The 57,671-nt window shown below is 44.0% G+C and carries 57 protein-coding genes (1 of these 57 running past the window's edge); 27 read left to right on the top strand and 30 right to left on the bottom strand.

All coding sequences use genetic code 11. The features are described 5' to 3' along the window. The 3 genes from F6K57_RS05075 to F6K57_RS05065 all read right to left on the bottom strand — a co-directional run. Positions 1 to 526, bottom strand: partial view of an MBL fold metallo-hydrolase gene (locus F6K57_RS05075; RefSeq protein WP_293065420.1) — the 5' portion only. Its footprint begins 302 nt before the window's first position; only the first 526 of its 828 coding nucleotides appear in the window; it begins with the start codon at positions 524 to 526; the stop codon falls past the left edge of the window. 884 nt (positions 527 to 1,410) lie between these two features. Beyond that, entirely contained in the window at positions 1,411 to 1,680 is a 270-nt protein-coding gene (locus F6K57_RS05070) for a hypothetical protein (RefSeq protein ID WP_293065417.1), read from the bottom strand. Positions 1,681 to 1,908: 228 nt separating this feature from the next. Further along, positions 1,909 to 2,421 carry an inorganic diphosphatase gene (locus tag F6K57_RS05065; protein WP_293065414.1) on the bottom strand — a complete coding sequence of 171 codons (513 nt, stop codon included), beginning with the start codon at positions 2,419 to 2,421 and terminating at the stop codon, positions 1,909 to 1,911. A 295-nt stretch (positions 2,422 to 2,716) separates the two neighbouring features. Between F6K57_RS05065 and alr the strand changes: the two genes are divergently transcribed. From alr to tsf, 3 genes are all read left to right on the top strand, one after another. After that, positions 2,717 to 3,943, top strand: a complete 1,227-nt coding sequence (alr, locus tag F6K57_RS05060) for an alanine racemase (RefSeq protein ID WP_293065411.1) — start codon at positions 2,717 to 2,719, stop codon at positions 3,941 to 3,943. Positions 3,944 to 4,369: 426 nt separating this feature from the next. Then, positions 4,370 to 5,200, top strand: a complete 831-nt coding sequence (rpsB, locus tag F6K57_RS05055) for a 30S ribosomal protein S2 (RefSeq protein ID WP_293018820.1) — start codon at positions 4,370 to 4,372, stop codon at positions 5,198 to 5,200. Between the two features lie 158 nt (positions 5,201 to 5,358). Then, complete coding sequence (gene tsf, locus F6K57_RS05050; RefSeq protein WP_008189236.1) at positions 5,359 to 6,015, top strand: translation elongation factor Ts; 657 nt, start codon at positions 5,359 to 5,361, stop codon at positions 6,013 to 6,015. Between the two features lie 318 nt (positions 6,016 to 6,333). Here the strand turns inward: tsf and F6K57_RS05045 are convergent, their stop codons facing one another. Beyond that, positions 6,334 to 6,876, bottom strand: a complete 543-nt coding sequence (locus F6K57_RS05045) for a DUF4351 domain-containing protein (RefSeq protein ID WP_293065405.1) — start codon at positions 6,874 to 6,876, stop codon at positions 6,334 to 6,336. After that, positions 6,830 to 7,087 carry a DUF2887 domain-containing protein gene (locus tag F6K57_RS05040; RefSeq protein ID WP_293065402.1) on the bottom strand — a complete coding sequence of 86 codons (258 nt, stop codon included), beginning with the start codon at positions 7,085 to 7,087 and terminating at the stop codon, positions 6,830 to 6,832. The genes F6K57_RS05045 and F6K57_RS05040 overlap by 47 nt, the downstream gene beginning before the upstream one ends. A 15-nt stretch (positions 7,088 to 7,102) precedes the next feature. Here F6K57_RS05040 and F6K57_RS05035 point away from each other — a divergent pair, with 15 nt between their 5' ends. Continuing rightward, the gene (locus tag F6K57_RS05035) at positions 7,103 to 7,630 is read left to right on the top strand and encodes a hypothetical protein (protein ID WP_293065399.1); all 528 of its coding nucleotides are present in this window, start codon (positions 7,103 to 7,105) and stop codon (positions 7,628 to 7,630) included. Further along, the gene (locus tag F6K57_RS41860) at positions 7,590 to 7,727 is read left to right on the top strand and encodes a DUF4351 domain-containing protein (protein ID WP_364301365.1); all 138 of its coding nucleotides are present in this window, start codon (positions 7,590 to 7,592) and stop codon (positions 7,725 to 7,727) included. The genes F6K57_RS05035 and F6K57_RS41860 overlap by 41 nt, the downstream gene beginning before the upstream one ends. 86 nt (positions 7,728 to 7,813) lie before the next feature. On the opposite strand, the gene F6K57_RS05030 is transcribed toward F6K57_RS41860, so the two are convergent. The 3 genes from F6K57_RS05030 to F6K57_RS05020 form a co-directional block, all read right to left on the bottom strand. Then, entirely contained in the window at positions 7,814 to 8,023 is a 210-nt protein-coding gene (locus tag F6K57_RS05030; protein WP_293065396.1) for a hypothetical protein, read from the bottom strand. After that, the gene (locus tag F6K57_RS05025; protein WP_293065393.1) at positions 8,010 to 8,495 is read right to left on the bottom strand and encodes a PIN domain-containing protein; all 486 of its coding nucleotides are present in this window, start codon (positions 8,493 to 8,495) and stop codon (positions 8,010 to 8,012) included. Before F6K57_RS05025 ends, F6K57_RS05030 begins: the two co-directional genes overlap by 14 nt. A gap of 344 nt (positions 8,496 to 8,839) precedes the next feature. Next, positions 8,840 to 12,628, bottom strand: coding sequence for a caspase family protein (locus F6K57_RS05020; RefSeq protein ID WP_293065390.1), 3,789 nt, complete (start codon positions 12,626 to 12,628; stop codon positions 8,840 to 8,842). A 269-nt stretch (positions 12,629 to 12,897) separates the two neighbouring features. On the opposite strand from F6K57_RS05020, the gene F6K57_RS05015 reads away from it, so the two are divergent. Further along, a complete protein-coding gene (locus F6K57_RS05015) occupies positions 12,898 to 13,035 on the top strand; it encodes a hypothetical protein (protein WP_293030912.1) in 138 nt (45 codons plus the stop codon). 51 nt (positions 13,036 to 13,086) lie between these two features. Here F6K57_RS05015 and F6K57_RS05010 read toward each other — a convergent pair whose 3' ends face one another. Both F6K57_RS05010 and F6K57_RS05005 read right to left on the bottom strand, forming a co-directional pair. Next, on the bottom strand, positions 13,087 to 13,248 hold the full coding sequence (locus F6K57_RS05010) for a hypothetical protein (protein ID WP_293030909.1): 162 nt from the start codon (positions 13,246 to 13,248) through the stop codon (positions 13,087 to 13,089). A gap of 240 nt (positions 13,249 to 13,488) precedes the next feature. Then, complete coding sequence (locus F6K57_RS05005) at positions 13,489 to 14,091, bottom strand: Uma2 family endonuclease (RefSeq protein ID WP_293065386.1); 603 nt, start codon at positions 14,089 to 14,091, stop codon at positions 13,489 to 13,491. A 320-nt stretch (positions 14,092 to 14,411) separates the two neighbouring features. Here F6K57_RS05005 and F6K57_RS05000 point away from each other — a divergent pair, with 320 nt between their 5' ends. Further along, positions 14,412 to 18,866: a caspase family protein gene (locus F6K57_RS05000; protein WP_293065383.1), complete on the top strand. Its 4,455-nt coding sequence runs from the start codon at positions 14,412 to 14,414 to the stop codon at positions 18,864 to 18,866. A gap of 293 nt (positions 18,867 to 19,159) precedes the next feature. Beyond that, positions 19,160 to 20,584: a hypothetical protein gene (locus tag F6K57_RS04995; protein WP_293065381.1), complete on the top strand. Its 1,425-nt coding sequence runs from the start codon at positions 19,160 to 19,162 to the stop codon at positions 20,582 to 20,584. A gap of 268 nt (positions 20,585 to 20,852) precedes the next feature. Here F6K57_RS04995 and F6K57_RS04990 read toward each other — a convergent pair whose 3' ends face one another. The 5 genes from F6K57_RS04990 to F6K57_RS04970 all read right to left on the bottom strand — a co-directional run bounded on the left by F6K57_RS04990 (position 20,853) and on the right by F6K57_RS04970 (position 23,303). Then, positions 20,853 to 21,593: a class I SAM-dependent methyltransferase gene (locus F6K57_RS04990; RefSeq protein WP_293065378.1), complete on the bottom strand. Its 741-nt coding sequence runs from the start codon at positions 21,591 to 21,593 to the stop codon at positions 20,853 to 20,855. 48 nt (positions 21,594 to 21,641) lie between these two features. Then, a complete protein-coding gene (locus F6K57_RS04985; protein WP_293017860.1) occupies positions 21,642 to 21,857 on the bottom strand; it encodes a hypothetical protein in 216 nt (71 codons plus the stop codon). 29 nt (positions 21,858 to 21,886) lie between these two features. Beyond that, entirely contained in the window at positions 21,887 to 22,231 is a 345-nt protein-coding gene (locus tag F6K57_RS04980; RefSeq protein ID WP_293017859.1) for a XisI protein, read from the bottom strand. Then, a complete protein-coding gene (locus F6K57_RS04975) occupies positions 22,222 to 22,629 on the bottom strand; it encodes a XisH family protein (protein ID WP_293017858.1) in 408 nt (135 codons plus the stop codon). The genes F6K57_RS04980 and F6K57_RS04975 overlap by 10 nt, the downstream gene beginning before the upstream one ends. Positions 22,630 to 22,736: 107 nt before the next feature. Beyond that, positions 22,737 to 23,303 (bottom strand): Uma2 family endonuclease, encoded by a 567-nt coding sequence (locus tag F6K57_RS04970; RefSeq protein ID WP_293065374.1) that lies wholly within the window; start codon positions 23,301 to 23,303, stop codon positions 22,737 to 22,739. Between the two features lie 455 nt (positions 23,304 to 23,758). Here F6K57_RS04970 and F6K57_RS04965 point away from each other — a divergent pair, with 455 nt between their 5' ends. Together F6K57_RS04965 and F6K57_RS04960 are read left to right on the top strand one after the other, a co-directional pair. Beyond that, entirely contained in the window at positions 23,759 to 24,094 is a 336-nt protein-coding gene (locus F6K57_RS04965) for a DUF6883 domain-containing protein (RefSeq protein ID WP_293065372.1), read from the top strand. Beyond that, positions 24,094 to 24,339 (top strand): DUF4926 domain-containing protein, encoded by a 246-nt coding sequence (locus F6K57_RS04960; protein ID WP_070395932.1) that lies wholly within the window; start codon positions 24,094 to 24,096, stop codon positions 24,337 to 24,339. The genes F6K57_RS04965 and F6K57_RS04960 overlap by 1 nt, the downstream gene beginning before the upstream one ends. 154 nt (positions 24,340 to 24,493) lie before the next feature. Here F6K57_RS04960 and F6K57_RS04955 read toward each other — a convergent pair whose 3' ends face one another. After that, positions 24,494 to 24,832, bottom strand: coding sequence for a XisI protein (locus tag F6K57_RS04955; RefSeq protein ID WP_070395931.1), 339 nt, complete (start codon positions 24,830 to 24,832; stop codon positions 24,494 to 24,496). Between the two features lie 107 nt (positions 24,833 to 24,939). Next, positions 24,940 to 25,629 carry a hypothetical protein gene (locus tag F6K57_RS04950; protein WP_293065364.1) on the bottom strand — a complete coding sequence of 230 codons (690 nt, stop codon included), beginning with the start codon at positions 25,627 to 25,629 and terminating at the stop codon, positions 24,940 to 24,942. 967 nt (positions 25,630 to 26,596) lie between these two features. Between F6K57_RS04950 and F6K57_RS04945 the strand changes: the two genes are divergently transcribed. From F6K57_RS04945 to F6K57_RS04930, 4 genes are all read left to right on the top strand, one after another. Then, positions 26,597 to 27,331 (top strand): TVP38/TMEM64 family protein, encoded by a 735-nt coding sequence (locus F6K57_RS04945; protein ID WP_293065361.1) that lies wholly within the window; start codon positions 26,597 to 26,599, stop codon positions 27,329 to 27,331. A 91-nt stretch (positions 27,332 to 27,422) separates the two neighbouring features. After that, positions 27,423 to 27,563 carry a hypothetical protein gene (locus tag F6K57_RS04940; protein WP_293065358.1) on the top strand — a complete coding sequence of 47 codons (141 nt, stop codon included), beginning with the start codon at positions 27,423 to 27,425 and terminating at the stop codon, positions 27,561 to 27,563. 81 nt (positions 27,564 to 27,644) lie between these two features. Next, positions 27,645 to 29,159 (top strand): mercuric reductase, encoded by a 1,515-nt coding sequence (locus F6K57_RS04935; RefSeq protein ID WP_364301349.1) that lies wholly within the window; start codon positions 27,645 to 27,647, stop codon positions 29,157 to 29,159. Between the two features lie 13 nt (positions 29,160 to 29,172). Beyond that, positions 29,173 to 29,349 (top strand): hypothetical protein, encoded by a 177-nt coding sequence (locus tag F6K57_RS04930; RefSeq protein WP_293065352.1) that lies wholly within the window; start codon positions 29,173 to 29,175, stop codon positions 29,347 to 29,349. A gap of 112 nt (positions 29,350 to 29,461) precedes the next feature. Here F6K57_RS04930 and F6K57_RS04925 read toward each other — a convergent pair whose 3' ends face one another. The 3 genes from F6K57_RS04925 to F6K57_RS04915 all read right to left on the bottom strand — a co-directional run bounded on the left by F6K57_RS04925 (position 29,462) and on the right by F6K57_RS04915 (position 31,916). After that, entirely contained in the window at positions 29,462 to 29,836 is a 375-nt protein-coding gene (locus F6K57_RS04925) for a pentapeptide repeat-containing protein (RefSeq protein WP_293065349.1), read from the bottom strand. A gap of 471 nt (positions 29,837 to 30,307) precedes the next feature. Beyond that, the gene (locus F6K57_RS04920) at positions 30,308 to 30,946 is read right to left on the bottom strand and encodes a sigma-70 family RNA polymerase sigma factor (RefSeq protein WP_293065346.1); all 639 of its coding nucleotides are present in this window, start codon (positions 30,944 to 30,946) and stop codon (positions 30,308 to 30,310) included. 154 nt (positions 30,947 to 31,100) lie between these two features. Next, positions 31,101 to 31,916: a cysteine dioxygenase family protein gene (locus F6K57_RS04915; protein ID WP_293065343.1), complete on the bottom strand. Its 816-nt coding sequence runs from the start codon at positions 31,914 to 31,916 to the stop codon at positions 31,101 to 31,103. Positions 31,917 to 32,271: 355 nt separating this feature from the next. On the opposite strand from F6K57_RS04915, the gene F6K57_RS04910 reads away from it, so the two are divergent. After that, positions 32,272 to 33,501, top strand: a complete 1,230-nt coding sequence (locus F6K57_RS04910; RefSeq protein ID WP_364301343.1) for a glutathione S-transferase family protein — start codon at positions 32,272 to 32,274, stop codon at positions 33,499 to 33,501. 271 nt (positions 33,502 to 33,772) lie between these two features. On the opposite strand, the gene F6K57_RS04905 is transcribed toward F6K57_RS04910, so the two are convergent. Next, entirely contained in the window at positions 33,773 to 34,510 is a 738-nt protein-coding gene (locus F6K57_RS04905) for a hypothetical protein (RefSeq protein ID WP_293065341.1), read from the bottom strand. 224 nt (positions 34,511 to 34,734) lie between these two features. On the opposite strand from F6K57_RS04905, the gene F6K57_RS04900 reads away from it, so the two are divergent. Continuing rightward, positions 34,735 to 34,896, top strand: a complete 162-nt coding sequence (locus F6K57_RS04900) for a hypothetical protein (protein ID WP_293065338.1) — start codon at positions 34,735 to 34,737, stop codon at positions 34,894 to 34,896. Here the strand turns inward: F6K57_RS04900 and hpsU are convergent. From hpsU to F6K57_RS04885, 3 genes are all read right to left on the bottom strand, one after another. Further along, positions 34,857 to 35,465, bottom strand: a complete 609-nt coding sequence (gene hpsU / locus F6K57_RS04895; RefSeq protein ID WP_293065335.1) for a hormogonium polysaccharide biosynthesis acetyltransferase HpsU — start codon at positions 35,463 to 35,465, stop codon at positions 34,857 to 34,859. The two genes, F6K57_RS04900 and hpsU, sit on opposite strands and share 40 nt — an antisense overlap. Positions 35,466 to 35,474: 9 nt before the next feature. Further along, positions 35,475 to 36,428, bottom strand: a complete 954-nt coding sequence (locus tag F6K57_RS04890; protein WP_293065333.1) for a glycosyltransferase family 2 protein — start codon at positions 36,426 to 36,428, stop codon at positions 35,475 to 35,477. Positions 36,429 to 36,696: 268 nt separating this feature from the next. After that, positions 36,697 to 37,650 carry a glycosyltransferase family 2 protein gene (locus tag F6K57_RS04885; RefSeq protein ID WP_293065330.1) on the bottom strand — a complete coding sequence of 318 codons (954 nt, stop codon included), beginning with the start codon at positions 37,648 to 37,650 and terminating at the stop codon, positions 36,697 to 36,699. Between the two features lie 240 nt (positions 37,651 to 37,890). On the opposite strand from F6K57_RS04885, the gene panB reads away from it, so the two are divergent. Next, a complete protein-coding gene (gene panB / locus F6K57_RS04880) occupies positions 37,891 to 38,673 on the top strand; it encodes a 3-methyl-2-oxobutanoate hydroxymethyltransferase (RefSeq protein ID WP_293017833.1) in 783 nt (260 codons plus the stop codon). A 30-nt stretch (positions 38,674 to 38,703) separates the two neighbouring features. After that, entirely contained in the window at positions 38,704 to 40,440 is a 1,737-nt protein-coding gene (locus F6K57_RS04875; protein ID WP_293065326.1) for a glycoside hydrolase family 9 protein, read from the top strand. 65 nt (positions 40,441 to 40,505) lie between these two features. Here F6K57_RS04875 and fusA read toward each other — a convergent pair whose 3' ends face one another. The 4 genes from fusA to F6K57_RS04855 form a co-directional block, all read right to left on the bottom strand. After that, a complete protein-coding gene (gene fusA, locus F6K57_RS04870; RefSeq protein WP_293065323.1) occupies positions 40,506 to 42,596 on the bottom strand; it encodes an elongation factor G in 2,091 nt (696 codons plus the stop codon). A gap of 318 nt (positions 42,597 to 42,914) precedes the next feature. Next, the gene (locus F6K57_RS04865; protein ID WP_293017827.1) at positions 42,915 to 43,208 is read right to left on the bottom strand and encodes a hypothetical protein; all 294 of its coding nucleotides are present in this window, start codon (positions 43,206 to 43,208) and stop codon (positions 42,915 to 42,917) included. Between the two features lie 435 nt (positions 43,209 to 43,643). Next, the gene (locus F6K57_RS04860) at positions 43,644 to 44,708 is read right to left on the bottom strand and encodes an ABC transporter permease (RefSeq protein ID WP_293036317.1); all 1,065 of its coding nucleotides are present in this window, start codon (positions 44,706 to 44,708) and stop codon (positions 43,644 to 43,646) included. A gap of 152 nt (positions 44,709 to 44,860) precedes the next feature. Beyond that, positions 44,861 to 45,379 carry an adenine phosphoribosyltransferase gene (locus tag F6K57_RS04855; protein WP_293036320.1) on the bottom strand — a complete coding sequence of 173 codons (519 nt, stop codon included), beginning with the start codon at positions 45,377 to 45,379 and terminating at the stop codon, positions 44,861 to 44,863. Positions 45,380 to 45,554: 175 nt separating this feature from the next. Here F6K57_RS04855 and F6K57_RS04850 point away from each other — a divergent pair, with 175 nt between their 5' ends. Continuing rightward, complete coding sequence (locus tag F6K57_RS04850) at positions 45,555 to 46,160, top strand: DUF3038 domain-containing protein (protein WP_293036322.1); 606 nt, start codon at positions 45,555 to 45,557, stop codon at positions 46,158 to 46,160. 443 nt (positions 46,161 to 46,603) lie between these two features. Further along, positions 46,604 to 48,064: a DUF4335 domain-containing protein gene (locus tag F6K57_RS04845; protein ID WP_293036325.1), complete on the top strand. Its 1,461-nt coding sequence runs from the start codon at positions 46,604 to 46,606 to the stop codon at positions 48,062 to 48,064. Positions 48,065 to 48,203: 139 nt separating this feature from the next. Here F6K57_RS04845 and F6K57_RS04840 read toward each other — a convergent pair whose 3' ends face one another. After that, positions 48,204 to 49,196, bottom strand: coding sequence for a ribose-phosphate pyrophosphokinase (locus F6K57_RS04840; protein WP_293017817.1), 993 nt, complete (start codon positions 49,194 to 49,196; stop codon positions 48,204 to 48,206). Between the two features lie 686 nt (positions 49,197 to 49,882). Here F6K57_RS04840 and F6K57_RS04835 point away from each other — a divergent pair. From F6K57_RS04835 to F6K57_RS04825, 3 genes are read left to right on the top strand one after another with little or no spacing between them, the layout of a single operon-like run. Then, positions 49,883 to 51,769, top strand: coding sequence for a serine/threonine-protein kinase (locus F6K57_RS04835; protein WP_293040003.1), 1,887 nt, complete (start codon positions 49,883 to 49,885; stop codon positions 51,767 to 51,769). Between the two features lie 13 nt (positions 51,770 to 51,782). Continuing rightward, positions 51,783 to 52,454: a dethiobiotin synthase gene (bioD, locus tag F6K57_RS04830; protein WP_293040006.1), complete on the top strand. Its 672-nt coding sequence runs from the start codon at positions 51,783 to 51,785 to the stop codon at positions 52,452 to 52,454. A gap of 45 nt (positions 52,455 to 52,499) precedes the next feature. Then, complete coding sequence (locus tag F6K57_RS04825) at positions 52,500 to 53,897, top strand: MlaD family protein (protein ID WP_293040009.1); 1,398 nt, start codon at positions 52,500 to 52,502, stop codon at positions 53,895 to 53,897. 346 nt (positions 53,898 to 54,243) lie between these two features. Here F6K57_RS04825 and F6K57_RS04820 read toward each other — a convergent pair whose 3' ends face one another. Then, positions 54,244 to 54,534: a DUF3288 family protein gene (locus F6K57_RS04820; protein WP_364301392.1), complete on the bottom strand. Its 291-nt coding sequence runs from the start codon at positions 54,532 to 54,534 to the stop codon at positions 54,244 to 54,246. A gap of 505 nt (positions 54,535 to 55,039) precedes the next feature. On the opposite strand from F6K57_RS04820, the gene F6K57_RS04815 reads away from it, so the two are divergent. The 4 genes from F6K57_RS04815 to F6K57_RS04800 all read left to right on the top strand — a co-directional run. Beyond that, positions 55,040 to 55,189, top strand: a complete 150-nt coding sequence (locus F6K57_RS04815; RefSeq protein WP_293065314.1) for a hypothetical protein — start codon at positions 55,040 to 55,042, stop codon at positions 55,187 to 55,189. Positions 55,190 to 55,250: 61 nt separating this feature from the next. Beyond that, a complete protein-coding gene (locus F6K57_RS04810; RefSeq protein WP_293017806.1) occupies positions 55,251 to 56,087 on the top strand; it encodes an S-layer family protein in 837 nt (278 codons plus the stop codon). Positions 56,088 to 56,494: 407 nt separating this feature from the next. Continuing rightward, positions 56,495 to 57,034 carry a universal stress protein gene (locus F6K57_RS04805; protein WP_293065310.1) on the top strand — a complete coding sequence of 180 codons (540 nt, stop codon included), beginning with the start codon at positions 56,495 to 56,497 and terminating at the stop codon, positions 57,032 to 57,034. A 439-nt stretch (positions 57,035 to 57,473) separates the two neighbouring features. Next, positions 57,474 to 57,671: hypothetical protein (locus F6K57_RS04800; RefSeq protein WP_293065307.1), on the top strand; the 198-nt coding region annotated here is incomplete at its 3' end.

The raw sequence follows: 57,671 nt of genomic DNA, 5'->3' as shown, positions 1-57,671 counted from the left end.
CATGGGAGTGAGTAGTGGCGTACACAACAGCATATCCTTGCCAGTTTACCCGATAGCCCATTGCTTGATGTGAGTCATTAAGAAGGACAGCCTCCACTGTTACATCATCTAGGGTTACTGTATGACCTGACCTCAGCCCGTGAAATTTCAGATCTGACTGCATGACCTGAAGGGGCACTGGAAAATTTGGAGCAATCATTTGCTGACCTAGACACTGTTCGATGGATGCCCCATCAGGTGCTGCTGCTCCATAGATATGAAAACAGTTACCAGGAATAAACGCAGGAGTAAAAAAGGGAAACCCTTGAATGCTGTCCCAATTGCTATGGGAAAAAAAAATGTGAGCTTCTATGGGCATTTGCTTAAGCCAATGATTTCCCAGCACCCGTAAACCACTGCCACCATCAAAAATTAAGCGTTTTCTACCAACACGCATCTCTACACAAGATGTATTGCCACCATAGCGAATGGTATCTGTCCCAGGAGCAGAAATTTGACCCCTAACGCCCCAAAATCGGACGCTCATATCCCTTCCAGTGCCATTGTTTAGGCTGGGTGTAGCCTTATAGTTGCCTAGTGTGGGTGCTACTAGATTTTGCATGTTGAATCTATGAATTAAGTGAGCCTAAGTTAGGAATTATTCCCATTGGTAGATTCCCACTAGAGGATACTCGGGTAATATTAAGTAACCATCTGTGGTTAACCACTAATTTTTGTTAAAGTGGGTGGATTGCATACATCAAATTGCATACATCAAGAGTAATTAGATGGGGTAAAGCAACCACAACAGCCCCAGTAATTTAGTCATATCTCTAATTTGGAACCGTTCAGCCCCCCGAAACAAGTTAAAATACAGTTATGCTGTCTCTTAACTGTATATTAAGTGTTGGTTAATTTTAACGGATTTAGGAACAAACAGTTTGTGACCTATGTCACAAACGCATCAAATTAATTCAATCAATCAATCAGAATGGGAACTGGTAAAGCATCAGTTATCCTTTGAGTGGTCAGCTTATGCGCTACGCGCACGCGTGCGCGTTCAGCTATCGGAAGTCAGCCCATTTACTTATAGCTTAACCTCGACAGCTAAACCAAACGCTCAGTGTATGCCCATACCAAGTATAACTGCTCACCCCATCCCATCCTGACCTGATTATCTCCTCACCTAAAAAGGTAATATCTTTTAGCTTCATCCGCAATTGATCTCACATCTCAATGCTACGCCATGAGTGTCAGATCAATTGCGGACAGGATCGAAGACCGTGTATACTAAATCTAGTAGGGAAGACAAATGAAGAGCTAACCGCCACCTACGTGCCTAAGAAAAAACTCAAACTCATTGTATGTTCCGGCGGGTCGGGGCATCCCGGAGACGAAACCTTAGAATAGGGCAGCCTTAATCATAAAGTTTTAACCCTTTACCCATAACCGACTAACCATAAAGGCCAGAGACGCGCGCCTTAGACAGGGTCGCCTTATAACAATAGCCTTAACCCTTTTACCCATAGCCTGCCGACCATAAAGGCGACCCTGTCTTACGGTAACTTCAAACCCTATTCTTGCGGTAACTTCTGACCGTGTCGTTAATAAAGCTTGCCGTTCGCGTAGCGTGGCCTTTGGCCTTACGCGCCCCGCGTGGCCAAAGGCCTTGTATCCGTTCCCGTTGGGTGGAGTTGGCAAGAAGCCCACACTGAACTCAAAGAGTCAGTGTGGGAGTATGTCACCTTCTGTTGGTATCACTCCCTGACCCTACTTGATTAGGGTTGGGGTATTTTTCGTTATGCTTGCCCTTAAAACAGAGAATGGCTAATCGCTTTGCCAGCTTTCTAGCATCAACCATTAGCCTAAGAAAAAAAAATTAATTATAGTGGAACTCATCGCTCAGATGAGTCCCTACTTGATCAGTCCCTACGGCTTATAGTTTTTGATCGACTTTTCCACCAAAGGCATTACGTGATCAAGATCTTTCCATCCTAAAATTTCAGTGACTTTCTTTTCCAGATTTTTGTATGTCTTGAAAAATTCAGCAATCTCATCCAAGCGATGGGGTGCTATATCTTCGAGAGTTTTTACTTCAGCGTAGCGAGGATCCTTGTCAGGAACACACAGAATTTTTTCATCTCGATCACCTCCATCGATCATTTCCAGCATCCCAATTGGTCTAGCGGTAATCACACAACCAGGGAAGGTAGGTTGATCCATTATCACCATACCATCAAGAGGATCACCATCATCTGCTAGAGTGTTAGGGACAAAGCCGTAGTCATAGGGGTACTGTACCGATGCATAAAGTACCCGGTCAAGGGCAAAGGCTTCTAGATCCTTGTCAAACTCATACTTATTTTTACTACCTGCGGGAATTTCAATTAAAACGTTGATCAGACCTGGTTTAGGTTGAGCAGGAATCTTTGATAAATCCATGAAGTATATGTTTCAAAAAAACAGCAGATGTGGGTTATCTCATGTTTAGTGCTTAAGAAATCCTAATAGCTGCTGTAATACTTACCTAAATAAATCCCATAGTTCAGGATTTTTTAGGTAGGTAGAATAGCCAACCGATCAGATTATCCTGAGCAGGGTGCCGTTCAATGCCAACTATATTGAACTACTAGCCCCGTGCAACATTGTGACATCTCACCGCAACTTTTCAAAGCGCCATTCGGCCTATAGTGTGTAATGTGTGTGTAATGTGTGAGTAATTGAGGAGTGAATTCCGATGGGAGAGCTTCAGCAGAGGATTGGTATAACACCATTACAGTCCGAATCTGTCACACAAATCCTAGGGGATAATACTGACTGTCTAACTGACCCGTTCTATCCTGGATTACGCCAAAGAGCCTGGGCGGAAATTGATCAAGTTGCTTTGTATCAAAATTTACGGCAAATACAGCAGCTGTTGCGCCATACTACCCAACTAATGGCAGTAGTGAAAGCCGATGCCTATGGCCATGGTGCTCTAACCGTTGCCCGCACAGCTATAGAAGCTGGTGCTGGGGGGTTATGTGTTGCTACTGTCTCAGAGGGCATTCAACTCAGGCAAGGGGGAATTAAGGCCACTATACTCTTGTTGGGAGCGACTAATACCCCAGAACAAGTCAAAGCGATCGCTCACTGGCAATTGGAACCAACTCTGTGTAATCCTCAACAAGCTTTAGTGTTTTCGGAAACCTTGAGTGGTCTAAACCAAACCCTGCCAGTGCATCTGAAACTAGATACAGGAATGTCCCGGTTGGGAATGCCTTGGCAAGATGCTATCGAGTTTGTACGCCTAGTCCAACAATTACCTAACTTGGAAATAGCTAGTGTCTATTCCCATCTAGCTACTGCTGATAGTCCTGACCCCACAGTGATGAGACAGCAGCATGAAAGGTTTAAAAACGCGATCGCACAATTAAAGGCTGGTGGCATAACTCCACCCCGATTACACTTGGCCAATTCCGCTGCTACCTTAACCGACTCAGCATTGCACTACGATTGGGTGCGTGTAGGATTAGCCGTCTATGGTCTCTACCCAGCAGAGCATCTTCAAAATGTTATTCACCTCAAGCCAGTGATGCAGGTAAAAGCCCGGATCACCCAAATTAAAACTATTCCGCCTGGAACTGGTATCAGCTATGGCCATCAATTCATTTCAAATCGACAGATGCGTCTAGCCGTAGTCGGTATTGGCTATGCTGACGGTGTTCCCCGAAATCTCTCCAATCGCATCAATGTCATCATCCGAGGGCAGCAAGTTCCTCAGATTGGCGCAATTACTATGGATCAGCTCATGTTGGATGTTAGTGATATTCCTAATATACAAGTTGGGGAAATTGTTACCTTAATTGGACAGGATGGGGAAGAGCAAATCTCAGCAGATGACTGGGCTATGGCTTTAGGCACCATTTCCTGGGAAATTATTTGTGGTTTTAAGCACCGACTACCCCGTGTAGTAGTAGGGTAAGCGGTCAGCGGTCAGCGGTCAGCGGTCAGCGGTCAGCGGTCAGCCGTTGGCCACGCTAAGGGAACAGCCGTGAGCTAAAGCTCACGCTGCTTGAGGTGCTTATTTTATTCAAAAGCACCTCAAGTAGCCTGGCCTACGGCCAATGGCTGATCGCTGTTCGGTGTAGCGTGCGCGTAAGCTGATAGCTGATAGCTGATAGCTGATAGCTGATAGCTGATAGCTGATAGCTGATAGCTGATAGCTTACCAATTAACAATTTTAATGTTTTTGTAAGAAAATTCATCCATCTAATCCCTTTGCCATTAGGGATTCAGAATGTGTTACCCTAAAAGGGTTTTATAAACATCGCACATCCAGGGTTTCGGGTGTTTCTAAAGGGAAATCCACCTGGATGGAGGTTAAACCCGAATTAGGAGTTGAAAAATTATGCCTGTAGTTTCTTTAGCTGAAATGCTAGAGTCAGGGGTTCACTTTGGTCACCAGACTCGCCGATGGAACCCCAAGATGGATCCTTACATTTACACTGCTCGCAATGGTGTCCACATCATTGACTTGGTACAGACAGCTCAGCTGATGGAGGATGCTTATCACTATATCCGGACCTCATCAGAACAGGGCAAGAGATTTCTGTTTGTAGGTACTAAGCGCCAAGCTGCTGGAATTATTGCCCAAGAGGCAAGCCGTTGTGGTGCCTACTATGTTAACCAGCGCTGGCTAGGTGGTATGCTCACCAACTGGGAAACAATTAAGACCAGGGTGGAGCGACTGAAAGATTTAGAGCGTCGGGAAACCAGTGGTGCCCTTGACTTACTGCCAAAAAAAGAAGGCTCTATGCTGCGTCGGGAACTAGGCAAGCTTCAGAAGTATCTAGGTGGCATCAAAATGATGCGTAAGGTTCCCGACATAGTCATAATCATAGACCAAAAGCGTGAGTACAACGCTATTTTGGAATGTGAAAAGCTAAGTCTACCGATTGTATCACTATTAGATACAAACTGCGACCCTGATTTAGCCGATATTCCGATTCCAGCTAATGACGATGCGATCCGGTCGATTAAGCTAATCATAGGTAAACTGGCTGATGCCATTTACGAAGGCCGTCATGGTGAGCTAGACACCGCAGAGGAATACGAATACGAAGAATTTGAAGAGGGATTAGAGGAGTTTCCAGACGAGGAAGAAATTCAAGAGACTGAACAAAGTGAGCAAATTGAATCCGTAGATCAAGGAGATAACCAGGAGACTGAGGAAGAATAGTTAGTTATCTTCGAACTTGAAGCCCCACGCTGAATTTACCCTTTGATAAAAATCAACTAGCTTTCAGCGTGGGCTGGTAAGCCCATACTCACGGATCGAGTAGTGTGGGAAGATATCACGGTGTAATCAGTTTCACTAACAGTAGGAACAAAAACAACATGGCGGAAATTACAGCAAAACTTGTCAAAGAGCTACGGGAAAAAACCGGCGCTGGCATGATGGATTGCAAAAAAGCTCTCGTAGAAAGCGACGGAGACATGACCAAAGCTATGGAATGGCTGCGGAAAAAAGGCATTACCTCAGCTGAGAAAAAATCCGGTCGTGTGGCAGCAGAAGGAATTATCGGCAGCTACATCCACACTGGTGGTCGAGTCGGTGTACTCGTAGAAATTAACTGCGAGACCGATTTTGTTGCCCGCCGCGACGAGTTCCAAGCCCTAGTCAAGAACGTCGCCATGCAAGTAGCAGCTTGCCCTAACGTTGAATACGTGAAGGTCGATGACATCCCTCAAGAGATTGTTCAAAAAGAAAAAGACATTGAAATGGGTAGGGATGACCTAGGCAAAAAGCCAGAAAACATCAAAGAGAAAATTGTTCAGGGTAGGATTGAAAAACGCCTTAAAGAACTCTCGTTGATGGATCAACCTTACATTCGTGATCAAAGCATCACAGTGGAAGAATTAGTCAAGCAATGTGTTGCCCAGTTGGGTGAAAACATCCAAGTGCGTCGCTTCACTCGCTATGTCTTGGGTGAAGGTATAGAAAAGGAAGAAAGCAACTTTGCTGAAGAAGTTGCTGCCCAAATGGGTTCTTAAACCGAAGCTTACCTTTGAGCTTCACCCTTGAGCTTGATCAACACGCTTCACTTATTTCGGAGATAGGGAAGATCAGCTAGTTTAGCAGGAGCCTCACACCATAATCTTTGATTTGGTGTGAGAGGAATGCGCGGTTCCACCCGGGGGTTCAATGCCCCCGTATGGAACCAATCACAACGCTTTCACAGGCAAGTCGTCAGATGGCCCTGATGGCTCCAAGGGCAGACTTGACCTCACCAAGTGTTCAAGGCATTGTAAAGTTGGGAGTTTTTTTCACAGCATTTCTAGAGTATGAGTGGTATCAACTCCATGTGAGCATTATTGGTCTACCCGTGACAACCAACTCAAGAAATCTTCCCAACTTTTTAACTCAAAAATAATATCTGTTAACCCTTCCAAATTTGACAAAGACAAACCTTGAACTAAGTTGTTTATTTCCTCGGTCATTTCTGGGAATCGTTTTTTCAGCAGACGCATGACCAAAATCTGTGCCTCAGTGATGCGACCTTCTTGATGACCTTCTTGATGACCTTCTTGATGACCTTCTTGGTGACCTTCAGCCTTAACTTCCCGATAAAATCTGGTCTGTTTCCATTCAGTAAGTCCAAACATCGCTTCCAATTCCCTCCAAGGACGTTCAGGAAATTTATACACTAAGGCTTGTTCTACTAATTCTATCGCATTTCTCTGCTGTGCTACTGGTAGAGCCCTCGCACATCTTTCTAGTTGCTGTACTCTGTGTTGGACATTGGTCTCTGGTTCCACTACCAGGCGTATCAGTCCCAATCCGATTGAGTCTGAGGTGTCTGGAGTTTCATCGAGGGTTTTGTGAGCGCAGATATCCTGTTTGGACTTCGCCATCGTAACATCTCGGAATCCCTGTATCCAAGCTGCGCTTAGCCCAAAATACTACCGCTTGCCAACCATGTCGCCAGCGATTTTGTCCCAAGTAGACAAACACTTCTTGCATCAAGCGGTAGTACAAGTCTTCATCTTCGAGCGGATGCCTTGATTTTGCTGAATTCTGATGATTTCGTGCTTCACGTCGAGTTTCAGACTCAACCTGACTCAACTATGGGCTTGCTGAATGGCAGATTACCGCCTGAGAGTTTTCCGCCGTTTTCCCAATAAGCAGATGCGCCAAGTGGTCATTTACTTGACCCGTTCAACTTCTGAACTTGTTTATCAGACAGCGTTTGAGATTCCTGGTACTCGTCACGAATTCGAGGTCATTCGGCTATGGGAACAACCAACTCAGCTGTTTCTGGAATCGACGGGGTTATTGCCCTTGGCTGTACTGACACAAACCCCCGATGCTGCTCAAACCTTACGTCAGGTGGCTGCAAGAGTTGAGACGATTCCAGAAATTAGGATACAGAGCAATGTGGCTGCGTGCGCTGGGATTCTAGCAGGGCTATTCTTAAAGAGGGACTTCATTAACCAGATTTTACGCACAGATATCATGCAGCAGTCTGTAATTTATCAAGACATTAAGGATGAAGGCCGTCACGAAGGGAAACAATCTCTCATCCTCCGCCAACTATTGCGTCGCATTTCTAGAAGTGTCCCCAGACATGCGAGTGCAGGTTCAAGCCTTATCCCTCCCTCAGCTTGAAGCTTTGGGGGAGGCGTTGTTGGACTTTACGAAACCCGAGGATTTGGATGAATGGATGCGTTCACTATCTGTTGCTGATAGCAAATCGAACTCCTAGGTAATGCTTTCGGTGTGATTGGCCGTAGGCCACGCTACGCGATTGACCGTAGGTCACGCGGGGCGCGTTCGCTAGCTGCAACAGAATCATTGATTTTCAAGGTCTTGTTTTGCTCTAATTTCTTGAATATCTTGCCAAAAATCAGATCTTGTCACATTTTTTAGAGACTGTTGACGTTCTTGAGTATAATCACCAAAACCCCATCCTACATCTTGTAAAAAACGAATTGTATCAACTTGCCCTAATTCCTTAACTAAGGCATAATAGCCTTTTTGTCTTAATTCAATTGGTGTCATTGTTGTTATTTCCTTTTAATACAAAAGTGTTCATTAACCAAGTGACAGGATTATCTAATTTTACTTTTAAGAGATGGCTATACTTAATTGCTTTCTTGAGCAATCTATCATCCGTTGTCAATAATACATCTACCTTAGCAGTTTCAGCGCAAGCAATATGAAAAGAATCATACAAACCAAATCCTAACTTTTCTATTTCTTGAGAACGTTTATCTATTTCATCGGTTAAAATTATTGTATTTTCAGCAACCCGTAATAATTTTCTAATCCTGTCTAGTTTGTCAAGATTAACCATTCGGTTTAATTCTGCTTCTATAGCTTCACTACTTACCAGCTTCCATTCTTCTGAATAAAACCGCTGAAAAATATCTAGGATTGTTTGTCCTTCTAATCGAATTCTATCTTGTCGCCAATCATCAAAAGGACGATTTAAGCAACAAACATCAAGATAAATTAAGTAAGATTCAGCCATTACTACCCCTTGGTTTAATCATACCTCGAAGCGATGCAGCGCGGTCTTGGGAAGGCAGCGCCTTCACGCGGGGGTTTCCCCCATGAGCGACTGCATCAAGAAGGGAATTGTAATCAATAGCTTAAGTTTAGCATTCGATCCCCATTTCATCGATGTCGAGTGATTCGCTTCAAAGTTGAAAGAAGTGATGCTTCTTTGGAGCCGCTGCCCGATTGGCCGTAGGCCACGCTAAAAGCGATTGACCTTTGGTCACGCTACGCGAACGCAAATTCTTATACAATTAGAAAGATGAGCCAATTGCCAAAAACACAATCGTGGCTACCAAAACTTTTACATGAAGGTAACTACTTGTTAACATTGTCGCAAAGATGGCGATCGCTTTCCTCGACATTGGGGTTATTCTCCAAATAGTCACGCACCCAATTGCAACCCCGCACCATGAGTTGATCGAAGGATTCAATTTGCCACAACCTCACTATTTGATCGTTGGCAACCATAGCCAGTTGCTTACCATCCGGGCTAAAATTGAGATCGAAGACCTGACCTCGAGACTCTGCGTTGAATTCTGCCACCTGCTCCTTGGTCTCTAGATCCCATAACTTAGTGATACCATCTAGTCCAGCAGTTGCAAGTAATTTGCCATCAGGACTAAAACTTACCTCCATTGCCCCATTTGCAGATCCTTTGAATTGGGCTAACTCTTTGCCATCTAGGTTCCACAAACAGACGGTGCCGTCTCTGGCGGCGGTAGCCCTTAACTTGTTATCAGGACTAAAAATCACCTCATCGATTATACCAGCAGAGTGACATTCCGAGAATAAACTAGTGTCTATGGGGTCTTTGCTAACTTCATCACTTGACCAGGATAATTTAGAAGTATCAACTTTAAAATTATGACTCGAATCAGAAACTTGATTAGATTTAAAGTCCCAAATACGGATGATGCCATCTCTACCTGCGGTAATTAACTGCTGACCATCAAGGCTGAAAACTGCTCTTTCTATCCAAGTGTGATTTGTTTCGATTGTAATATCAGAAGGCTCAGACGGGTTATCTAAAACTAATGTGTTTTTATAATAAGAAGGAAACCTTTTATGTTCTGGAAAAGTGGCGATCTTACCATCACTGCTATAAATTTTATCTACCATCGAGAATTGCGGTTCTCCTTTAAATTGGTTTTCGGATATTTCTTGACCTGATAAGTCCCAGTACCTAAAAAAACGAGTATCATTCCTGCTACCGCGAGTAGCAAGTTGCTCGCCATCTTGGCTAAAGACGACATCCCAACCGCGAAATTTAGACCCAAGATTTACCTCAACCTGCTCTTGAGTTTCTAAGTTCCATAAAGCCAAGGTATAAATCCTACCAAGAGCTCCAGAAGAATCTATACTGGTGTTAATGGTAGCCAGTGAACTGACATCAGGGTTAAAACTGGCACTTTCAACCCAGCCTTCAGGCCCTTGGAAACAATCATCATTTAGAAGTTTGCCTGACCTGTCCCACAAGCAGATGATTCCCGTGTTATCAACGCTAGCGATTCTGCTGTCATCGGGGCTAATACCAAGACCGATGACTGTGCCTTGATGTTTTTCCAGGCGATTCCGTTCTCTTACTCCATAAGCCACCTTGTGCAGTGTTTTTGTAACTTGTATTTTTAGCTTAGGGTCTGGCTTGAATAAGGATAAGTATCCCGGCCAATCTTGAATAGATTTTGCTGCCCGTAAACTGGCAAGCAAAGCTTCTAAATCTGGATAGAATCCAAATTTGGCTTCAGCGGCTTGCCGATCGGCCTTAATTTGACCGAATAGGGCGTTTCTTTGACCAATTAAGGAGAATAAACCTGTAATTAACCCTACTATAACTGCGATCGCAACACCCGAATTACGATTAGTATTGAAGCTTTTTCGTCGGACGCTACACCGCACAAACTCAGCTTCTACTTGGTTAAGCCAGTTATTATCAGAATTGAGTACCTTTTTCAACAAATCCAGACGTGGGTTAGTATGCCAAAGAAACCTTGCCGTCTGCTGGCTTTCCCACTCCTCGGCTGCGGTCGTCAAGCGCCGTTGTAGAAGTAAATTTTCCTCATCCTTTTGTTTCCACTCCAGCAACCTTTGCCAACCCCGCACCAAAGCGTCATGGGCTGGTTCTACATAAAGATCACCATCAGTATCTTCTCCTTTCACCAATAACCGTGCGTTGGTAAAGCGCTCAATTACTTCTTTAACTAAACCATTTTTCTCTCCCGGATATTCTAATTCTGATAAAGGTACGCGCCTACGGGCTAATTCACCCCCACCTAGTGCCACCATCCGCAGCATGACATGACGGATTACTTGGTCATAAGCTGGATTTTCATTAACTAGCGCCTGATATTCCTCATCAGCCCTTTGAGTTAGCGATCGCATTACTCCCCCCAATTCACTATAATCGGCTTGAGTCAATGCCCGGTCAATAGTAATACCCCTGTATTGTGCCTGCCGTTGTCGCCTTAAATACTTGAGATAAAGTTCGCTCAAGGCAAAAGACAGCAGGGGCAATGCTCCGGGCATATCTGCCACTTCATCAATCAATTGTTCTACAAGTTCGTGGGTCTGAAAATACATTACCCGTGCTTCTGCGGGTTTCTCGATTGCTTCCTTGAGTTCAGCTCGCGTCATCGCCGGTACAATAAATCGTCTGCTGTGCCAACCCTGTTTAAGCACAGTGTTTCCGACGTTATAGTCTGTGGGGACAAACCTTAAGCCAGCATCCCTGACTTGGGGTTCAAAGTCAGACCGTAGGGATATTACTACCCGTAATTTATCCCCATGGGCATTTATGGCTGTGAGTATCTGTTGGAAAAACTCTTTACGCTCATCTAAGTTTTGACAGAGTGTAATAATTTCTTCGCTTTGGTCAATAAACAGTAATAACTTAGAGTTGGGGTTATTCTTCGCCCAAACATCAATGCTCATTGCCAGGTTATGCTGTGGGGTTTGGGCTGCTACCTCTGGTAACTTAGCATTACATAGCACATTATTTAATACTTCCAAGGGCGTCTCACCAGGACGGATGGGTGGCAAAATACACCATTTCTCTTGATCTTGCCGTAGTTTGGGAATTAATCCTGCCTTCACCAAGCTAGATTTACCGGAACCGGAAGCACCCAACACTACTGTCAGGGGATTAGCTTTGACAAAATCTTCTAACTTTTCTACTAGTAATGTTCTACCGAAAAACAGTGAACTGTGTTTCTCGTCAAAGGAGTTTAAACCGCGATAGGGATTTTTTGACTCATCCAATGGTGGTGCGGGCGGTAAGTTAAGTTCATGTCCTGGAGACAGAAAGATATATTCTCCCTTATCGTGCTTATTTAAACACCAAATACCGGGCGTTTGTCGTATCCGGAATTTTTCTGTGGGTATTTCGACTCGATCCCGTAAATATAAATATAATTTTGTGGCTGTAATTACCCCATCGACCGCCGGTTTACCATTCGTAGCAGGAGGATAGATATCTGCTGCCCCTTCGAGAGCTTCTAATAATGCATTAGCAAAAGGGGAATGATTACCGACTTGACCGCGTACCCGTTCTAAATTAAAGTTATCTAAAGCCTTTTGGTCAGAAGCTGAGGACGTAATGATTTGCCATGCCGGGTCAGTAATAAAACGGTCGTATCGTTCTTGGTGAATTACTTCTGGTGATGTTAATAAATCCCTGGTACTTGACCATTTAAAAGCGCCAGCAAAACAGCAGTCGAGGATACCCAAGAAATGACGACAAGGTAATTTAATTAAAGCATCGTGTAACTTGGTCATGGGCAGATAACTATTAGTATCCCCGAGTTTGGCATCTTGAGGAATTAAGTAACCCGCCGGGCCATCATCCCCATTGAGGGCAACTCCATGACCAGCGAAGTAAAATAATAAGCGGTCATTTTCAGTGACTTGTTCGGGTAGGGTTTGGTCTAAAAATTTGTTGAAGTTAGAGAGGGTGGCTACTTCGTCTAAGCATACCCAGACTTGATAACCATGCTTCTCGCGCAGAATTTCTATTAGTTTTTTGGCATCGTTTACGGCGGTGTTCAGGGGGGAAATGCCGTTTTGGTAGTTGTTAATGCCGATGATAAAGGCGAGATTGCGGGAGAACATGGCGTTTTATTCTAAAAGCACTTATAAAGATAACTTTAATGCTAGTGATTGGAACAATCCTATTTTGGCAAATATATCTTTTTATGTAGGCAGTATAATCATGCTTACACAGCTGAATGGGGTATGTTTATTCCAAAATAATAATACATCTAACCCCAGCTTAATAGTCCCCTTGAGGGTACCTTTTATGTAAAAAAAAATTAACTTTTTTTAATTTAATTATACTAGTTAACCGGTGTCTTTTTGACCTGACGGGGTGACAAGCAGCATTGTTAGCCTTACTGGGTATGGGGTGTGGGCTAACCGGTGTAGGGCTGATCGCTTTCTCAAAACTATTGCTACACAAGAGCGATCGCTTTCTTAAAACTGTTGGTACACAAGTGCGATCGCTTTCTCAAAACTCTTAGCACAGAAGTGCGATCGACCTGCATGTCACGCGGGGCGCGTTCGCACTCTCGTTAATCTTGGTTGAGAAGTAGTCCGGTCAGCGCAGCTATGCCTGTAGGGCTGATCCCGTAGCGTGGCCGTAGGCCAATCGCACCGAAAGCTAAACCATAGGCTGATATAGCGCTACGCGCAATGGCATTGGCAAGAGGCAAGAGGCAAAAGTTGACGTGCATTAGCAAATGAGCTTTTATCAATGTCCTAACTTTAATGGGTAGTGCTATAGCACCTCAAGTAGCACCATCTGTAGCCCATAGGCTGATAGCACCTCAAGTAGCATCTCAAGTAGCGCATTAGCTGATAGCTGATAGCACCTCAAGTAGCATCTCAAGTAGCGCATTAGCTGATAGCTGACGTCTGATAGCACCTCAAGTAGCATCTCAAGTAGCGCATTAGCTGATAGCTGACAATTGCTTTCACCAAATCTTGCTCATGTTTAGCACAAACCCCGCCAGTTCCGGAGCACCGCTAACGGTTTCAGGATTGTCCAAAATCTCTGGTTTCTGATTAGGACGATAAATGTAAATTTTCCGGTTTTGGCGGTCGATTAACCAACCCAGTGATGTACCCTTGTCAAGGTATTCTTGCATTTTATCTTGCAAGCCACTGAGTGTATCGCTGGCTGAACGTAACTCGATCACAAAGTCGGGGCAAATGGGGGCAAAGGAAGCTTTCTGTTCTTCGGTTAAGGCATTCCAGCTCTCCAGTTTAATCCAACAGGCATCTGGAGAGCGGATCGCGACCTTGGGTAAGGTAAAGCCGGTGCTGGAGTCAAAGGTTTCACCCGTACCGTCGAGATCAGCCCAGTTAGCCAATTGTTGAGAAATTTTCAGATTCCGATTGCCTGTATCGGAAAAGACTGGCGGCATAATCACAACTTCTCCACTGGCGGTGCGCTCAATTCGTATATCTCGATTGGCTAGACAGAATTCATAAAACTGGGCGAGAGTCATTGGGATGATCCCAGGAAGATTGACCATAACAGGAACAGTTTGGGTTTGAATCAGTAGCCTGGTCATTATAGGGTTTGTATCTAGGTTGTAAACAGACTTATTGCATAAAAAGGCATGGATACAAGAGGGGAAAGATATATACGCCAATGACACTAGGGCTTGTCTGCTTTCGTCAATAGGTAAAGATTTATTACGAAAATACTAATTTCTGCGTAAAGTCAACAGGTTATCTTGGGGAATAAATAGGGAGCATCCCAGATTTGACAAACTATACCCCAGCTGTGTGAGCGGGATTATACCGCCCACATAAAAAGATATATTTGCCAAAATGGGATGCTAGCAATCAAGAGTATTAAAGTTATCTTTATAAGTGCTTTTAGTATAACATGTTTTCTCGCCATCTCGCCTTGATCATCGGCATTAACAACTACCAAAACGGCATTTCCCCCCTGAACACCGCCGTAAACGATGCCAAAAAACTAATAGAAATTCTGCGCGAGAAGCATGGTTATCAAGTCTGGGTATGCTTAGACGAAGTAGCCACCCTCTCTAACTTCAACAAATTTTTAGACCAAACCCTACCCGAACAAGTCACTGAAAATGACCGCTTATTATTTTACTTCGCTGGTCATGGAGTTGCCCTCAATGGGGATGATGGCCCGGCTGGTTACCTAATTCCTCAAGATGCATCCCTGGGGGATACTAATAGTTATCTGCCCATGACCAAGTTACACGATGCTTTAATTAAATTACCTTGTCGTCATTTCTTGGGTATCCTAGACTGCTGTTTTGCTGGTGCTTTCCGTTGGTCAAGTACCAGGGATTTACTCACATCACCAGAAGTAATTCACCAAGAGCGTTATGACCGTTTTATTACTGACCCGGCCTGGCAAATCATTACTTCCTCAGCTTCGGATCAAAAGGCTTTAGATAACTTTAATTTAGATAGCGAACGCGGTCAAATCGGCAATCATTCCCCTTTTGCTAGTGCATTATTAGAAGCCCTAGAAGGTGCAGCAGATATCTATCCTCCTGCCACGAATGGCAAACCGGCGGTCGATGGGGTAATTACAGCCACAAAATTATATTTATATTTACGGGATAGAGTCGAAATTCCCACAGAAAAATGCCGTGTGCGGCAAACCCCTGGTATTTGGTGTTTAGACAAGCACGATAAAGGCGAGTATATCTTTCTGTCTCCAGGACATGAACTCAACTTACCCCCCGCACCACCATTAGATGAGTCGAAAAATCCCTATCGGGGTTTAAACTCCTTTGAAGAGGAACACAGTCAACTATTTTTTGGTAGAACATTACTAGTAGAAAAGTTACAGGATTTTGTCAATACTCATTCCTTAACTGTGGTCTTAGGTGCTTCCGGTTCGGGTAAATCGAGTTTGGTGAAAGCCGGATTAATTCCCCAGTTGAAACAGGAAAATACCGATAAATGGTCGATAGTGTCACCAATTCGTCCCGGAGAAACCCCCTTCCAAGCTCTCAATAAAGCCCTGGTTGAGGCGGGATTACCAAAAGTCGAGTTAGGGAACAAACAAAAAACTCTCACTGAAAGTATTGCGGTTTGGGTTAAAAACAATCCCAAATCCAAGTTATTAATCTTTATTGACCAAAGCGAAGAAATCATTACACTCTGTCAAGATGAGCAGGAGCGCCAGGAATTTTTTCAACAGATACTGGCAGCAATTCATGGCTATCGGGAGCAATTACGAGTAGTATTAAGCCTACGTTCTGATTTTGAACCCCAAATCACAGATGTGGGCTTAAAGTTGGCACCGGAAGTACTAAATCAATTGGGAACCACGGTACTGATAAATCTTTGGCAAAGTGGACGATTTATTGTACCAGCCATGACACGAGGGGAACTAAGGGAAGCGATAGAAAAACCGGCTCAAGCACGGGTAATGTATTTTCAACCCCACGAATTAGTAGAAGAATTAATTGATGAAGTGGCGGATATGCCGGGAGCATTACCCCTGCTGTCTTTTGCCTTGAGTGAACTGTATCTCAAGTATTTAAGGCGGCAACGGCAGTCACAATATATGGGTATGACTATTGACCGGGCGTTGACTCAAGCCGATTATATTGAATTGGGGGGAGTAATGCGATCGCTAACTCAAAGGGCGGATGAGGAGTATCAGAAGCTAGTTCAAGAAAATCCCGCTTATGACCAAGTGATCCGTCATGTGATGCTGCGGATGGTGGCACTAGGTGGAGGTGAGTTAGCCCGTAGGCAAGTACCTTTATGGGAATTGGAATATCCGCCTCAGAAACATGATTTAGTCAAGGAAGTAATTGAGGGTTTTAGCACAGCACGGTTATTAGTAGAAGGACAAGATGCTGAGGGGAATCCCTATGTAGAACCAGCCCATGATGCTTTAGTGCGGGGATGGCAAAGATTGCTGGGATGGAAGCAACAGGAGGAGGAAAATTTACTTCTGCAACGGCGGTTAACGACCGCAGCCCAGGAGTGGGAAAGCCAGCAGACGGCAAGGTTTCTTTGGCATACTAACCCACGTCTGGATTTGTTGAAAAAGGTACTCAATTCTGATAATAACTGGCTTAACCAAGTAGAAGCTGAGTTTGTGCGGTGTAGCGTCCGACGAAAAAGCTTCAATACTAATCGTAATTCGGGTGTTGCGATCGCAGTTATAGTAGGGTTAATTACAGGTTTATTCTCCTTAATTGGTCAAAGAAACGCCCTATTCGGTCAAATTAAGGCCGATCGGCAAGCCGCTGAAGCCAAATTTGGATTATATCCAGATTTAGAAGCTTTGCTTGCCAGTTTACGGGCAGCAAAATCTATTCAAGATTGGCCGGGATACTTATCCTTATTCAAGCCAGACAGTAAGATTCAAGCTGAAGTGTTACAAACTTTACGAATGGCATTATATTCAACTAGAGAATATAACCGCAGAGAAGTACCTCAAGGTTTTGAGAAGATGTTTTTTAAGCCTGATGGTACGTTAATGATTGCTACAGCAGAGGATGGTACTGTCCGCTTACAAGACTTCAAAGGCAGACAACAACCCAAAGTATTTTCAGGACATGAGGGGGACGTAGATCTTGATGTTAGTCCGGATAGTCGCTTATTAGCAACAATTGACCAGCAAGGGACTTTTCGCCTCTGGAACTTAGAAGGAAAACAGGAAGAGCCACGTCAGCTTACAGACTGTATTTCAGGGTTTACATATACTGATTTAAATCTATCTCCTACTGGTTTCGGTGTATATGACAGAGGGATCAGTTTCAGTCCTGATAGCAAGAAGCTTCTAGCCTATTTACAAAGGGTAACTGAGAAGGGCAATTCCAGTACTATCTGCCTGTGGGAAACGGGAGATAAACCGAAGCTATTGAAACAGGAAGGCAATTTCTATAGTATTAGCTTTAACTCCAATAACCAGCTAGTAGTAGCTAACCAATCTGGCAATACCCTCAGCTTGTCGGACTACAGGAGTCGTAATCAGTTGGCAGAGTTTAAAAATTTTAATCAGGCACCCTCTGGATATCTGGCTTTTAGTCCTACACTCTCGGGAAATCTGGTTTTTAGTCCTATTAGTCCTAATGGTGAATACTTAGCAGGATTGTTTGGAGATGATGTAAGCATTGCCTACTTTCGTAGTTTAGATAGCGAATATTGGAAGGAGTTTAAACCCATAAGTAGAGCTAGCAGTATCATTTTTGATACCGAAGGTCGTCTGATTATTGGGCAAGAGGGTGAGGGTATTATTAGTGTTTATGATGAACCATATAAGATTAATGACTCTTTGTCAGACGCCTTGGAATTTGAACTGAAAGGGCATCAAGGTGGTATTCGTGAGGTGATTTCTAGCTCGTCGAACGGCAGACAACTTGCTAGTTTAGGTGATGACAATACCCTGGTCTGGTGGAAACTAGATAAGAAGCCATTAGAGGAGTTAGAGCTAATTCCGAATTTAAAAAGTATCAGCATCAGCCCCGATGGTAAGCAACTAGCTGTTGTCGGAAGTGATGACACTATTCGTCGGTTGGATTTGACTGGTAAGGTGTTGAAGCGATTTCCCGATCTTAAAACAAAAATAAGGCAAATCATTTTCAACCCTGATGGTACACAATTGGCTGGAGTTGGTAAAGATAATAGGATTCGCTTATTGGATTTGAATGGCAATCAGTTGTATAAATCTAAAAATTTTAATAAAACAATTAGCCAGCTTCTTTTTAGCCCTGATGGTACACAATTGCTTGTTGTGGAGAACGATAGTACTGTATATCCGCAGGGTTATGATGATAAGAATACTAGTACTCTCCATCGGTTGAATTTGAACAGTAAAATCTGGAAAACTGAACCTAAGCTATGGGGTGAAATCGCTTTTAGCTCCGATGGCAAGCTGTTAGTGGCGCAGAATGCTTTACCTGATCACTATGTAGAGCGAGGTAATATCTTTTTAAAAGAATTGGAGTCTGGTGAGGAATTAGTTAAGTTTAAGAGTGCTAAGTATGGCTTTGATAGTATCGGTTTTAGTACCCAGGGTGGCTTAGTGGTTAGTGCAGAGCGGCGTTATTTGGAGGATAATGGTTCTCATATGGAGGAGAAGGGTTATACCTATGTATGGGATATGTCAGGAAAATTATTGACTGCTTTCAAAGATGGGCATCAAAGTAAAGTTACAAGTATAAGTCTTAGTGCTGATGGCAGCTTACTAGCCACTCTTGATACATCCGGAAATGCCAAGTTATGGCGTATAGGAGGATTGGATGAACTAATAGCCAAGGGTTGTGATTGGGTGCGAGACTATCTTAGTAACCCCAATGTTGACGAGAGCGATCGCAATCTCTGCAAAAATTGATGGCGTTGCTGATTTTGGGTATGCTTTCGCCCCCCTAGCCCCCCAATTCTGGGGGGAACAAAACTCTCAAGCGATGCAGCGCGGTCTTGGGGGTTTCCCCCATGAGCGACTGCATCAAGACAAGTCCCCCAAAGTTGGGGGATTTAGGGGGCTGTAATAAAATCAGATAATCGCGCATTCATTCCTTAATTCAGCAACGCCGGCCTATATAGGGTTTATAAATGAGATGAAACAGCCCTACCCTTATTAAGGGGGATTTAGGGGGATCTCAATCAGGGATTAACAAAACTGAAATGCGACATTGGAAAGTATTATCCCGATTTATTCTATTCATCCTCTCAGCAGTTATCGTACTGCTGAGCTCTGCCCTACCCAATAGTCTTCTTGCCTCTCAAGCTGCTAGTCCTCTTGCCCAAGTACGCATCAAGACCGAAACAGTAATAGGTCAGCAGGATTTTTTCCGAGTTGGCAAATCCCACAAAGGTCGTTGGTGGTTGATTGACCCCGATGGCAAACCCTTTCTTTACCGGGGTGTCACCTCCGTCAACTTTGGCTATCCTGCTCCCTATGTTCCGGTTGTCGAAGATAAATATGGTCAAGACCCCGCTGCATTTCGGGAAGCTACCTTTGAGCGGCTGCGAAACTGGAATTTTAATGCCCTAGGAGCATGGACACCACCTCAATTGTGGGATCAGGGTATGCCCTACACGGTTATCCTAAATTTCGTCAAAGCTGCTCCAGACAGCGAACTTAGGGTTGATGACAGGAAGCTAAAGTTACCTGATGTGTTTGATCCAAAATGGATTGAAGGGATTGATGCTAAAGCTAAGGAAATCGTAGCACCGGTGGCAAGTAGTAAGCTGCTAGTGGGATATTTTACTGACAATGAACTCAATTGGGCACACGCCGAAACACCAGACCGAAAGGTTAACTCAGAATTGTTGTTGACCAATAACGCTAAGGCATCTTTACTACAATTTTGCCTTAGCCTCAATCCAGAAAAACCCGCCTATAGTGCTGCCTGGGATTTTGTTTTAAAGCGCCATGGTAATAGTCTAGAGCAGTTAGCTAAAGATTGGCAGGTCCCGATTGAATCTAGAGACACGATTAAAGAATGGACTAAGACAAAACAAGGGATTGTTTCTAAAGGCTACTTAGTGGATCAGAATGGGTTTCAAGCAGAATTTGCTAGACGCTATTTTCAGGAAACTGCAGCAGCAATCCACCGCTATGACCACAATCATTTAATCCTGGGATGTCGGTTTGGGGCACCTCCTTCTAATGCTGTATTTTCCGCCATCAAAAGACCTTGGGTAGATGTGGTATCTGCTAACAATTATCGCTACAACATGTATGAGCGGATAGACCTATACTACCAAGCTACAAAATTGCCAGTGCTCAACACTGAGTTTAGTTGGGGACACACCAGGTTTACTCAACGAGCCTTACCCGATGAACCAGAAGACGGGTTTTCCGAAAGGTCACGGATGATGCGTAATGGCGCTAAGTCCTTAGCCAGGGCTTTGACTCATCCCGCTCTTGTCGGTTATACCTGGTATCGTTGGGTAGATTTGCCCGGTCATACACCCCCAATTAGTTTTGGTCTGGTCAATCTTGAGGATGATCCCAACCTCTCCCATACAACCTTACTGAAGCGATTGAATGCTAGAGCTGATGCGATCGCGACTACAGCAAAGGGAATAGGGAACAGGGAATAGGGAACAGGGAGTATGGAATAGGGATGCAGCGCGTAGCGCATAAGCTGTTCGCGTAGCGTGGCCATTCGCGTTCGCGCAGCGTGGCCTATGGCCAAGGCCTTTAGCTGATAGGTGATAACTGATAACTGATATACCAATCCGTGTAGGAATTGCGAGAATTTTTGTTCCCTTTTCCCTACTCCCTACTCCCTACTCCCTGTTCCCTGTTCCCTGTTCCCTGTTCCCTTTGGTATAGCTGATAGCTGATAACTGATAGCTGATAGCTTAACTACTTACTTGCTGTAATAAAAACAAAACGGTCAGGAAATTCAAGGATAGATTGTTGAGCATATTTTTCTGAGATTTCTGCTAGACCTTCCTGTAACTGTTGATCATCAAATAATGACAGTAAGGACATATAGCGATTTGCTACCATTTTCAAGTATTGTTCTTTAGGAATTGACTGAAGATATTCAACAAAATCAACTGAGACGTTGAAGCCGACTTTTTCAAGTAAACTAGTTAGATCGTTATAGTTAGGCTGCCTTCTTTCATATCGCTCTAAAGCTTTCTTGAATAAAGGATACTCAATAGTAGGAGGCAGAAGGATTAGCAATAAAATTCCTCCACTAGTTAGCTTTTGAAACAAACTACTAAATAGTAATTCTTTATTGTCTATATGATGAATTGCTTCCTTCATATAGACCTTATTATAACCTGAGGTTTCAGAAACAAAAGTAATCGCATCTACTGCCCTAATTTGGTATTGAGGGCTTAAGGGGATTTGTGAGAGCATTTCTTCAGAAGGATCGACGCAGATAATCGGATTATCTAACTGTATTTCCTTCGGAATTGATTGGGTAAAAAGTCCTGTACCGCAGCCTAAATCCACAAGACTATCTGTTGAGGTTAAGCGTAAATATTCAATGATTTTTAACCCCATAAATCTAATGTAGTCTTCTGAGTAACTCCACAAATCATCATAGATACTCCCGATTCTTTTATAGTGTTTTTGATTCGAGCTACTCATGGCTTTAATTGCTATTGTTATTTATGATTATTATTAATATAGCGGTTTTCAATTGGTGAAGTACATGTTTTTAGGTAACAGGGAACAGCGGATCTGGGAAAAAATCCTGTGGAATAGGCATCTTGCCTGTTCGGCGATCTTTTGGCGCGGGCAGGATGCCCACTCTACCCGTGGAATAGGCATCTTGCCTGTTTGGGGAATAGGCATCTTGCCTGTTTGGCGATCTTTTGGGGCGGGCAGGATGCCCACTCTACTCCTATTCATTGAAAGATTCAGCAACGCCCGAAATCTAGTTAATCAACAGCAAACTCAGTGTATTGGCGCATGTTGGGGGAGTGGAAGCCAAGGACAATATCCTCAGCTGGAACACCCAGTTCAAGCAATTGGGTAGCAATGCCAATTTCCGTGCCATCATGCTGAATCCAGATTTTACCATTTTTGATATCTAAGTGGAGGCTACAGCCGTGGGTGCGACGGTTATCTTTCCAACCCGTGTGCAGTAACAGATAATGATCTCGTTCGGTGTCCAACACTGCTTGGGTTTCAATTTCCGGGAAGGTGGGTTTGCGATTGGCTCGTTCTAGAAGTAATTGCTGAATCCATTGACGATATTGTTCTACAGATTCTTCTACAGCCATTGCCGAATAACCTCCTGAGTTTGGTCATAGATGAGTAAATTGATTTGAGTCTTATCAATGACTGATCGTACAAACCGTCGCTGGAAAAAAGATTGGTAAATTGTTTCAGGAATAGCAAGGTAAAGATTACGTTGGGCATCAACTTCATTTAGGGCAAATTGATAGTTGATGCATTGCCCAAGGGCAGTATGAAAATCGGAGACAACGGATCGACCAATAAAGCTTTTGATTTCCACAGCAATTTTTTCTCCTGCTCGTTCTGCAGCGATTAGCTCTGCAGCAAGATCAATTTCAAAATCGACTCCCCCAACACTCAGTTGATAGGGATCGGCAGTAATTACCCAGTTCTCTTTTTCTAGGGCAGTTCTCACTGCATTGTGGAAAGGATCCTTTGCCATGAGCTTTTAAAATAAACAGGAAGCTTTTCTGGTAAAATTATATGCTAGAGCGAATGTATTTATCATTCCTTGGGTGATCGCACCACCAAACCTTAGTCTGAGATAGTTCACCGGTCTAGTGGGATATCTTCATACACGAGTGCGATCGCAAACTCAAAGCCAACGCTCTGTAGGGTGATCACATCTCCAGCTTGGTATGCCCTGTATAGCCACAACCGCCCTTCGCCCCTCCGGTAAATCTCGACGTTGATCTCGGTAGAGCTGATCAGGATGTATTCTTCCAGGCTGGGTAGAGTGCGATATTCTTTGAACTTATTCCCCCGATCGAGAGCTTCTGTACCGGGGGAAAGCACTTCAACGATAAGTTTTGGATATTGGATCGCGTTAATCGCTATTCTATCTCGCTGATCGCAGCTCACCACCACATCTGGATAACGGTAGATAGATTCGGTAACCTTTACTTTGGCATCAGCAATATTGATGCGACAGCCTTTGGGACGAACGTGGGGACGTAGGGCAGCTAGTAGATTAATCGCAATATCGTTGTGGGGAATGCTGCCACCTGTCATAGCCAAAATGTCACCATTAATAAATTCGTATCGAAGTTCTTGGTGTGGTTCCCATTCCAAGTAAGCTTCGACAGTCATTTTTTGGGACTGAGGATTGGCAATCATGGCAGAGTCTATGAATTACGTAGCTGGCCTTAGCATCGAGAACAAGTTTTAGATGATAGATACCACTGGTTCATATAAGTTACAACTTTACCTTACAACAGGGAGAGTCAGTACTAGACACGACATGGTTGATGTTTACTTCCAAGTAGAGACTTAATATTGAATTTAAGTGGGGTGGGTAAGTTTTGCCCACTCTACCGAAAAAACCTACTTTCTTCTACTAAAGAACCCTGGATCAAAGGGCCAGTGTCAGTCCTGTGTGACCGGATGTCTTGACAAGAATAGATAAGCGATCGCGAATAAAATTCCCAACGCCATCATCGTGGAACCAGGTTGGGTGCGATTCCTTGATCGATAGGCTACACTAACGTGCAAAAATCAATATACTGGGAATTAATGATAACGTTTAGGGATGATAACGCCAAAACTGGATAACCATATAACCATATAGGTTTATGAAACTTCCACAGGATGCCATCATTGCAACGGCCAAACTTACCAGATATTTGTTGGTTTGGCGTGATAACGATGATAAGTCAAAATTTTTAGCTCAGGCAGGCTATAGTCAAGAGAACTGGCAACAGTTAGAAATAGATTTGCGTTCCCAGATTTTGCCATTGGATGCGACTTTGAGCGATGAACCCAACCGATTTGGCGATGTTTATACCATTCGGGGCATTTTAGTAGGACCAAATGGAGTTGAACTAGACATCAAGACAATTTGGATGGTGGAGCATGAAACTCAACAGACAAAGTTTATCACCCTGTACCCAGATAAGGAGGCTAGATAATGGCATTTGAGTTATTTTCACGGGTGGCTCTGCGGGAAGATTTTCCCAAGCATAAGTTGCAGCAAGGGGATATTGCAACGATTGTCGATCACCATCCAATACAAGACGGAGAGGATGGTTATAGTCTGGAAGTTTTCAATGGGATCGGGGAAACGATCGCCGTTTTAGTGGTTTCAGAGTCACAAATTGAGTCATTAATGAAAAATGAGGTTCTGCATATCCGAAGATTGGATGAAGCCGTTTGAACCTACAACCCATCTATCTGATCAACGCTCAACCCCGTATATTGTGCAATATCCTTCAGGGGTAACCCTGCGGCCTTCATCTGTTTAGCAACGCCTGTCATAGAACACTTCACACCACTGATTTTTTAGTTCCATCACTGTATGGCGGGTGCGCTCACCCCACCGCAAACTCGGTATACTGCCTCATGATGGGTGCCTGATAGGCCAAGACAATATCCTGCTTTGGTACCCCTAGCTCAACTAACTGATCTGCGATCGCAATCTCCGACCCATCATGCTGTATCCAAATCTTGGCATCTTTAATATCCACATGTACAGAACAGCCATAAATACGTGTGGTGTTATTTTTCCAACCGGTATGAACCATTTGGTAATGATCCCGTTCCGTATCAAAAATGAGCTGGGTTTCGATGGCTGGATTCGCCGACTTAATACTGGCGCGTTTTTTAAGCAAGTCCTGAATGTGCTGTCGATATACCTCTAGTTTATCCATTGATTAATCTTTGGTTGCGAAATATCATAAACTACAATAGGAACCTGATTACACTTGATCGACTTTTGTATAAACGGATAACTTAAAAAACCACTGTAAATTTACTTTTAGTTATTAATTTCATCAGTTACTTGCTCCTGGAAAGAATTAGAAGCAAAAAGACCTCGTCCCACTTTCTTCCATCTCCCTTCTTTTACACCTTGATGCAATTGGTTAGCTAAGGAGTTTGTAGCACGGAGTTGTTCATGCTCAGATTTGGCATCAAAGAGTCTGCTGGCAATCTGTTTTCGGTTAACCGGAGCCGCGAATTTATCTAAGATAATCTCTACCGCTTCCCCGAATGTTTTACCTCTAAATTCTGGATATAACATATCTCTGGGATTGCGCTTGTTACCCTCCTCATCGTCTTGGTTTTCCCTTTGGTTTTCTTCAAAGGATTCCTCTTCTAATTCCTCATCAACAAAAGTTACTTGACCGACATTGCCACTTGAATTCACAGTGGGAGCTTGTTCAGATAAATGATTAGCATTAACCTCAAGTTCCCGGAAAGCACTCGATATTTCCGCTGCAATATCATCGTTTTCCGCTGCAATATCATCGTTTTCCGCTGCAATATCGTTGCTGGATAGTTCGGCTTCAAGCTTATTCTGATAATAGGCAACGTTTGCCCGTTTTTGCTCCACTAAAGCCTTTACCTCAACCAGGTTTGCTTCCGCTTCAGTAAGTTCTCGCTGGGTTTGTTCTAGCTGAGTTTTGATCCAATTAATATGGTCTTCTTGAGCAGATTTAAGATTCATGGTTGTCAGTTGCATGTCTTGTAAATCAAGCTTTTACGGAAAGTATAGCAGTATTTTTTTAGTTTTGCCATCCAATCGAGTTAAATTTTATTAAAAAAAACTTTTTTTTTGTTTCCTCAATCCCTTAGTATCCTTCTGTAATAATCCTGCTAAGGAAAGGTTTTCACAGCTACAGGACTTAGGCAAAACTTGTAAACCAACCCTATAACTACTAGGATGCATTAATAAAAACTGCTACAGCTATGTAGATTTACTGGGCAACTCCTGACTATCATGAGTATCTTATAGGATTGTGAATTATACCCCCCATAACTTTCAATTTAGCTTTAATTTAGCTGAACTATTTAATTTTTGCTATAACTTAAAAACAACTGTTTTCAGAGCTGCTGTTACTTTGTTACAAAATTAATCTCCCATCTAATTTTTTATAGTTAATATCCGCTATATTAATAAAGCTTATTTTTTCCTGAGTATCAGCTAATATTAAGCTGAAAATCCCCAAAAAATATTCTTATTAAATTTAAATTAGTTTCACTAGCTTTAGCTCCTAAAAAGTATTGTATGATGATCATCAACAAGCAATTGATACTGCAATTGTTTGTTGGCCACTCTCTAGAAAGCTGATCGCCCTAGGCTCAAGGCTGAATCCATAACTGGCCTCAGCCGTCAGCCGTCAGCCGTCAGCGGTCAGAAGTCAGCCGTCAGCTGAGGTAACAGAGATTAAACCAATGTAGGGGATAAGCTGATAGCACCTCAAGTAGCATCTCAAGTAGCGCATTAGCTGATAGCTGAAGGCTGAATGCTTACCTGTAAAGTTATAAACTTTTGTTAATTTCATCACCAAACAAGCCATTTAAGATAACCAGAATCTCTAGATAATTTGATTACTATGTCTCAAGTTGAATTGCAACGGTCCCAACTCATGATAAGTACAAGAAGAAGCAGTCAATCTCATCCCCGAAAGGTCATGAAGGGTTTAAAGTTAGTTTCATTAACATTACTGGCAATGGTGATGGTACTGGTGGTACATGCTGAGCCTAGTTTGGCACAGGAATCCGCTAGTAGTGGAGGATTCAATCCCCAAGAAATATTGCGCAATGCTTTGCAGTGGATTGATAGTCTAGGACCCATCGGAGCGATCGCATTTATCGCAATCTATATCATTGCTGCCGTAGCATTTTTGCCTGGGTCTATCCTTACCCTAGGGGCTGGGGTAGTATTTGGTGTTGTCTTAGGCTCAATCTATGTGTTCATCGGAGCCACTATCGGAGCCACGGCTGCTTTTCTGGTTGGGCGTTATCTAGCTAGGGACTGGATTGCTCAAAAAATTGCCGGAAATGACAAGTTTAGTGCCATTGATGAAGCAGTAGGTCAGGAAGGATTGAAAATTGTGTTCTTGACTCGACTCTCTCCTGTATTTCCCTTCAATCTCTTAAACTATGCCTATGGTCTAACTGGGGTTTCGCTAAAAGACTACGTCTTAGGCTCCTTTGGCATGATTCCAGGAACAGTAATGTACGTTTACATCGGTTCTTTGGCTGGAGACCTGGCCACTCTTGGTAGTGGTGAGGCACCAACCAATCCCACTTTCCAGTGGGCAATTCGGATTATTGGTTTTATCGCCACTGTGGCAATAACACTTTTTATTACTAATCTGGCTAAGAAGGCTTTAGCCAAAAGCGTTTCTAAGGAGACAGTTTAGGAGATTTAAGGTTAGGAGATTTAAGGTTAGCAGGTTGAAGGTTGAAGGTTAAAGGTTAGGAAGTTAAAGGTTAGGAAGTTGTTCCCGTAGCGTGGCCTATTGGCCAAGGTTAAAGGTTAGAAGGTTAAAGGTTATAGAGATCCGTGAATTTTTGTTCCCTACTCCCTACTCCCTGCTCCCTACTCCCTACTCCCTACTCCCTACTCCCTACTCCCTACTCCCTATTCCCTAAAACAAATAATTTAATTTTGAACTATCAAAGGAGTTATTATAAATGTCAAGTTCTCAATACCAAAGAGTTATTGTTCCACCCATGGACGAGTATAACCAGAGGTTGGTTAACTACGTTCATCCAGGGGATTGGGTTAATCCAAAACCTGTTGATTGTTATGACCTAGTAGTTATTGGTGCTGGTACAGCTGGATTAGTTACCGCAGCAGGTGCAGCAGGTATCGGTGTTGGTTTGAAAGTGGCGTTGATTGAACGGCATTTGATGGGTGGGGATTGTTTAAATGTAGGTTGTGTCCCCTCCAAGTGTTTGATTCGGTCATCTCGGGTAGTGGCTGAGATGCGCAATGCGGGAGCCTTTGGGGTTAAAGTTCCAGATAATATTGAAGTAGACTTCCCGGCAGTGATGGAACGGATGCGTCGGCTACGGGCAGGGATTAGCCATCACGATTCTGCTAAACGCTTCAAAGATACCTATGGTATTGATATATTTTTAGGAAATGGTCGGTTTACCGGTGATGATACCATCGAAGTAAACGATACTACCCTCAAGTTTAAGAAAGCGGTAATTGCTACAGGAGCAAGAGCAGTAAGACCCCGAGTTGAGGGCATGGAAGAGGCGGGGTATCTCACCAATGAAACGGTATTTTCTCTGACAGAACGTCCCAATCGACTAGCTGTTATTGGTGGCGGTCCCATTGGGTGTGAATTAGCTCAGTCTTTCCGCCGTTTAGGTTGTGAAGTAGTGCTGTTCCATCGCGGTTCTCACATTTTAAATAAAGAGGATGCTGACGCCGCTGATATTGTTCAAAAAGTCTTTTTAAAAGAAGGTATCCGTTTAGTCCTGGGTGCCAAATTGAACCGGGTCGAGAAGACAGAGGCAGGTAAGACATTACACTTCAATAGCTGCACTGGTTTGGAAGAGTCGGTCACAGTAGATGAAATTTTGATCGGTGCTGGACGTGCGCCCAATGTGGAAGGGTTAAATTTGGAATTGGTCGGGGTAGAGTATGACCAGCGTAAAGGAGTAAAGGTGAATGATTACCTTGAGACTACCAATCCCAAAATTTATGCTGCTGGTGATATTTGCATGGACTGGAAGTTTACCCATGCAGCGGATTCAGCAGCACGGATTGTGATTAAGAATACTCTATTTTCTCCCTTTGGCTTCGGTAAATATAAGCTGAGTAATTTGGTGATGCCTTGGGCAACCTATACTGATCCAGAAATTGCCCATGTCGGGATGTATGAACATGAAGCTCAAGCCAAAGGGTTTAATGTTAATACGATTAAAATTCCGTTTAGTACTGTAGACCGAGCGATCGCAGATGGCGAAGAAGAGGGATTTGTTAAAATTCACCACAAGAAGGGGTCAGATCAAATCCTGGGAGCAACTATTGTGGCAACTCATGCAGGGGAAATGATTTCTGAGGTGACTACAGCAATTGTCCATAAGATTGGTTTGAGTAAGCTTTCCAGCGTAATTCATCCCTATCCAACTCAAGCAGAAGGAATTAAAAAAGCGGCAGATGCCTATCGCCGCACCCTCTTAACACCAAGAACTAAAACATTTTTAGAATTCCTGACCAAGCTTTCTTAGGGAAAAAGGGGCGTTGCTTAATAATGGAATAATTTTAAGAGTTTTCTGGAATAGGCATCTTGGTGGAATGGGCATCTTGCCCGTTCCAATTCCCGGCGGGCAGGATGCCCACTCCACTCATAATAGGACTTGGTCAGCTCTCCCCATTTCCCTATCTCCCTACTCCCTCTTTGTCTTGACCTCCGATTGAAATAATCCAAAGGTTAAAAACCGCTATATTCAAATCATTCCATGATTAAGCAACGGCGTTTTATCTGCAGATGATTGCCAGTAGGCATCTAGGAAGCTAAATCTTGAGTAAATCAGGAAACAACCCTACCATCAGGCATAACCGTACCCCATAGTTCTGCATCCTTCCAGTCTACTTCAGCCAGATCCGCACTCTTGAGATTGGCAGCTCTCAAATCGGCTCCACTTAGCTTTGCTCGAGCAAGTTTCGCTCGACCTAGATTTGCCCTGTGAAGCTTGGCATCAGTCAAATTAGCTCTTTCCAATCCCGCACAACGCAACTTAGCCCCACTCAAATCAGCTCGGCTCAGGTTAGCCCCGCTTAAATCTGCTCGACTCAGATTCGCACCACTAAGGTTGATACCACTCAGATTAGCTTGAACTAGGTCGATAGCACAAAAATATCGTTCTCCTGCTGCGTACCTTTCTTGGAGTTCTTTGCTATTCATGTCGCCTTCCCCCGATTTGACTTTAGTTAAAGGTTTCTATTAAAAAGAGTAAAAATATCGCCCAACGTGACAAAGTAAACCAATATTTTTCCTATGCTAATAAACGCAAAAAAGTGCCTGTGTCATAACAAATATATCCACAGTCATCTTTGTAATTTAAGTACAATTACTAGTTATTTAGAGGGTGCATTTCAATGCCTGAAATTAGGCAAAAATTATAATAAAATTACCACACTTATCACACTCCTCACTTACCACACTCCCGACACTTATCAGAATTCTCATATTTACCACACTTCCTTGATTTTTTATAAATATGATATGCTCCCTATCTAGAATTATAGTTATTGTGATCACCAATCGCGTTTATATAGCAGTCGAAGTAAAGCTTAAGACATATTTATGCTCCCTGCTCCCTACTCCCTGCTCCCTTTCAAGCAAAATACTCTGTCCTAAACTATACTTCGGTTGCTATAAATAAAGTTGGCGCAGTTTCTTGAGTGCTCGAAACTTTTTTTGCCGAATATTTCCTTCCGTATACCGGGGATAGCCCTTACACTCTAAATGACTCGAAATTTCAGCATAGGAAAGCTTTTTAAAATAGAATAACTCCAAAATTTCTGAGTCTTCATCAGGAAGTTGTTTGATCTTCTCCCGCAGTTCTAAGTTCTCTATATACTGCATAGGGTGAGGATGACGGGAAGAGACCGCATTACTCTGCTCAGTCGAGAGTAAACGTTCCCACTTGTCGGAAGTAATATCTAAAAACCTCTTATGCTTACGGTGAACTCCTCTTACGTAATTAAAGGCAACTGTTCGCAACCAAGCCCTTGGATTAATAATTGGCTCTCTTAAGTCACCCTTAATTCGAACCAGTAACAGTTCCCCATCAACGTCTAAATGCAACTCTAGTCTCCCGGAGGCGATTAGTCTTTGGACAAGTAAAAAGACATCGCTTTTGATATCTTCATGGGTATACTTGCTCTTAAGATTAAATTGGCTAAGACGACTTTCTATTTGAGTAGATAGTGAATTTAACAGGTTGGCAAGTTCTTGCTGTTTCATCATTCTCCCCTGGTAGTAATTTTTATCTGGTTGTGCTTTGGCCATTTAAATTATTATCCTGATCATGCAAATTAGTGTAAATGGAATAACTTATGTTGTCACGATTGTCACGGTCGATAGGGCAGGCTATAAAAATAGTTTCTGCTCTGCCCAATAACAAAAAGCTACACTAAATTGCGACCAGCAAGCGCCAAGCCGATCATTTTCGCCTGTCAACTAAATCAGGACAAGACCTATCCGGTTCACAATTTTCTAAGGGTTCACAGGCTATAAGTCTTTTGAAGAACCGAACATGCACAGTAACCAGTCTTTCTTGGGACTCGTTAGCAAGTTGGTGAGTCTGATGAAACCCAACGCAGACTAACTCACCTTCTGTGAACTTTTTCTCGTCCTTTGTTCGGTAGCCCTGCTTTCCTTGTAAGTGCTCCACCGGATCATAAAAGCGGTGGGTAAGGGTTCCTTTGTAGACACGGATTATGCAAATTTGCTCTTCGTGGGTATGTACTTGTGAAAATTGACCCGGCTCCCAAGAAATAACAAAAATACCACCAAAAGGGGTCATACAAACTAAGCGGCGATGGTAGTCACTCTCTTTAAAACTAATAGATTGCTCGATTAGCTTTTGACTCAAATTAAGGTTCGCCGCAAGCTCTTTGAACCTCTCCATACTCATGTCTTGGGGCGCTATGGCATTTACCTGATAGATAAACTCGTCTAGCGAAAGGAGACCAGAGCAACCTGAAGAGGGAGAAGACTGCAAGGGCTGGCTGATCAGCTGATCTACCCTGTTAATGCACTGGTCAAACTGCAGATCTAATACTGCCAGGTCAAACATTTGTGCCATTCTCTCACCATCTTCTTGCGTAAGCTCTTTTTGAGTCGCTAGCTGGTAATACTCTTGAACCAACTGAACAAGCTCTGGCTGTTCGGGAAGATTATCTGGCTGACAGACTTCTCGGAGTATTGTTTTGAGTTGTTCTTTGGAATCTTCTGAAATTTCACCTTGACTGAACATAGTGACAAACTTCTACGTATTTAACAGGCGTTCCTTGATCTACTTTTCAAAAGCGCTTGCTCTTGGAAAGCTTGGTGTACATAAATAAGAGACCACAGGAAGCGAAACGTGACGCAGAGTTTTGTAAAGATTCTTGAAGGGTTATCACCAGAGGTGCTGGCTAAAAACTAATACTGCCCCTCACCACCGATTCCACGGCTCCCTACCACAACGATAACTGCGCCTGTTCATAGCTGGCCATTGGGTACTGGGTCAACGGGAGTTCTAGAGGTGAAGGCGCGTTCGCTACGCTACGCGATCGCAAAAGCACGCAAAATATACGGCCTTGCTTAATAATGGAATGATTTGAATAGTTTTGTGGAACGGGCATCTTGGTGGAACAGCCATCTTGGTGGAACTGGCATCTTGCCAGTTTCAATATATTCCCGGCGGGCAGAATGCCCACCCCACTCATATTTATCCAAAGATTCAGCAATGCCGAGAAAGCCAAAAGCCAAAAGCAAAGAGGGTTTTAAGCGATGCATTCCCTACTCCCTACTCCCTATTCCCTACTCCCTACTCCCTACTCCCTACTCCCTGTGCAATAGATAGTATAAAAAAAATACCATGGCCGTTGGCCACGCTACACGAACAGAGGAAAACTATGGCAACAGGGATGCTCCTTAACGGGCAATGGACTAACGAAGCCTATCAGCAAGACCCCCAAGGACGATTCATGCGTAATCCCACCAAATTCCGTAATTGGATTCGTGCTGATGGCTCCACAGACTATAAACCAGCCTCTGGACGCTACCATCTCTATGTTTCCTATGCTTGTCCCTGGGCGCACCGCACTCTGATTATGCGAGCCTTAAAGGGATTGGAGCAAGCAATTACCCTGTCCATTGTTGACCCATTGATGGATAAAGATGGATGGGAATTTTCCGATGGGCCTGGTTGTATCCCTGATACAGTGAATGGTGCTCGCTATCTGCGGGAAGTTTATATCAAAGCTGACCCTAACTGTACCGGACGGGTGACAGTTCCAGTACTTTGGGATAAGGAAACTGGCACGATTGTTAATAATGAATCCCGTGAAATTATTCGGATGTTTGACCTAGAGTTCGACGGGATTGCTCAGTCGGATATCAGCTTTTATCCGGAGAATTTACGGGAAGAGATTGATAAAACCATTGATGCCATTTACCAACCTATTAATAATGGTGTGTATCGAGCCGGATTCGCTACTACTCAGCAAGCCTATGAAGAAGGAGTAACTGAACTATTTGATGCCCTTGACTATTGGGAAGAGGTGTTAGGTAAACAGCTTTATCTCTGTGGCGATCGCATTACCGAAGCTGATTGGTGTATGTTTACCACTCTGCTACGTTTTGACTCAGTTTACTACGTCCATTTCAAATGTAATTGGCGACGAATTTTCGATTATCCCAATTTGTGGAATTATCTCAAAGACCTTTATCATCAGCCAGGGGTAAAGGAAACCTGTAATATTGACCACATTAAGCAGCATTATTATAGGAGTCATCCCTTTATTAATCCCTCTGGGATTGTTCCAAAAGGACCACAAATTAGTTTTAGTGATTAAGGCTATCAGCGATCAGCTATCAGTTATCAGCTATTAGTTATCAGCTATCAGCTATCAGCTATCAGCTTTCAGCTATTAGCTATCAGCTATCAGCTATCAGCTAATGTGTACTTGAGATGCTTTTGAATAAAACAGGTAAGCATTGGTTTAATCTGAGTTAAGTCACAGGCTAGAAGCCTGTGCCACAGCTGATGGCTGACCGCTGACCGCTGACCGCTGATGGCTGACCGCTGACCGCTGACCACTGACCGCTGATAACTTACCTATCAAGTTATTCTTGATTCAAGAAAGGAGACTTAGATTTTATTTTAAATACGGAATCTGAGAACTCACCAATGGAATCAGGGACAGATACAATTTCCGGTTCGGTGCGTTTTCCAAACATCAAAGTAGCCTTACTAGTAGAGGGAGAGAAAAGAATCTGTGTGATTTTGCTATAATCCCACCGTTTCTGATCATAGAGAGCAAGCACCTTCGTAAGATTCTCTAAAGTCATCTCCTCCTTATTCTCGAACATAAACTCAACAGGACGATTAAAGACTTTGTCCAAAAACGTGCCGTAAAACTCATCAATATAGAGGTTTCGAGTTTGTGTCATCATCAGTACCTTACGCAATTCCTGACTTAACTCATAGGCTCCGTTTTTGGTACAAATCACCTGCTCATTGATAGCAACCGATTTCTGAGACCGATTTTTGCGACAAGGATTATTGTTAGAAGACTGTACCACTCGTCCAGAGTTGAGGTCGTCGCCAAGTTGATCAAACTCATCAACCATGGTACGTGTGCCTTGGATTATACGCCTGCCTTCACGAATGGTATTGGTTACCTCTCGAACATCTCGACGGATTTCGCGGAGCTCATCGAATAATCCAGCAATCTCGAAGGTGCTAACATTGCTATTGTCATGCTTCCCAGGTACTATTCCGGCTGTTGCGGGAAGCATGTGCCACATCACGGACGCTGACAACAGGTAAGCTGAACCTTGGAAAATGAATTTGTGAACCATGACTATGGAATCCTGACTTAAAGTGGTCCACTATCTTTTTCTTTTGGCAAAATGAAAATCCGGAAACTTATCGAAAATTTTTCCGGATCTGGTTAACTTACCCTTGTATTATCAACTCCGGTTGAATACCCATGATTAAGAGTGTGGGGAGATGGGGAGATGGGGAGATGGGGAGATGGGGAGATGGGGAGATGGGGAGATGGACAGAATTATCACGGAAATAATTGTATAATATAATACAGATTTTTGATAATTTATACGTAATTAAAGTACCTACTCGCCGTAAAAAACCTACCCTTGTAAGCTACTCCCTACTCCCTACTCCCTACTCCCTACTCCCTACTCCCTACTCCCTATTCCCTATTTCCTCAATTTCCCTTCGATAGCGGGGACGTGCTGGTATTCCCCAGCATACTTGCTGCTCTGGGATATTACTAAAAACACTGCTGCGAGCACCAATTACGGCATTAGCTCCAATGTGGACACCGGGAGCAACAAAGCAATCGGCGGCAATCCAGGCTCCGTTACCAATATTAATCTCAGATGTGATTAAACCAAAGGCTGGGTCTTTCATATCGTGGCTACCAGTACAGAGGTAACATTTTTGAGAAATCACGCAATGACTACCAATGCGAATCCTATCCAAGCTGTAGAAAACCACATCATCCCCAATCCAACTGTAGTCACCAACTTCTACTTTCCACGGGTAAGTAAAACGAGCAGTGGGTCGAATGATCACATTAGTACCAATTTTGGCTCCAAATAGTTGTAGCAGCCATCGGCGGAAGCCATTGAAGTTATGAGGACTTAAGGGAAATGCGATCGCTTGCACCAACCACCAGAGTAAGATTAACCAGCCCGGACGTCCTCGGTCAAACCAAGATTGGTCGTACTGGCGTAAATCCACTAAGGGTTCTAAATCTAACGCTGGTAGTTTACTTAAGTCATTAGTCATAATTTAGACTCAGGTATTTGGAGAGACAACTGATGGCTTTGGTGTTACTGGTGTCTGTGCTGGTTCAGTTTTTTCTACATTCAGCTTACCGCTAAACTTTTGTAACTCATAGAGTTTGACCCCAATTTGATACTCATACTGACTCAACAGGCGTCCATAAATGTATCCAGCTTTTCCATCTAGAAAGCCCAGCTGGATAAAGTAAAATAAAATAAACCGCAGTATTGGTTTAAACGGTAGTCTAACCCAGATTTTTTTCAGAAACCGCTTACGCTGCACGGCGTCTCCAAACAAATTTCCCCCGATGGTGCCAGAGTCATCTTTACCTGTTAGTATATTCAGATAGACACGAGCTTCCCAATTAGAGTAGCGATTGTGCCGTTCTAGCCAATGGTAAATGTCCTTAAAGTCGATGTGCAGCATATCATTTTCAAGATAGCCAGCTTTGCCTTCTAAGACAACGTGTTCATGGACTTCGTTGTCTCCAGTATTGGGAATTCCTTCCGTTTTCAGGTTTTCGTAGCGACCTTTTTCGTGTTTAAACAACCGTAGATTCCAGTCTGGATATTTGCCCCCAAAACGAATCCATTGTCCTAGGAAGAATACTTTACGATTGATATAGTAGCCGTTATAATCATGATTTTCGATTGCCACAGCAATCTCATCCCAAAGTTCTGGAGTAATGCGTTCGTCACAATCAACAATTAATACCCATTGATTGCGGAATTCAAGATTGTCTAAACTCCAGTTCTTCTTTTTGGGCCAAAACCCATTAAAATGGAATTGAACTAGGTTTGCACCGTATTCTTCCACAATTTCAATGGAGCGATCGCTGCTTTGGGAATCGACAACAAACACTTCATCTGCTCTATTAACACTCTCAAGACAAGCTGGTAAATTAGCCTCTTCATTTTTGGCTGGAATTATAACTGATACCGGAAGTTTAGTGTTAGGGGATTTCATAATTAAACACCTGCAATTGTGGAAATTTTATTAAAAGTCTATTGGCCAATAATAACTAACAGCAAACCTTAACTAAAATTAAGGCTTATCAGTCAACATTGAACAGTCACCAATCAACCAAAAGTATCTGTGCTATTGCAAAGGGAACAGGGAACAGGGAACAGGGAACAGGGAGCAGGGAGCAGGGAGTAGGGAACAGGGAACAAACATTCTCTCAATTCCTACACGGATTGCTATATAATATAAGATTACCTCTTATCCAGTCTCATTAATTACTGGACTGGTTGTGGGATACAGAGGAGTTGCTCCTTTGTAGCATTCCTTTAATTACTGCACTCAGATAACCGATTTGACCATAGGCATAAACCAAATTATCAAAGCGCAGAGCTGGATTGCGGAAGTGCTTCAAGGATTTGTAGATTCCTCGCATCATTCGTTCACCTCCCCGTAACAATTGGGCAGTACCAGCACGACCAACCAATTGTTCCCGGTAACACTCGCTAATACCTTGCCACCAACCACGATTCAAAAACCAACGTTTATTGATTCGTTCTGGGGCAACATTGTGAGCCACTAGAGCATCAGGTAGATAAGCAACATGCCAACCATCCTGGAGAGCTAATTCTGTCATATGTAACTCTTCATTAGATAACAGATTTTTCCCCACACGACCTAAATTGACATCAAAACCACCGATTTTCTCCAGGAAAGTCCGCCTGATCGAGTAATTTAAACCTCTGGGAGTCAAACCAGGATTTTGGATCTCAATTACGGTTTCGCCTAGGTCATAAGCTCCCAAATTTCCGGCTAGGTCTGGTGACAACCAGGAGGGAGAGGTAATGCCATCTGGCCACAATAGGGTAACTTTACCACCAGCAATTGCTAGTTTCTCGTTGCTTTGATAAGCTTCGTAAATTGTCTTAAGCCAACGGGCACTGGCAACCGCATCATCATCCAGATAAGCTAAAATAGCAGCACGGGCAGTGGCCGCCCCGGTGTTACGAGCTACGGATAAACCAAGTACGGGTTCATAAATATAGTTTAGTCGAGAGTTGTCTAAGCGTTGGTCAACTATGTTACGGGTGCGATCGCTTGAGGCATTATCGACCACAATTACTTCATAATCGGCAAAATCCTGCTGTAGCAAGCTATCAATGGCTGCACCCAAATATTCTTCACGATTGTGGGTGCAGATGATGGCAGAAATTAGAGGCTCTGACATAGGGAACCTGATCGAGGAAGCTTCATTCTTAGTATTCCCTACTCAACCAAGATTGTTCAACCTTCTTGATTACCGTAATCAACCCATATACCCTTAATGAGTCATCAATCATTGGCACAGAAAAATTACACTGAAGTCAGTAGTTCTCGCTTCTTTACAAAGATTTCCATAGTTCAGTTCACTTTTTTCATCAGCATCTTTCAGAATTATTAATTGGATTGACTGAAACTTTTATTGGTTATGGCAGTTACTATCAAGCAGTTGAATCAATGGAAACAACAGGAGCGCCAGATTGTGGTGCTGACCGCTGCGGATTATGCGATCGCTCAGCTGTTGGATGAAGCGGGAGTAGACATAATCATGGTCGGGGATTCTCTAGCAATGGTTACGCTGGGTTACTCCACAACGCTGCCAGTGACCCTTGATGACATGATTCACCATGCCAAAGCGGTGTGTCGCGGTGTTAAACGGGCATTAGTGGTTTGTGATTTGCCGTTTTTGAGTTATCAGGAAAGTCCTCAGCAGGCAATCCACTCTGCCGGTCGAGTTTTGAAGGAAACTGGGGCAGTGGCAGTGAAGTTGGAGGGAGGATACCCTGCCATGGCTGAAACTGTGGCCAGACTTACCGCTGTGGGAATTCCGGTGATGGGTCATGTAGGTTTAACACCGCAGTCTATTCATCTACTGGGTTTACGGCAACAAGGAAAAACAGCGGAAACTGGGGAGCGGATTTTGCAGGATGCGATCGCATTGGAGCAAGCTGGTGCCTTTGCTATCGTTTTAGAGCATATTCCCCCCGATTTGGCAAGGTCAATTACACAAAAATTAACTATTTCCACCATTGGCATTGGAGCCGGACCCCACTGTGATGGGCAGGTGTTAGTTACAGCGGATTTACTAGGACTTTCCGAGCGCCAGCCACCCTTTGCTAAGTCTTATGTTAATTTGCGCCAGGTAATTACCCAAGCCGTGCAGGAGTTTAGTACTGAGGTTCGTTCTGGAAAATTTCCAAAAGACCAATAATCAAGATATCATTGAAGTAAAAGCTTCACGATGAACATAGATAGAAGATTTTTTATTATTGGCTGGATTAGTGCGATCGCTTATGGATTTTTTTCCAAGCTTAATGCTCAACCCTATAATCCAGCAGCTAGAGGAAAAATTGTTATCAATCAAATAGGCTATTACCCAACTGGGCCTAAGTTGGCTTTCTTAATCAATGCCCCCAATTCGGAAAAGAAGCAGGTTGAACTGGTTGATTTAATCACTCACAAAACGGTTTTTGTGACCAACCTGGGAAATTCTGTAAGCGATAAAGCCAGTAATGATAAAATTAGAGTTATTGATTTTACTAAATTCGATAAATCAGGTAGCTATTACCTCAAATACGGCTATAGTCAGTCTTATCCGTTTGGCATTGGTAAGCAAATCTATAAGGATACCTTTACAAAGCTACTCCGGTCATACTATTTGCAACGGTGCGGTGTTGCTGTAAATGATTCAGTATCTGGAGTAAAACATCCCCCCTGCCATCTCAAAGATGGGATTATTGCCCACAACGATGAGTTTCATAAAGCTGGTGACTTCAAATCTGCCCAAGGTGGCTGGCATAATTCTGGGGATTTTGCTAAATATGTTGCGCCAATGACAGTCACCATCGGACGGTTGTTAAACTTGTACGAGCAATATCCTAAATTATTTAGGGACAACCAATTAACTATACCAGAAAGCGGCAATGGTAGACCTGATCTACTCGATGAGGTCAAAGTAGGATTAGATTGGCTGTTGAAGATGCAGCGGGAGGATGGTGCTGTCTACCGCAAGTTGTCAGGAAAGAATTGGCCAGGGGAAATTCTACCCAATCAAGATACTCAAGCACGGTACATTTTTGGGATTTCGACACCTGAGACTGGCAAGTTTGCAGCAGTAATGGCAATGGCTGCTAGAGTTTATACTCCCTTTGACAAGCAACAAGCTCAAACCTACTTACAAGCGGCACAGAAAGCCTGGGGGTTTCTCCGAAAACAGCGATCTATGAAGGTGGATTGGCAAGAAGGAGATGACACCGGTTCAGGTAAGTATCTTTTTGGAGAGTGGGATCAGCAAGAATCCTTAAAAACCGATCAAGATGACCGCTTCTGGGCAGCCGTAGAACTGTATATTACTACAGGGAAGACTAGCTACGAGAAATACTTAGCTAAAACTATCACCGCCTTCGACTATGGTGAGTTTGGTTGGAAAGATCCCTCTCCTCTAGCAATGGTTAACTATTTGGTGCAGAAACAAAGGAAGGGGTCAGACAAACTGAAATTAGAAATCACAGCTAGGCTGATGAGAAGGGCGGATAGTCTGATGGAAAAGATTAACCGTAGTGGCTACCGTTTAGCTATTGATAAATTCCATTGGGCATCTAATCACAAGGTAGCTGAAGAAGGAATTACTCTACTCTATGCCTACCGCATCACTGGGAATCGAGGCTACTATAAGGCAGCTGTTGAGCAGTTAGATTATTTGCTGGGGCGGAATCATTTTAATCTTTGCTTTATTACCGGTGTTGGTAGCAACTCGGTGCGTAATGTTCATCACCGGATTTCCCGAGCTAAAAAAATTGTCATCCCTGGTCTGATGGTAGGGGGTCCTAATACTGATGCCCAGGATGAGATTGCGCCTAAAGGCTTGGGAATGTTGAGTTATGTAGATGATGAGCGGTCTTGGGCTACTAATGAATATGCTATTGATTACAATGCTTCGGTGATTGCCTTGATGGGGATGGTGATCGCACAGACTTAATTATTGATCACATGATGTTCCTGGCCAGTCCAAAACCAGCCAGGAACTCTGGTTAAATCACAAGATTAACCTTTAGCAGCTTCCTCGCGTTCCTTCACTTCTTTAATTACCTCTTCTGCCACATTATTGGGGCAAGGGGCGTAGTGGGAGAACTCCATTGAGAACTGACCACGACCGGATGTCATAGTACGCAGGTCACCAATATAGCCAAACATCTCACTCAAGGGTGCATCTGCCTTAATGCGAGCACCAGTAAGAGTTTTCTCCTGAGACTTAATCATCCCACGGCGGCGATTGAGGTCACCAATTACATCCCCCATGTAATCTTCTGGTGTGAATACATCCACTTTCATAATTGGCTCTAACAATTGAGGTGAAGCCTTGCCAAAGGATTGCCGATAAGCAGCCCTGGCCGCAATTTCAAAGGCTATAGCCGATGAGTCTACGGGGTGGTAAGCACCATCAGTCAAGGTAACCTTGAAGTCCACACAAGGGAATCCAGCCAACAGACCCTTTTGAATACTGCTTTCAAAGCCCTTTTGCACAGCAGGCCAAAATTCTCTGGGGACATTACCACCAGTGACCTTGGACTCAAACTGGAAGCCAGTACCGGTTTCACCAGGTTCAATAACGTAATCGATTTTACCATATTGACCAGAACCACCAGACTGCTTCTTGTGGGTATAGCTGTCTTCGATGCGCTTAGTAATGGATTCACGGTATGCCACCTGGGGCTTACCTACCTCCACCTCAACGCCATGAGTCCGTTTCAGGATATCAACCTTAATGTCTAGGTGCAGCTCACCCATGCCCTTAATGATCGTTTCCCCACTTTCCTGGTCAGTTTCAACGTGGAAAGATGGGTCTTCCTGAACCATCTTGCTTAGGGCAATGCCCATTTTCTCAGACGAACCTTTTTTCTTAGGTGCGATCGCAATGGAAATCACGGGGTCTGGGAAGACCATCGGCTCAAGAGTAGCAGGATTTTTCGGGTCACAGAGGGTATGCCCAGTCTGGACATTTTTCATCCCAACGATGGCAACAATATCACCTGCCTGGGCAGAGTTAATTTCTTCCCTGGAATCCGCATGCATTTCTACCAAACGACCAATACGCTCAGTTTTACCGGTGAAGGTATTAAGTACTGTGTCACCCTTGGATAAGGTTCCTGAGTAGATACGGGTAAAGGTCAGAGCACCAAAGCGGTCATCCATGATCTTAAACGCCAAGGCACGCAAAGGTTTTTCTGGGTCAACATAGGCAAGGGTACCGGTTTCGTTACCTTCTAGATCGATTTCTGGCTGGGGTTTGACTTCAGTGGGATTCGGCAGGTAGTCAACTACAGCATCAAGTACCAACTGCACTCCCTTATTCTTGAAGGATGAACCGCAGTAGGTAGGGAAGAAAGCCAGCTCACGAGTTCCCTTGCGAATGCAACGCTTAAGGCTTTCGATATCTGGTTCTTCCCCTTCTAGATACTGTTCCATCACCTCGTCATCCTGCTCCACAGCCAATTCAATTAACTGCTCGCGGTAGGTTTCTACATCATCAACCATGTCGGCGGGAACATCTTGAATCTCATAGTTCATGGGATCCCCAGACTCATCCCATACCCATGCCTTACGGGTTAGCAAATCCACTAAACCCACAAAATCGTTCTCAGTTCCGATCGGCAGTACCATTACCAGAGGCTTAGCACCAAGGACATCTTCTACCTGCTTAACCACTCGGTAGAAATCAGCCCCGAGACGGTCAAGTTTGTTTACGTAGATAATCCGAGCAACTTTTGAATCATTGGCGTAGCGCCAGTTAGTTTCTGACTGGGGTTCTACACCACCTGAGCCACAGAAAACACCAACGCCACCGTCGAGAACCTTCAGAGAACGGTAAACTTCAATGGTAAAGTCTACGTGACCTGGGGTATCAATAATGTTGAGTTGGTGGTCTTTCCAGAAACAACTGGTGGCGGCAGACTGAATAGTAATACCGCGCTCTTGTTCCTGTTCCATAAAGTCCGTTGTAGCTGCACCTTCGTGAACCTCACCAATTTTGTGGATTTTCCCGGTAAGTTTTAGTATCCTCTCTGTTGTAGTTGTCTTGCCTGCGTCCACGTGAGCAAAGATACCGATATTTCGATAAGCAGTGAGGTCTTTCATAGTTACTCCTTATATTTACTCCTTAATAAAATTTAAACAAAATCTATGCATATTAACAATATGCCCAGCAGCGGTGTGATGGTTGTCGTGATCAACAAGCAAGAGGAAATATCAATCAGAGAATAACCAGCCCTCCCAATCATTGCCTGTTCAAAAAAATTAATCACGGAACGACGGTTATATTGCTCTATCGGTGATTCAGCAGCTGCTTTGAGGTTAGGGCTATGAATTATCCCCAGTCAAGCCAGAGAGCTTGGGCAAATGCGATCGCTATTTTTGGGACTACTTGAATAGTCTGCTTGTGTCACCTAATAGCCCTTATCCGTAAGAAAAAAACTCAATTTGAGGTACCAATGGGTCTTGAACAACACCCACACCAACAAACCCCCACCGTTCCAGCAAATTCTTCAACTGACTCCCAGAAACCGACTCTACAGAAAATTGGTCAGCTAAATCAGCACCGTGGGTATTGATATAACTCAGGGCATCAAAGTGTTCGCGAAACATCAACAGATATCCAGCGCCAGCCTCTGGGCTACCAGCTTTGGGTTGGGCAACCAGATAACGACCGTTCCTTCTAGAAAGAATCAGATAATGAATTTGGGTAAACATCTTGAAAATAGGTAAGCATTCAGCTATCAGCAGTCAGCAGTCAGCTAATCAACGGAAGGTATAAAATCAGCTTACTGAGTGGTACTGCTGCTTGAAAATCCCTGCTCATTTTACTCATCCGACCCAGTGCAGTGAAAGTGTCTGCTAGCACATCAATTAGCGTGCGGGTAGCGCATTAGCTGATAGCTGATCGCTGATCGCTGACGGCTGAATACTTACGAAAATAGTGCTGAGGCACGTCCGCGAGTTAGCAAGGCAGCTATGCTGAAGGCATAAGGCAGGAGGTATTAGGGACAATAGTTTCAGTTTTTTTTCCTGATTTAATCAAAGGTCTTATTCTATTTTGGTTGTAAACAAAAATTGACCTAAAAAGGTAACTTCGGACAAGGAAACACAGAGTTACCACTTAATCCTTGAGACTTCATTATCCATTGTCTATTTCAAATCTTCCAGACGAATGCGGGGATCAACTACTTTCAGCAGCAAGTCTGCTAACAAATTACCCAAAATCAGCATTGTAGCCCCCATCATCAAGCTTCCCATTACCAGATAGAGGTCTTGAGCAGTTACCGCCTGTAAAATCAAACGACCTAAACCTGGCCAGTTGAAGAAAATTTCAGCAATAAATGAGCCACTGAGTAGAGAAGCAAACTCAAAGCCAAGGATGGTAATCAGAGGATTGATAGCATTGCGCAAGGCATGGACATAGATAACTCGATTTTCTGGGAGTCCCTTAGCACGGGCTGTCTGAATGTAGTCTTGCCGTAGCACATCAAGTAATTCACCCCTAGTAATTCGCTGTAGACCAGCAAAACTAGTAATGGATAGAGCAATAGTTGGCAAAATCATATGCCAGCCAATATCCAAAACCTTACCAATGGCGGATAAATCATCATGATTGATACTGGTCATACTACCGACAGGAAATAAGGGGGAAAGATTCTGGGCAAGGATGAGCAGCAACAGAGCAGTGATTAGGCTGGGGAAACCCTGACCTGTGTAGCTAATGACTTGTAGAAATCGGTCAGTGGTGCGATTCTGATTGACAGCAGCCAGGATACCGAGAGGAATTGCGATCGCCCAAGTAATAAAGATTGAGGCTATTGCTAAGAGTAAGGTGGCTGGTATCCGCTCCAATAACAAAGAGGAGACGGGACGGAAGTAAGCGAAACTGGTACCAAAGTCAAATTTGGTCACAACTCGTACTAGCCAACGCCAATACTGCACAATTGCTGGCTGATCTAAACCAAATTGCTCCTTGAGTTCCTCGATGCGTTCCGGGGAAATTTTGGGATTTTGCCTGAGGGTATCCAGAAAATCTCCCGGTGCAAGCTGAATAATGGCAAAACTTAGAGCAGATGCCAACAGCAAGGTCAAAAGACCCTGCAACAGTCGCTTGACCACGTATAGAAAGGTCTCACTCGTGACCAGAAGTTTTAGTCTATGCCAAGCCCCATCAAACCGATTGATAATGCTAGAATCTCTAGTAGAAGAAGTCATATAATAGTCGTTAGTTGTTAGTCATTCGTCATTGCTTTAAAGTCCTTTAATTCTTAATTCTTAATTCTTAATTCTTAATTCTTAATTCTTAATTCTTATAAACTTATCTTTTGAGCAATGACTAATAAGTAATGGTTAAGTATAATGGTTAACTAATAGTCAACCAGGGTGATCAGGGGTACATCAGGCAGTTGCTGACGTCCACCTAAATCCCGTAATTCGATGATAAAGCCAAGACCTACCACTTGACCGCCTGCTTGTTCTACCAGGTTGACTGTAGCTGCTGCTGTTCCTCCAGTAGCAATTAAATCATCAATAATCACAACCTGGGAGTTAGGTGTGAAAGCATCTTGATGGACTTCCAACTTGTCTGTGCCGTATTCTAGGTCATACTCAGCCGAGTATACCGGTGCTGGTAGCTTACCCGGTTTGCGCACTGGGACAAACCCAGCCCCGAGTTGGTAAGCTATAGGTGGTCCAAATATAAAACCACGAGACTCCATACCCACGACATAATCAGCCCTTACTCCTGCTTCCTGAAATTTTTGAGCTAAGGTATCGATAGTGTAGCGCAGTCCTTCTGGATTTCTCAGGAGGGTAGTGATATCCCGAAATACAATCCCTGGTTTGGGAAAGTCAGGGATATCGCGAATCAGAGATTTTAAATCCATCGGTAGGTGAAGTTAGTTATCAATCGGGTTTGAATCAAACTATAGCTTGCCATTCCCTTTCTGTAAAAGCGTACACTAGAAAGCTGAACCTTGTGTGATTCCTTGGAACAAATCTATTCAAAAGGTTTTCGCTGTAGGATAAGCGCTATTAGAGTGAATCTTTCGACGGACCGTAATGCTGACCAATAGTCCTGCTTCCCAGTCAAAGCCAATAATTTTAGATAGCCTACCTGATTTCAGGATTCCAGCTCAGGGCTGTCCACCACGAACTCGGTTGCATATTGACCTAATTTTACTAGCCATTGAAGCTCTGGAACTGGGAGGTTCTGAGGCGATGCTATTGGCGGCTAGAGAGCTGGAACTTCAGGACATTATTAAAAATCGTGTTGTCCTGTGGCGTATGCGCTCTACCAATCCCTGGCGGCGCTCTTACACACGACGTCCTTTAACTCCAGAAGAAGCTAAGGCTCTAGTGGTGATTGCTAGTCATATGGCACGCCGAATGACCGTTCTGATTAGGCAGTTGTTGACCGCTTATCAACAACTGCTGGAAAAGCAGGTGCCTCTAGAACAACATTTTCGCCTATATAAGTATTTGGAAAGGTTCCAGGCTCATTTTCGCAGCCGGATGAACCCCCGTCGCTCTAAAGTTGCTGCCTATAACTCTCAAGAAAAGTTGAATGAACTGGCAATTTCTCTATTGAGTCAGCTTCTGTTCTGTACAGGCACTTCTGGAAGGCAAAGATTATGGACTAGTTTGTTTGATGGGGAATTGCCTTGAATGTTGCCGTTGCTGATTATCGCCATGCCATCAAGTATAGCCAGATTAATTAACCATTACCAATTATCCATTACCCTCAATGCTATTCTAAGAGGTTGAACAAAAATGAGCGACCCATTCCCCCACTTCCTTCAGGTGGGGGTTAGGAGCGCAAAAATATGATATAATGACATCATCTTGAGCGGTACGGCGAAGGACAGACGAGATTCTGAGCAACCCTGAGGCACGACCTCTCTACGATTGGGAAAATTAACCTATAAATCCTTTGTAGTCGGTTCATAAACGTCAGACTCTCAGGTAAAAGCTTCATTGAATAAGCCCCATAGCGGAAACGACTTGGGGGAACAGTCCAGCAAAAGTCCTGGATGTTCGGCGAGGATGCCGCCTGTCGCGAGGGATAAACCCTTGTAATCAAGACGGATACCCACACCACGAGAACGCAGGTGGGGGAAGCATTCATAGGGATTTTTCAGCAGGAACAGCCGATGACAATTCGACGCCAGTACAGTCTTCCCAACTGTACCCTAATCCTGGAGGGTTGGAGTAATAGTACCAAAGGGGATGGGTTACAGCCAGATGCCCGACCATTGCTGACAACTCTAACTAATGCGGAATGCCATTTAGGGGCTATGAACCAACCCCTAAGTGGTGGCCGGGATTTTTTTGAGGACTTGGTACATAGTGTAAGCCGCTATGCTCAGGAATTTTTGTCTAAAGTGCCTCACCCCCAACCCCATGCTGAGAAACCAGCTAAGGTGCATCTGCAGAAAGTCGAGGACAAGAATTTGCATCGACTGACACTGCAAGATACTCCTGGGTCACGAGGAATGACCAACTCAGGGAAACCTCTCCATGTAGATTTGAACACAGTGCAGTTGTTTGACTTGGTGGAGGCGATTGACCAGTTTTTGGCTGATGGACGAACCCTACCAGATATTAGTGTTTCGTTACAGCCTGTTTCTAAGCACTATCGCCAAGCTGAAAAACCAGTAACCGAGCGTACTGCCCCCGCTGCACTGGGAATGGCAAGTTTGGCTCTAGCTGCGATCGCATTTTTCTTTGTACCGATTCCAGAAGTACGGGAACCCGAACCTTCCCTAACACGGGAAAATGCCAATGAAACCACTACCCCAACTGGGGAGAGTGACCCTCAGGCAACACCAACACCAACACCAAAGGGAACACCACTCTCGATTGAGGAGCTAGAAAAAGTCCTGACAACTGCACCAGAAATTACTGATCCCACAGAGTTGCGCTATATACAAAGAAGCTTGCAAAAGCGAATTTTTCGAGCTTGGGGGAACCGGAAACAGTTTGCTGGGAATTTAAAATACCAGGTTAGTGTTGGCAGAGATGGCGCGATTTTAGGCTACAAACCTGTTAATGGCACACCCTTGGATGGGTCAGAGCAAACCCCCCTGACTGAGTTGCTATACACCAAAACTTCAGACAATATTGCTACCCAAGAACCTATTGCTCAGTTCCAGGTGTTATTTAAACAAGGGGAAGACGAAGGGATACTGGAAATCAGTCCTTGGGATGGTTATCTTGGTAAGATTACCCTAGGTCCAGAAATCACTGACATCGCTGTCATTAATGATTTGAAAGACAAAGTGTCTCAGACAATTCGTGACAGTTGGAATAAAACCTCTAGCTATCCTCAAGATTTAACTTATCGGGTAGGTGTGACTGAAGAGGCTATCATTGCTGATTATGAAGCAATTGATAAAGAGTCTTGGGATTACTCCCAAGAAACTCCTCTAGAACGCCTAATCAAGCCAGCAGCAGCTGGAATTGGTGGCGAAGGGACTGGGTTAGTACCCCAGAAGCCCCTTGGTCATTTCCGAGTAGTGTTTAAGACTAATGGTGAGTTAGATGTTAGTCCCTACAGGAGCAACGAATAATTTACTGTGGAAAATGGAATTTTGGCTGATACCCAGTTGCGTTCTTGGTTGACCGTTAACCATTGCTTGTTTCGAGTCAACACTTAACACTCAACACAACTGTTTAAAATTAAAATCCCCCCTGCTCCAGGGGGGATTTTTAACGAAACATACTGCTGACAGAAGAGTCTTCATGAATACGCCAGATGGTTTCACCCAATAAGTTAGCCACTGAAAGCACTGTCAGCTGTGGAAACCGTTTGGCGTCCGGTAGTGGAATAGTATTGGTAACAATTACTTCTTCAAACACCCCACTAGAGAGGCGCTCTACAGCTGGTGGGGAAAACACGGCATGGGTTGCACAAGCATAGACTTGGCGAGCCCCCTCTTGACGCAGTACTTTGGCAGCTTCACAAATCGTGCCAGCGGTGTCAATCATATCATCGACTAACACCGCAGTTTTACCCTTGACATCCCCAATCACATTCATGACTTGAGCGATATTGTGAGCTTGCCTGCGCTTGTCGATAATCGCAAGAGGAGCATCATATAGCTTTTTAGCAAACGCTCTGGCTCTAGCCACACCACCAACGTCGGGGGAAACTACTACCAGATCGGTTAGGTCTTTAGAAGCCAGATATTGTAGCAATACTGGTGAACCGTAGACATGGTCACAGGGAATATCGAAATAACCTTGAATTTGAGCGGAGTGCAAATCCATTGCCAAAATCCGATTAGCACCAGCTCCAGTAATCAGGTTAGCCACCAGTTTCGCTGTAATGGACTCACGGCCAGCGGTTTTACGGTCTGCTCGAGCATAACCATAGTAAGGAATCACAGCAGTAACTTGCCGCGCTGAGGCTCGACGGCAAGCATCGATCATAATCAGTAACTCCATCAGGTAATCATTCACCGGATAGCAAGTCGGTTGAATCAGGTAAACATCACACCCCCTGATGGATTCTTGAATTTGGACATAGAGCTCCCCATCAGCAAATCGTTTCCGTACCATCGGTCCCAAGTCGAGTCCTAGATAGCGTGCCACTTCCTGAGAAAGGGAAACATTTGCCGAACCAGAAAATAGTCTTAAACGATTGTTATCGGCTATCTGGGGCAGAATAGGTTGAAGCTCTAAAGTAACTGAACTGCTCACAGCAAACCCTCGAAGCTTATTTCAACGCGATCTTAACATTCTACGAATATCCCTTTTATAATAATTTTTATAATTATTTATTTAAATTTGATTAATATTTTATTAATTTTTATAGCGTTGACCTAACAGAGGTGTTGAATAAAGACACTATATATAGTGTATTGCCATCACAGGAACCTGATAACTCAAGCAGGTTTTTTAAGTTTCTTACTCAAATCTGAAAATTAACTATTGTACTTAATTCGATCAACTGTACATCTAGTCAAGTAAGGTAGTTATTTGAGATAATTCAACACCACAATAAGATAGCAATGAACAGGTAGTGATGTTCTAAGAAACCCGAACAACATATATAGCGGTTCTCATATTCATTAGGTACACAGTATTTTTTCCCTATTCCCTATTTCCTATTCCCTATTCCTGATTTCCTATTCCCTATTCCCTACAGGATTTACGCAATAACTATACTTGTAGGGTCTGGTTCCGGATCCTACACCATAAGGGTGTTTTGAGTCCAGTTTTGGGTAAGCCCTGATGTATATGGTGATCAACTTATCTGTGGCTCAACTCTGTGGCTCAACAGAACAGTTGGAATCCACCGGTGAAGTTCCAAAGCAACCGAAATAAGTCTAAACTTCAAGAATACTCCTCCTGCCTCATTGTGCGTAACAACTGATCTACCACCGATGGAACCACCGATTGCCTCTGGAACTATTCTGCAAAATCGCTACCATCTGCTCCGTGTCCTTGACCAAGGGGAATTCAATCGGACTTACCTGGTAGAGGATCAAGGGCGTTTCAATGAACCTTGTGTCCTGAAAGAATTTATTCCCCCTCAGACAGAAACTAATAATCTAGATAAGTCAAGGCAACTGTTTCAACAAGAAGCAGGTATCCTGTATAAAATTGAACACCCGCAAATTCCTCAGTTCAGAGCTACCTTTGAAGAGGACGGACGACTGTTTCTGGTGCGAGACTACGTAGAGGGAAAAACCTATGGTGACCTACTAGAACAACGCAAAGCCCTTCAGAATCAAAGCCAACCTCTATCTTCTAATCTGGATGGGGAAGTCCAATCACCCCCAATAGCTGCTAGCCCGACCAACTTGGGAGTCTTATCAGAAACGGAAGTGCGTCAGCTATTGCAGCAATCTTTGCCAGTTTTGGACTACATCCACAGCCAAGGGATTATTCACCGAGATATCACACCCGATAACATTATCATGCGGGAGACGGACAGTATACCCGTTTTGATTAATTTGGGTGTGGTACAGGAACTGGCAACTCGTCTTCAATTGCCCGATACTCCCACACCAACAACTAGTATTGGCAAAAGCGGCTACGCTCCCAGGGAGCAAATTCAGACAGGTCAGGTGTATCCGAGTAGTGACCTCTATTCCCTAGCAGTGACTGCGATAGTGCTACTAACTGGGAAAGAACCAGGAGAACTGGTGGATAATACTAATCTGACTTGGAACTGGCGTCCCTGGGCTAGGGTTAGCGATGAGTTAGCTGAGATATTAAATCGGATGCTTAGTTATCAACCAAGCGATCGCTACCAATCCGCTAGGGAAGTCTTGTATGCCTTTCAAGCTTCTGGGTTAACTCCCCAACTGCCAAAGCCCAAGCCAATACCCGGCACAACGGTGGCATCAGCTGAAGGTGGGACACCCAGGGAGGCCAGAGGTGCAGAACCGAGTGAACCGGTGATGTCTCAAGCCACGGGTAACTCTATCTGGAATAGTCCTTGGCCGTTGCTTGGGATAGCTACAGGACTAGCAGCGCTGGCAGGAATAGGCTCTTGGGTATGGGTGAGCAATGTTAATCAGCAGGACACTGGGAAATCCCCTAGTCCTAAGGTGTCAGTGAGTCCTAGTCCTAGTCCTAGCCCTAGCCCTAGCCCTAGTCCCACCCCGAGTAAGCCTCAAATCTACAGTCAGCTTCTAGAGCTTTCTGCAGGTAAAACCCTTTCTAAATCCAGCAATTTAAAGGCTAATCACACTATTAACTACATTATCCAGGGTAAACAAGACCAAACCCTGAAGGCAGATCTCAGTGACGAAGGGGTGTTGATGACAGTGCTTGGCCCGGACGGAAAACCAGTGGACAATCGAGCTCAGCGGGTGCGGCAATGGGAAGGTAAATTTCTTTTCACTGGCAACTACACGATTCAACTGAGTCCAGTTAAGGGTCTACCGGATAGCGATTATCAGCTACGATTAAGGTTAACAGAAGCACCGAAGCCGAAACCAAAATCCAAACCGACTGCTGAGTATAAGATAAAACTGGTCAATTTGTTGGAGAAAAACAAGCCTTTGCGGCTACTGGGTCGCACTAGCCCCCAAAAGATTCAGCGCTACTTGGTGAAGGCTAAACAGGGTCAGCAATTGAAGCTAGAGGTGATTGAAAGTGATGTGGCTTTAACTATCCGCTATCCCAATGGCAAGTTAGTGGAAAAGGCTTCAGGGGTGCAAAAGTGGCAAGGTCAGCTGCCTAGTTCTGGTGAGTATATAGTAGATGTAATTGCTCAACAGGAAAGAAACTTTGCTGTAGATATTAGCCTTACGGACTGAGAGTGAGTCAATCTTGAACGTATTACTAATTACTGGCACCAATACAGGCATCGGCAAAACGGTTTTGACTTGTGTGATCGCTGCTTATTGGCAGACTTACCGTCCTCAAGAGAGTCTGGGGATATTCAAACCGATTCAAACGGGAATTGGCGATCGCGAAATTTACCACCAACTATTTGACTTGGCTCAAACCCTGGAGGAGATCACACCCGTGGAGTTTAAAACCCCTGCAGCACCACCAGTTGCCGCAGATCTAGAAGGACGACAGGTTGACCTCGAAAAGGTCTGGCAAGGCTTCGTTAGTCTGCGCAGTCAGCGGGATGTGGTGTTGGTGGAAGCTTTGGGAGGACTAGGTTCACCGGTGACTCATGAACTGATTGTGGCAGATTTGGCAAGGGATTGGCGATTGCCTTGTGTATTGGTTGCGCCGATAGAATTAGGAGCGATCGCACAAGTGGTTGCTAATGTTGCCCTGGCACGCTCATCACGAGTTGACATCAAAGGGATTGTCCTCAATTGCGTCCAACCTCGTACCTCCGAAGAAATAACTCAGTTGGCTCCGATTAGCTTAATCGAGACTCTAACCAATGTTAAGGTTTTGGGGATTTTACCTCATCTATCTGACCCAATGGACTACTCGAAACTTGCTCAAGTCGGTTCCAGTTTGGATGTCAGTGGTTGGTGAGGCATGATGGTAAATGTGAGGGGAAAGGCTAAAAAAGGTTAAACTATGCGATCGCGGACGATTCGAGAAGGCTCCGTTGGCTTATTAATAGTAGCAGGACTTGCTGTTTTCGGTGGACTTGTTGTATGGATTAGTGGGATTAGCTTAGGTCGAAAGAGCTATAAATTCATTGTCAATTTTGGGAACGCTGCTGGGATGCAAGTGGGGGCATCGGTCAGCTATCGCGGTGTCCAAGTTGGGAGAATCACTAAGATTGAACCCGGTACTAATGGGGTCAATGTCACCGTTGAAATTGATGACCCTGGATTGTTAATCCCCCGCAAAGTCCAGGTTGAAGCTAATCAATCGGGTTTAATTGGTGCTACCAATGTTGATATCATGCCTCTAGGACAATTACCTGCAACTGCTCAAAGTCTTACACCCTTCGGAGCACAATGCAATTCTTCCCTAGTTATTTGTGAAGAAGATCAGATTAATGGTGATGTGGGTTCCACCTTTGCTGACCTCCTACGGAACGGAAATCGCATTGCTGAACTCTATGCTGATCCAGCGTTTTTTGACAAAATCAATAGTCTTGCGGAAAATGCCTCCAATGCCGCCAGAGACGTCTCAGAACTTAGCAAAGAGATGACCCAGTTGTCCCGCATCGTGCGGCAAGAGGTAGCAGGCTTGTCCAACGCAACGAATGCTGTGACCAGTGCGGCCAATCAAACATCTAGTCTAATCGGGTTGGCAACCAGTAGCATTTCTAGTACCTCCCAGCAATACAGCCAAACGGCAAGGGAACTCAATCAACTGATTACCTCTGCCAATCAACTATTGGTAAGCAATCGGGGAAATTTGGTCACCACCTTGGATAGCATCTCTCAGGCCAGTCAAGATCTGCGTGTACTGACCAGCAACTTAACCGTTACCGCGAATCGGGTTAACTCAGCGGTTTATCAAACGGATGTGTCACAAATGCTGCGGAACTTAGAAAACCTATCAGCTAATGCTGCCCAAGCTTCTGCTAACTTACGTAATGTTTCCAATACTCTCAACAGTCCCACTAATTTACTAGTATTGCAACAAACCCTAGACTCAGCACGAGTTACCTTTGAAAATGCTCAAAAGATTACCGCTGACCTAGATGATCTGACTGGGGATCCAGCGTTTCGCCGCAATGTCAAGGATTTAGTTAATGGACTCAGCGGCTTAGTGTCTTCTACCGAGCAGCTGCAACAGCAGGCTTTGATATCTCAACAACTGGAAGCTCTGAATACTGCTATAGACACAGCTTCGTCTAATGAGCTGGCTAAAACCGTTCCCATCCCTAAGTCTCCCTCTAAGATCGATCTACCTAAGATCGATCCAATAGCTCCCGCTGATCAGAACGTTAAACCGAATCAACAAAAACAGATGTTTAAGCTTTTACCCCCAGCCCCTAGGAAATCGGTTAAATGAAATTAATCTAGTAAAGGGAGCAGGGACTGAGGCCGTGGGCCACGCGGGGCGCGTTCGGAGCTGGGAGCAGGGAACAGTGGTAAGAGGCCGTATTCAGTAAATTTTGTGAGTTGAAGAGCCTAATTTTTCTGTCTTGATGCAAAGCGCGAGTGGGGGAAACCCCCTTTGGCCGACTGCATCGCTTTTACAGTAAGCTTTCTGAGTTTTTTAACTGGAAATTTATCATAAAAGGTACTGAAAAACCAACATGATTTTTTCCCACTCCCTACTCCCTACTCCCTACTCCCTACTCCCTACTCCCTATTCCCTGTTCCCTATTCCCTGTTCCCGACTTCAGCAAAGAGAGTCACGTCCAGTCATCCTGGCTTCCAGAACTGTTGTCTCGTCTATACGCAAGACCGGCTTGATGAATCTGAAGGGTTTTCTCAAAAAGCTGTGGTTCTGTCAGTTGCCATCGCTGGAGTAGTAAATCCAAGTCCCTTTGAATGGCTCTAGCACCGGGGAAGTTATCATAACGAATCCGCAGTCGGGCTAATTCGGCCAAGTTGTATTCATTGGGTTGTTGTTGTAAAAGACGGTTAACTATTTCGCGATCGCGTTTTTCCTGAGGATGTTGCTGGTCTTGATTTCCTTCCATCTCAGTCAAGGCTTCCATGCTTGCTTGAACAGTAATAATTACTTATAGCAAAGGGAATCGGGAATCGGGAATCGGGAATCGGAGTAAGAATGTGGGGAGGGTGGGGAGAGACGGGAGTGTGGGGAGATGGGGAGATGGGGAGATGGGGGAGATTGTTATAAAGGGTAATTATCCGGAGATCATATGAGATTTTGCCAGAGTAACCAACTACTTAATAAGAGTAGTAATACTAGTAAAATAATTCTGATTATAACTAATAATTTTTAGTTATGTTTTTAGCTTTAAATATACTTGTATTTTTGTTGATATAGCGGTTGATAACCTAATCAAGTATACAGGATTTTTTCCTTGTTCCGGTGATCCGAAGTTCCCTTTGCTAAAGGTGCAATCTCTCAGTGCTAAACAGATGTTCCTCTGACCAACAGTGGGGGGAACTCTAAGACTGAGATTAATCGGCCAGACCTATCTATGAAATGCGTAAGCTTCCCCCAAGCCCACAAAGCTAATGCCTTATCTAGCTGCCACTACAGCACCAATCCCCTCAGACAAAGCCTACCAACAGACCCCATTTCACGCTTTGCAATGGTCAATAGACCTCTTGCAAAAGTATTATTCTGATAGTCTTTGCGTCAATTTTTGTCCACTGTTCCGGTGATCCGCTGTTCCCTGTTCCCGACAACTGCCGCGAAGTCTAATCCAATTGGGCTGCGGGTTCGGTGACCATTACCAGCAACAACTTGACCGTTCGCGATGGTGCCGAAATCTCGGTCAGTGCTCGTGGTTCAGGGGAGTTAGCCCAGGCTGGTAATCTCGACATTACTGCTGAGTCGATTGTATTAGACAAAAGCGCTACCCTTTCTGCTGAAGTCAGTGCTGGCGATAAGGGCAATATTATTCTGGATTCTCAGCTAATCTTGATGCGCGATCGCAGTAACATCACTACTAATGCTACAGGTTCTGTCACTGGCAGTAACATTACTATCGATACTGACTTGCTAGTTGCCCTAGACAATAGCGATATCACTGCCAATGCTGAAGATAGCTTTGGAGGACAAGTGATTATCATTTTTGGTACTGAATTTCGGGAAGAAAAAACTGCAGAAAGTGATATTACCGCCTCTTCCCAACTGGGAGCTTCCTTTAGCGGTACCGTCGAAATTAATGCACCATACTTCGACCCTAGCGCGGGATTATTCGAGCTACCAGAAAATTTTGTGAATCCCAAACTCCTAGTTGCCACTGGTTGCGGTACCGATGAGGGGAATCAATTTACCCAATTTGGGCGGGGTGGCTTACCCACAGACCCCACTAAACCTCTTTTGGGTGAAACCCTGTGGATGGATTTACGTCCATTACCTCGCCACAGAACTCGCCGCCGGAAAAATCCTATCTTAGCTTCTAGTGCTTCTAATGCAGCTAACTCACGTCGGTCTAGAATTGTTGAAGCTAATCGATGGATTATTAATAAGGACGGAGTGGTAGAGTTAGTGGCTGATTCACCTCAGTCGAGTCCCTTCATTTCCTGGTTTTCCCCTTATTATTGCCTACGGTAACAGAAATGGGCCAATAACTGTACGTTTCTGGACTTTTAGGCTTTCTTAATCATTCACCCTACTAATTATCATCCCATTGCTATTTTTTTTGACTAGGCCGATAAGTGTTACAAATAGTTAACAGTACTTAATATCTGTCAGTAGTTTTTCTAGAATTAAATTATAGAACCCTATCACATTGAGTAGCATCTGACTACAGCACTGACTACAGCACTGACTACAATCAACTATTCACTCAACGTCTTCAATGTCAGGGATTATAGCTCAAGCGCGAACCTCAGTATCTTACCCATCTTCCCTATCTTTACTAGACAAAGGAAACCCTTAATTTATTTTCTGCAAGTACTTAAATTCCATGTCTTCGAGCCCCCATTTGAATAATTTGAAGAGACGAGGAAAAACTAATCATGGCTTACAAAAAGATTCTGGTAGCAATCGACCGCTCATCCCAAGCAGAAGCAGTGTTTGAACAGGCCTTAGACCTAGCCGCAAAAGAACAGAGTACTCTGATGCTAGTACACTGCCTTAACTGGGAACCTCAGGAAATGATGACTCCTTACGTAGGTCTTGGCACCATAGCCGATGTAGACGTGTATGGTAGTATCCGAAAGGTTCAGCAAGAAAATCTGCAAAAACACGTTGAGGAAAACAAAGAGTGGCTTAGGAGTTATGCTCAACAGGCCAATGATCATGGTATCGCTGCCGAAGTATCTTGTCAATTGGCAGATCCGAGTGTAGGAATTTGTGATCTCGCCCAAAAGTGGGGTGCGGATTTAATTGTTCTAGGTCGTCGAGGGCTTGGGGGTTTAAAAGAAATAGTACTCGGGAGTGTCAGTAACTATGTTGTTCACCATGCTCCTTGCTCAGTGTTGGTGGTTCAAGGGGTAGCAACCCCAAGCCTTGAGTTAACCACTACAGCCACTCCAGTAACTAGAGATACAAAGTAGAGATAGACACCCTTGACATTCTAAGGCTTGAGGGATTATGCATTTATTACATAGAAGGATAGAATAGACAGAGTCATCACTAATCATTTCATTAATCCTTCTTACTTCCACCAGAAGTCTAGTCTGTTTTTGAGAACAGGAATTCCGCAACAACTCTACTTGTAGGGTGCGTTATTAACGCACCCTACTACTTATATCATGTCGGGATAATTACCCTTAATAAAAATCTCCCCCATCTGGCCATCTGGCCATCTCCCCATCTTCCCACACTTCCCACCCTCCCCACACTTCCCCTCCTGGTCGGGGTTAGGGGTGGGTCCCACCCTCCCTCTAATTATGGGTATTCAACCTAACTTGATATTATAGGTTTTGGAGTCCAGTTTTGTGTAAGTTGTGGGAGTTATTTCTTCGGTAATTTCTCAACAACCGTGGCTTGTTGATGTTAGTTTGCTTGTATAGCAATCCCTGTAGGAATTGTGAAAATTTTGATCCCATATTCCCTGTTCCGGTGATCCGCTGTTCCCTGTTCCCTTTGCTATATTCATACTTAGGCATTTTTGTCAATGCTGAGGTGATAATTAGATCTACAGGTTACCACCTGCCATCAGAAGAAGTATCTATGATGCCGGTAGATATT

The sequence above is a fragment of the Moorena sp. SIO4A5 genome, assembly GCF_010672005.1.
Taxonomy (GTDB): Bacteria; Cyanobacteriota; Cyanobacteriia; order Cyanobacteriales; family Coleofasciculaceae; genus Moorena.
Note: the sequence above shows the minus strand (reverse complement) of the source record. Positions and strands in the feature narration are given on the sequence as shown.

Coding starts and splice junctions, on each gene's coding strand:
- F6K57_RS05065 (WP_293065414.1), bottom strand. CDS start 2,421: ATGGATTTATCAAAGATTCCTGCTCAACCTAAACCAGGTCTGATCAAC.
- alr (WP_293065411.1), top strand. CDS start 2,717: ATGGGAGAGCTTCAGCAGAGGATTGGTATAACACCATTACAGTCCGAA.
- rpsB (WP_293018820.1), top strand. CDS start 4,370: ATGCCTGTAGTTTCTTTAGCTGAAATGCTAGAGTCAGGGGTTCACTTT.
- tsf (WP_008189236.1), top strand. CDS start 5,359: ATGGCGGAAATTACAGCAAAACTTGTCAAAGAGCTACGGGAAAAAACC.
- F6K57_RS05045 (WP_293065405.1), bottom strand. CDS start 6,876: ATGGCGAAGTCCAAACAGGATATCTGCGCTCACAAAACCCTCGATGAA.
- F6K57_RS05035 (WP_293065399.1), top strand. CDS start 7,103: ATGGCAGATTACCGCCTGAGAGTTTTCCGCCGTTTTCCCAATAAGCAG.
- F6K57_RS41860 (WP_364301365.1), top strand. CDS start 7,590: ATGCGAGTGCAGGTTCAAGCCTTATCCCTCCCTCAGCTTGAAGCTTTG.
- F6K57_RS05030 (WP_293065396.1), bottom strand. CDS start 8,023: ATGACACCAATTGAATTAAGACAAAAAGGCTATTATGCCTTAGTTAAG.
- F6K57_RS05025 (WP_293065393.1), bottom strand. CDS start 8,495: ATGGCTGAATCTTACTTAATTTATCTTGATGTTTGTTGCTTAAATCGT.
- F6K57_RS05020 (WP_293065390.1), bottom strand. CDS start 12,628: ATGTTCTCCCGCAATCTCGCCTTTATCATCGGCATTAACAACTACCAA.
- F6K57_RS05010 (WP_293030909.1), bottom strand. CDS start 13,248: ATGCACGTCAACTTTTGCCTCTTGCCTCTTGCCAATGCCATTGCGCGT.
- F6K57_RS05005 (WP_293065386.1), bottom strand. CDS start 14,091: ATGACCAGGCTACTGATTCAAACCCAAACTGTTCCTGTTATGGTCAAT.
- F6K57_RS05000 (WP_293065383.1), top strand. CDS start 14,412: ATGTTTTCTCGCCATCTCGCCTTGATCATCGGCATTAACAACTACCAA.
- F6K57_RS04995 (WP_293065381.1), top strand. CDS start 19,160: ATGCGACATTGGAAAGTATTATCCCGATTTATTCTATTCATCCTCTCA.
- F6K57_RS04990 (WP_293065378.1), bottom strand. CDS start 21,593: ATGAGTAGCTCGAATCAAAAACACTATAAAAGAATCGGGAGTATCTAT.
- F6K57_RS04985 (WP_293017860.1), bottom strand. CDS start 21,857: ATGAATAGGAGTAGAGTGGGCATCCTGCCCGCCCCAAAAGATCGCCAA.
- F6K57_RS04980 (WP_293017859.1), bottom strand. CDS start 22,231: ATGGCTGTAGAAGAATCTGTAGAACAATATCGTCAATGGATTCAGCAA.
- F6K57_RS04975 (WP_293017858.1), bottom strand. CDS start 22,629: ATGGCAAAGGATCCTTTCCACAATGCAGTGAGAACTGCCCTAGAAAAA.
- F6K57_RS04970 (WP_293065374.1), bottom strand. CDS start 23,303: ATGATTGCCAATCCTCAGTCCCAAAAAATGACTGTCGAAGCTTACTTG.
- F6K57_RS04965 (WP_293065372.1), top strand. CDS start 23,759: ATGAAACTTCCACAGGATGCCATCATTGCAACGGCCAAACTTACCAGA.
- F6K57_RS04960 (WP_070395932.1), top strand. CDS start 24,094: ATGGCATTTGAGTTATTTTCACGGGTGGCTCTGCGGGAAGATTTTCCC.
- F6K57_RS04955 (WP_070395931.1), bottom strand. CDS start 24,832: ATGGATAAACTAGAGGTATATCGACAGCACATTCAGGACTTGCTTAAA.
- F6K57_RS04950 (WP_293065364.1), bottom strand. CDS start 25,629: ATGAATCTTAAATCTGCTCAAGAAGACCATATTAATTGGATCAAAACT.
- F6K57_RS04945 (WP_293065361.1), top strand. CDS start 26,597: ATGAAGGGTTTAAAGTTAGTTTCATTAACATTACTGGCAATGGTGATG.
- F6K57_RS04935 (WP_364301349.1), top strand. CDS start 27,645: ATGGACGAGTATAACCAGAGGTTGGTTAACTACGTTCATCCAGGGGAT.
- F6K57_RS04925 (WP_293065349.1), bottom strand. CDS start 29,836: ATGAATAGCAAAGAACTCCAAGAAAGGTACGCAGCAGGAGAACGATAT.
- F6K57_RS04920 (WP_293065346.1), bottom strand. CDS start 30,946: ATGGCCAAAGCACAACCAGATAAAAATTACTACCAGGGGAGAATGATG.
- F6K57_RS04915 (WP_293065343.1), bottom strand. CDS start 31,916: ATGTTCAGTCAAGGTGAAATTTCAGAAGATTCCAAAGAACAACTCAAA.
- F6K57_RS04905 (WP_293065341.1), bottom strand. CDS start 34,510: ATGGTTCACAAATTCATTTTCCAAGGTTCAGCTTACCTGTTGTCAGCG.
- hpsU (WP_293065335.1), bottom strand. CDS start 35,465: ATGACTAATGACTTAAGTAAACTACCAGCGTTAGATTTAGAACCCTTA.
- F6K57_RS04890 (WP_293065333.1), bottom strand. CDS start 36,428: ATGAAATCCCCTAACACTAAACTTCCGGTATCAGTTATAATTCCAGCC.
- F6K57_RS04885 (WP_293065330.1), bottom strand. CDS start 37,650: ATGTCAGAGCCTCTAATTTCTGCCATCATCTGCACCCACAATCGTGAA.
- panB (WP_293017833.1), top strand. CDS start 37,891: ATGGCAGTTACTATCAAGCAGTTGAATCAATGGAAACAACAGGAGCGC.
- F6K57_RS04875 (WP_293065326.1), top strand. CDS start 38,704: ATGAACATAGATAGAAGATTTTTTATTATTGGCTGGATTAGTGCGATC.
- fusA (WP_293065323.1), bottom strand. CDS start 42,596: ATGAAAGACCTCACTGCTTATCGAAATATCGGTATCTTTGCTCACGTG.
- F6K57_RS04865 (WP_293017827.1), bottom strand. CDS start 43,208: ATGTTTACCCAAATTCATTATCTGATTCTTTCTAGAAGGAACGGTCGT.
- F6K57_RS04860 (WP_293036317.1), bottom strand. CDS start 44,708: ATGACTTCTTCTACTAGAGATTCTAGCATTATCAATCGGTTTGATGGG.
- F6K57_RS04855 (WP_293036320.1), bottom strand. CDS start 45,379: ATGGATTTAAAATCTCTGATTCGCGATATCCCTGACTTTCCCAAACCA.
- F6K57_RS04850 (WP_293036322.1), top strand. CDS start 45,555: ATGCTGACCAATAGTCCTGCTTCCCAGTCAAAGCCAATAATTTTAGAT.
- F6K57_RS04835 (WP_293040003.1), top strand. CDS start 49,883: ATGGAACCACCGATTGCCTCTGGAACTATTCTGCAAAATCGCTACCAT.
- F6K57_RS04825 (WP_293040009.1), top strand. CDS start 52,500: ATGCGATCGCGGACGATTCGAGAAGGCTCCGTTGGCTTATTAATAGTA.
- F6K57_RS04820 (WP_364301392.1), bottom strand. CDS start 54,534: ATGGAAGGAAATCAAGACCAGCAACATCCTCAGGAAAAACGCGATCGC.
- F6K57_RS04815 (WP_293065314.1), top strand. CDS start 55,040: ATGCCTTATCTAGCTGCCACTACAGCACCAATCCCCTCAGACAAAGCC.
- F6K57_RS04805 (WP_293065310.1), top strand. CDS start 56,495: ATGGCTTACAAAAAGATTCTGGTAGCAATCGACCGCTCATCCCAAGCA.